Annotated in this window: 52 protein-coding genes, 4 tRNA genes, 1 other RNA gene and 1 pseudogene (1 of these 58 cut by a window edge); 20 read left to right on the forward strand and 38 right to left on the reverse strand. The window is 70.4% G+C overall.

Annotation, left to right across the window (positions count from 1 at the left end; all coding sequences use genetic code 11):
• Window positions 1-213: pseudogene (locus tag AC1DWC_RS16305) on the forward strand (hypothetical protein); the annotation flags it as partial.
• A gap of 11 nt (window positions 214-224) precedes the next feature.
• Here the strand turns inward: AC1DWC_RS16305 and AC1DWC_RS16310 are convergent.
• The 5 genes from AC1DWC_RS16310 to AC1DWC_RS16330 form a co-directional block, all read right to left on the reverse strand.
• Window positions 225-1,283, reverse strand: a complete 1,059-nt coding sequence (locus tag AC1DWC_RS16310) for a CobW family GTP-binding protein (protein ID WP_477909656.1) — start codon at window positions 1,281-1,283, stop codon at window positions 225-227.
• 64 nt (window positions 1,284-1,347) lie between these two features.
• On the reverse strand, window positions 1,348-2,487 hold the full coding sequence (locus tag AC1DWC_RS16315; RefSeq protein WP_477909659.1) for an N-acetylmuramoyl-L-alanine amidase: 1,140 nt from the start codon (window positions 2,485-2,487) through the stop codon (window positions 1,348-1,350).
• A gap of 228 nt (window positions 2,488-2,715) precedes the next feature.
• Window positions 2,716-2,788 (reverse strand) — tRNA-Ala (locus AC1DWC_RS16320).
• A gap of 177 nt (window positions 2,789-2,965) precedes the next feature.
• A complete protein-coding gene (locus AC1DWC_RS16325) occupies window positions 2,966-3,718 on the reverse strand; it encodes a DsbA family protein (RefSeq protein WP_477909662.1) in 753 nt (250 codons plus the stop codon).
• A gap of 37 nt (window positions 3,719-3,755) precedes the next feature.
• A complete protein-coding gene (locus AC1DWC_RS16330; RefSeq protein ID WP_072845057.1) occupies window positions 3,756-4,244 on the reverse strand; it encodes a MauE/DoxX family redox-associated membrane protein in 489 nt (162 codons plus the stop codon).
• Between the two features lie 51 nt (window positions 4,245-4,295).
• Between AC1DWC_RS16330 and AC1DWC_RS16335 the strand changes: the two genes are divergently transcribed.
• Window positions 4,296-5,030 carry a VIT1/CCC1 transporter family protein gene (locus AC1DWC_RS16335; RefSeq protein WP_477909664.1) on the forward strand — a complete coding sequence of 245 codons (735 nt, stop codon included), beginning with the start codon at window positions 4,296-4,298 and terminating at the stop codon, window positions 5,028-5,030.
• On the opposite strand, the gene AC1DWC_RS16340 is transcribed toward AC1DWC_RS16335, so the two are convergent.
• The 5 genes from AC1DWC_RS16340 to AC1DWC_RS16360 are packed head-to-tail and all read right to left on the reverse strand — an operon-like array spanning window position 4,953 to window position 9,352.
• Window positions 4,953-6,212 carry an MFS transporter gene (locus tag AC1DWC_RS16340; protein ID WP_083577345.1) on the reverse strand — a complete coding sequence of 420 codons (1,260 nt, stop codon included), beginning with the start codon at window positions 6,210-6,212 and terminating at the stop codon, window positions 4,953-4,955. The two genes, AC1DWC_RS16335 and AC1DWC_RS16340, sit on opposite strands and share 78 nt — an antisense overlap.
• 34 nt (window positions 6,213-6,246) lie before the next feature.
• Window positions 6,247-7,890, reverse strand: coding sequence for a phosphoglucomutase (alpha-D-glucose-1,6-bisphosphate-dependent) (gene pgm, locus AC1DWC_RS16345; RefSeq protein ID WP_477909666.1), 1,644 nt, complete (start codon window positions 7,888-7,890; stop codon window positions 6,247-6,249).
• A gap of 44 nt (window positions 7,891-7,934) precedes the next feature.
• Complete coding sequence (crcB, locus tag AC1DWC_RS16350; RefSeq protein ID WP_477909833.1) at window positions 7,935-8,300, reverse strand: fluoride efflux transporter CrcB; 366 nt, start codon at window positions 8,298-8,300, stop codon at window positions 7,935-7,937.
• A 9-nt stretch (window positions 8,301-8,309) separates the two neighbouring features.
• Window positions 8,310-8,720 (reverse strand): fluoride efflux transporter CrcB, encoded by a 411-nt coding sequence (crcB, locus tag AC1DWC_RS16355; RefSeq protein WP_477909668.1) that lies wholly within the window; start codon window positions 8,718-8,720, stop codon window positions 8,310-8,312.
• Entirely contained in the window at window positions 8,717-9,352 is a 636-nt protein-coding gene (locus AC1DWC_RS16360; RefSeq protein ID WP_477909670.1) for an LON peptidase substrate-binding domain-containing protein, read from the reverse strand. Before AC1DWC_RS16360 ends, crcB (AC1DWC_RS16355) begins: the two co-directional genes overlap by 4 nt.
• A 121-nt stretch (window positions 9,353-9,473) precedes the next feature.
• Here AC1DWC_RS16360 and AC1DWC_RS16365 point away from each other — a divergent pair, with 121 nt between their 5' ends.
• The gene (locus tag AC1DWC_RS16365) at window positions 9,474-10,706 is read left to right on the forward strand and encodes a lipase family protein (protein WP_477909672.1); all 1,233 of its coding nucleotides are present in this window, start codon (window positions 9,474-9,476) and stop codon (window positions 10,704-10,706) included.
• A 30-nt stretch (window positions 10,707-10,736) separates the two neighbouring features.
• Here the strand turns inward: AC1DWC_RS16365 and AC1DWC_RS16370 are convergent, their stop codons facing one another.
• Together AC1DWC_RS16370 and ssrA are read right to left on the reverse strand one after the other, a co-directional pair.
• Window positions 10,737-11,066, reverse strand: coding sequence for a hypothetical protein (locus AC1DWC_RS16370; protein WP_477909674.1), 330 nt, complete (start codon window positions 11,064-11,066; stop codon window positions 10,737-10,739).
• 161 nt (window positions 11,067-11,227) lie between these two features.
• Window positions 11,228-11,598: a transfer-messenger RNA gene (gene ssrA, locus AC1DWC_RS16375) on the reverse strand.
• Between the two features lie 180 nt (window positions 11,599-11,778).
• Here ssrA and AC1DWC_RS16380 point away from each other — a divergent pair.
• The gene (locus AC1DWC_RS16380; protein ID WP_477909676.1) at window positions 11,779-13,896 is read left to right on the forward strand and encodes a peptidase; all 2,118 of its coding nucleotides are present in this window, start codon (window positions 11,779-11,781) and stop codon (window positions 13,894-13,896) included.
• A gap of 73 nt (window positions 13,897-13,969) precedes the next feature.
• Window positions 13,970-15,964 carry an elongation factor G-like protein EF-G2 gene (locus AC1DWC_RS16385; RefSeq protein ID WP_477909678.1) on the forward strand — a complete coding sequence of 665 codons (1,995 nt, stop codon included), beginning with the start codon at window positions 13,970-13,972 and terminating at the stop codon, window positions 15,962-15,964.
• Window positions 15,965-15,967: 3 nt separating this feature from the next.
• Here AC1DWC_RS16385 and smpB read toward each other — a convergent pair whose 3' ends face one another.
• The 6 genes from smpB to prfB all read right to left on the reverse strand — a co-directional run bounded on the left by smpB (window position 15,968) and on the right by prfB (window position 20,734).
• Window positions 15,968-16,441 carry an SsrA-binding protein SmpB gene (gene smpB / locus AC1DWC_RS16390; RefSeq protein ID WP_477909680.1) on the reverse strand — a complete coding sequence of 158 codons (474 nt, stop codon included), beginning with the start codon at window positions 16,439-16,441 and terminating at the stop codon, window positions 15,968-15,970.
• Window positions 16,442-16,511: 70 nt separating this feature from the next.
• The gene (ftsX, locus tag AC1DWC_RS16395; RefSeq protein WP_072845045.1) at window positions 16,512-17,417 is read right to left on the reverse strand and encodes a permease-like cell division protein FtsX; all 906 of its coding nucleotides are present in this window, start codon (window positions 17,415-17,417) and stop codon (window positions 16,512-16,514) included.
• A gap of 57 nt (window positions 17,418-17,474) precedes the next feature.
• Entirely contained in the window at window positions 17,475-18,164 is a 690-nt protein-coding gene (gene ftsE / locus AC1DWC_RS16400; RefSeq protein WP_072845044.1) for a cell division ATP-binding protein FtsE, read from the reverse strand.
• Window positions 18,165-18,245: 81 nt separating this feature from the next.
• Window positions 18,246-18,716 (reverse strand): hypothetical protein, encoded by a 471-nt coding sequence (locus AC1DWC_RS16405; protein ID WP_477909682.1) that lies wholly within the window; start codon window positions 18,714-18,716, stop codon window positions 18,246-18,248.
• Window positions 18,713-19,630, reverse strand: coding sequence for a mechanosensitive ion channel family protein (locus AC1DWC_RS16410; RefSeq protein ID WP_477842205.1), 918 nt, complete (start codon window positions 19,628-19,630; stop codon window positions 18,713-18,715). Before AC1DWC_RS16410 ends, AC1DWC_RS16405 begins: the two co-directional genes overlap by 4 nt.
• Window positions 19,631-20,734 (reverse strand): peptide chain release factor 2, encoded by a 1,104-nt coding sequence (gene prfB, locus AC1DWC_RS16415; protein WP_072845175.1) that lies wholly within the window; start codon window positions 20,732-20,734, stop codon window positions 19,631-19,633. It lies immediately after the preceding gene.
• Window positions 20,735-20,854: 120 nt separating this feature from the next.
• Here prfB and hisN point away from each other — a divergent pair, with 120 nt between their 5' ends.
• The 3 genes from hisN to AC1DWC_RS16430 all read left to right on the forward strand — a co-directional run bounded on the left by hisN (window position 20,855) and on the right by AC1DWC_RS16430 (window position 25,084).
• Entirely contained in the window at window positions 20,855-21,628 is a 774-nt protein-coding gene (gene hisN / locus AC1DWC_RS16420) for a histidinol-phosphatase (protein WP_072845042.1), read from the forward strand.
• Window positions 21,629-21,660: 32 nt separating this feature from the next.
• A complete protein-coding gene (locus tag AC1DWC_RS16425; protein WP_477909684.1) occupies window positions 21,661-23,016 on the forward strand; it encodes a cytochrome P450 in 1,356 nt (451 codons plus the stop codon).
• Between the two features lie 283 nt (window positions 23,017-23,299).
• Entirely contained in the window at window positions 23,300-25,084 is a 1,785-nt protein-coding gene (locus AC1DWC_RS16430) for an HNH endonuclease (RefSeq protein WP_477909686.1), read from the forward strand.
• A 13-nt stretch (window positions 25,085-25,097) separates the two neighbouring features.
• On the opposite strand, the gene AC1DWC_RS16435 is transcribed toward AC1DWC_RS16430, so the two are convergent.
• Window positions 25,098-25,466 carry a DUF1304 domain-containing protein gene (locus AC1DWC_RS16435; RefSeq protein ID WP_477909688.1) on the reverse strand — a complete coding sequence of 123 codons (369 nt, stop codon included), beginning with the start codon at window positions 25,464-25,466 and terminating at the stop codon, window positions 25,098-25,100.
• Window positions 25,467-25,642: 176 nt separating this feature from the next.
• Between AC1DWC_RS16435 and AC1DWC_RS16440 the strand changes: the two genes are divergently transcribed.
• The gene (locus tag AC1DWC_RS16440) at window positions 25,643-27,175 is read left to right on the forward strand and encodes a multicopper oxidase family protein (protein WP_477909690.1); all 1,533 of its coding nucleotides are present in this window, start codon (window positions 25,643-25,645) and stop codon (window positions 27,173-27,175) included.
• Here AC1DWC_RS16440 and AC1DWC_RS16445 read toward each other — a convergent pair.
• From AC1DWC_RS16445 to AC1DWC_RS16465, 5 genes are all read right to left on the reverse strand, one after another.
• Window positions 27,166-28,563, reverse strand: coding sequence for a DUF4153 domain-containing protein (locus AC1DWC_RS16445; protein ID WP_477909692.1), 1,398 nt, complete (start codon window positions 28,561-28,563; stop codon window positions 27,166-27,168). The two genes, AC1DWC_RS16440 and AC1DWC_RS16445, sit on opposite strands and share 10 nt — an antisense overlap.
• A gap of 231 nt (window positions 28,564-28,794) precedes the next feature.
• The gene (locus tag AC1DWC_RS16450) at window positions 28,795-29,784 is read right to left on the reverse strand and encodes a HAMP domain-containing sensor histidine kinase (RefSeq protein WP_477909694.1); all 990 of its coding nucleotides are present in this window, start codon (window positions 29,782-29,784) and stop codon (window positions 28,795-28,797) included.
• Complete coding sequence (locus AC1DWC_RS16455; protein WP_477909696.1) at window positions 29,781-30,461, reverse strand: response regulator; 681 nt, start codon at window positions 30,459-30,461, stop codon at window positions 29,781-29,783. The genes AC1DWC_RS16450 and AC1DWC_RS16455 overlap by 4 nt, the downstream gene beginning before the upstream one ends.
• A 74-nt stretch (window positions 30,462-30,535) precedes the next feature.
• Window positions 30,536-31,174 carry a response regulator transcription factor gene (locus AC1DWC_RS16460; RefSeq protein WP_477909698.1) on the reverse strand — a complete coding sequence of 213 codons (639 nt, stop codon included), beginning with the start codon at window positions 31,172-31,174 and terminating at the stop codon, window positions 30,536-30,538.
• On the reverse strand, window positions 31,171-32,355 hold the full coding sequence (locus AC1DWC_RS16465) for a sensor histidine kinase (protein ID WP_477909700.1): 1,185 nt from the start codon (window positions 32,353-32,355) through the stop codon (window positions 31,171-31,173). The genes AC1DWC_RS16460 and AC1DWC_RS16465 overlap by 4 nt, the downstream gene beginning before the upstream one ends.
• A 130-nt stretch (window positions 32,356-32,485) precedes the next feature.
• Between AC1DWC_RS16465 and AC1DWC_RS16470 the strand changes: the two genes are divergently transcribed.
• Window positions 32,486-33,898, forward strand: a complete 1,413-nt coding sequence (locus tag AC1DWC_RS16470) for an acyl-CoA dehydrogenase family protein (RefSeq protein ID WP_477909702.1) — start codon at window positions 32,486-32,488, stop codon at window positions 33,896-33,898.
• A gap of 29 nt (window positions 33,899-33,927) precedes the next feature.
• Window positions 33,928-35,133 (forward strand): acyl-CoA dehydrogenase family protein, encoded by a 1,206-nt coding sequence (locus AC1DWC_RS16475; RefSeq protein WP_477909704.1) that lies wholly within the window; start codon window positions 33,928-33,930, stop codon window positions 35,131-35,133.
• A 214-nt stretch (window positions 35,134-35,347) separates the two neighbouring features.
• On the opposite strand, the gene AC1DWC_RS16480 is transcribed toward AC1DWC_RS16475, so the two are convergent.
• A complete protein-coding gene (locus tag AC1DWC_RS16480) occupies window positions 35,348-35,581 on the reverse strand; it encodes a hypothetical protein (protein ID WP_477909706.1) in 234 nt (77 codons plus the stop codon).
• Between the two features lie 212 nt (window positions 35,582-35,793).
• On the opposite strand from AC1DWC_RS16480, the gene AC1DWC_RS16485 reads away from it, so the two are divergent.
• Window positions 35,794-37,419, forward strand: a complete 1,626-nt coding sequence (locus AC1DWC_RS16485) for an acyl-CoA synthetase (protein ID WP_477909708.1) — start codon at window positions 35,794-35,796, stop codon at window positions 37,417-37,419.
• Between the two features lie 52 nt (window positions 37,420-37,471).
• On the opposite strand, the gene AC1DWC_RS16490 is transcribed toward AC1DWC_RS16485, so the two are convergent.
• The 4 genes from AC1DWC_RS16490 to AC1DWC_RS16505 all read right to left on the reverse strand — a co-directional run bounded on the left by AC1DWC_RS16490 (window position 37,472) and on the right by AC1DWC_RS16505 (window position 38,467).
• Window positions 37,472-37,548: transfer RNA gene (locus AC1DWC_RS16490), tRNA-Met, on the reverse strand.
• Window positions 37,549-37,609: 61 nt separating this feature from the next.
• Window positions 37,610-37,933 (reverse strand): putative quinol monooxygenase, encoded by a 324-nt coding sequence (locus AC1DWC_RS16495; protein ID WP_477909710.1) that lies wholly within the window; start codon window positions 37,931-37,933, stop codon window positions 37,610-37,612.
• A 254-nt stretch (window positions 37,934-38,187) separates the two neighbouring features.
• Window positions 38,188-38,264: transfer RNA gene (locus AC1DWC_RS16500), tRNA-Met, on the reverse strand.
• A 126-nt stretch (window positions 38,265-38,390) separates the two neighbouring features.
• Window positions 38,391-38,467: transfer RNA gene (locus AC1DWC_RS16505), tRNA-Met, on the reverse strand.
• Window positions 38,468-38,902: 435 nt separating this feature from the next.
• On the opposite strand from AC1DWC_RS16505, the gene AC1DWC_RS16510 reads away from it, so the two are divergent.
• A complete protein-coding gene (locus tag AC1DWC_RS16510; protein ID WP_477909712.1) occupies window positions 38,903-39,481 on the forward strand; it encodes a transglycosylase family protein in 579 nt (192 codons plus the stop codon).
• A 92-nt stretch (window positions 39,482-39,573) separates the two neighbouring features.
• Here the strand turns inward: AC1DWC_RS16510 and AC1DWC_RS16515 are convergent, their stop codons facing one another.
• Window positions 39,574-42,522, reverse strand: a complete 2,949-nt coding sequence (locus AC1DWC_RS16515) for a UPF0182 family protein (RefSeq protein ID WP_477909714.1) — start codon at window positions 42,520-42,522, stop codon at window positions 39,574-39,576.
• A gap of 141 nt (window positions 42,523-42,663) precedes the next feature.
• Between AC1DWC_RS16515 and AC1DWC_RS16520 the strand changes: the two genes are divergently transcribed.
• Window positions 42,664-43,281 carry a PPA1309 family protein gene (locus tag AC1DWC_RS16520; RefSeq protein ID WP_477909716.1) on the forward strand — a complete coding sequence of 206 codons (618 nt, stop codon included), beginning with the start codon at window positions 42,664-42,666 and terminating at the stop codon, window positions 43,279-43,281.
• 43 nt (window positions 43,282-43,324) lie between these two features.
• Here AC1DWC_RS16520 and AC1DWC_RS16525 read toward each other — a convergent pair whose 3' ends face one another.
• Genes AC1DWC_RS16525 through AC1DWC_RS16535 form a run of 3 tightly spaced genes read right to left on the reverse strand, consistent with a single transcriptional unit; the run spans window position 43,325 to window position 45,053 of the window.
• Complete coding sequence (locus AC1DWC_RS16525) at window positions 43,325-43,651, reverse strand: DMT family transporter (RefSeq protein ID WP_477843199.1); 327 nt, start codon at window positions 43,649-43,651, stop codon at window positions 43,325-43,327.
• A complete protein-coding gene (locus AC1DWC_RS16530) occupies window positions 43,648-44,034 on the reverse strand; it encodes a DMT family transporter (protein ID WP_477909835.1) in 387 nt (128 codons plus the stop codon). Before AC1DWC_RS16530 ends, AC1DWC_RS16525 begins: the two co-directional genes overlap by 4 nt.
• A complete protein-coding gene (locus tag AC1DWC_RS16535) occupies window positions 44,031-45,053 on the reverse strand; it encodes a YlbL family protein (protein WP_477909718.1) in 1,023 nt (340 codons plus the stop codon). Before AC1DWC_RS16535 ends, AC1DWC_RS16530 begins: the two co-directional genes overlap by 4 nt.
• Window positions 45,054-45,177: 124 nt before the next feature.
• Here AC1DWC_RS16535 and AC1DWC_RS16540 point away from each other — a divergent pair, with 124 nt between their 5' ends.
• From AC1DWC_RS16540 to AC1DWC_RS16555, 4 genes are all read left to right on the forward strand, one after another.
• Window positions 45,178-46,551, forward strand: a complete 1,374-nt coding sequence (locus tag AC1DWC_RS16540; RefSeq protein ID WP_477909720.1) for a zinc-dependent metalloprotease — start codon at window positions 45,178-45,180, stop codon at window positions 46,549-46,551.
• Between the two features lie 119 nt (window positions 46,552-46,670).
• Window positions 46,671-47,564, forward strand: a complete 894-nt coding sequence (locus AC1DWC_RS16545; protein WP_477909722.1) for a hypothetical protein — start codon at window positions 46,671-46,673, stop codon at window positions 47,562-47,564.
• A gap of 7 nt (window positions 47,565-47,571) precedes the next feature.
• Window positions 47,572-48,900 (forward strand): ABC1 kinase family protein, encoded by a 1,329-nt coding sequence (locus tag AC1DWC_RS16550; protein ID WP_477909724.1) that lies wholly within the window; start codon window positions 47,572-47,574, stop codon window positions 48,898-48,900.
• 68 nt (window positions 48,901-48,968) lie between these two features.
• Window positions 48,969-49,883, forward strand: coding sequence for an exodeoxyribonuclease III (locus AC1DWC_RS16555; protein WP_477909726.1), 915 nt, complete (start codon window positions 48,969-48,971; stop codon window positions 49,881-49,883).
• A gap of 19 nt (window positions 49,884-49,902) precedes the next feature.
• Here AC1DWC_RS16555 and AC1DWC_RS16560 read toward each other — a convergent pair whose 3' ends face one another.
• Window positions 49,903-50,157 (reverse strand): WhiB family transcriptional regulator, encoded by a 255-nt coding sequence (locus AC1DWC_RS16560; protein ID WP_174556673.1) that lies wholly within the window; start codon window positions 50,155-50,157, stop codon window positions 49,903-49,905.
• Between the two features lie 545 nt (window positions 50,158-50,702).
• Entirely contained in the window at window positions 50,703-52,841 is a 2,139-nt protein-coding gene (locus AC1DWC_RS16565) for an ATP-dependent DNA helicase UvrD2 (RefSeq protein WP_245709368.1), read from the reverse strand.
• Window positions 52,842-52,929: 88 nt separating this feature from the next.
• On the opposite strand from AC1DWC_RS16565, the gene AC1DWC_RS16570 reads away from it, so the two are divergent.
• Window positions 52,930-53,187: a mycoredoxin gene (locus AC1DWC_RS16570; protein ID WP_477909729.1), complete on the forward strand. Its 258-nt coding sequence runs from the start codon at window positions 52,930-52,932 to the stop codon at window positions 53,185-53,187.
• Window positions 53,188-53,212: 25 nt separating this feature from the next.
• On the opposite strand, the gene nudC is transcribed toward AC1DWC_RS16570, so the two are convergent.
• Together nudC and AC1DWC_RS16580 are read right to left on the reverse strand one after the other, a co-directional pair.
• Window positions 53,213-54,097, reverse strand: coding sequence for an NAD(+) diphosphatase (gene nudC / locus AC1DWC_RS16575; protein ID WP_477909837.1), 885 nt, complete (start codon window positions 54,095-54,097; stop codon window positions 53,213-53,215).
• 42 nt (window positions 54,098-54,139) lie between these two features.
• Entirely contained in the window at window positions 54,140-55,207 is a 1,068-nt protein-coding gene (locus AC1DWC_RS16580) for a potassium channel family protein (protein ID WP_477909731.1), read from the reverse strand.
• Between the two features lie 161 nt (window positions 55,208-55,368).
• On the opposite strand from AC1DWC_RS16580, the gene AC1DWC_RS16585 reads away from it, so the two are divergent.
• Window positions 55,369-55,743 (forward strand): DoxX family protein, encoded by a 375-nt coding sequence (locus tag AC1DWC_RS16585; protein WP_477909733.1) that lies wholly within the window; start codon window positions 55,369-55,371, stop codon window positions 55,741-55,743.
• A gap of 76 nt (window positions 55,744-55,819) precedes the next feature.
• On the opposite strand, the gene AC1DWC_RS16590 is transcribed toward AC1DWC_RS16585, so the two are convergent.
• A protein-coding gene (locus AC1DWC_RS16590) for an ATP-dependent helicase (protein ID WP_477909735.1) crosses the window boundary here: on the reverse strand, window positions 55,820-57,256 show its 3' end. 2,010 nt of this gene lie beyond the right edge of the window; the window shows 1,437 of its 3,447 coding nt (coding positions 2,011-3,447); its start codon lies beyond the right edge, outside the window — the gene reads right to left on this strand; the stop codon is at window positions 55,820-55,822.

Here is a 57,256-nt window from a genome sequence, read left to right on the forward strand (position 1 = left end):
GCTCAGGGCGGCGGACGTGGCGGCGCACAGGGTGGCGGCCGCGGCGGCAGCCAGGGCGCCGCTGCCGGCGGCGGTCGGAGCTCCGGCGGACGCGGACGCGGCCAGGGCTCGGCCCAGCCCACCGTGATGTACAGCAGCGAGTCCCCGCGGTCCGGCGGCTCGCAGGGCGGCGGCAACGCCAACGGCCAGCGCCGTCGCGCCACCCGCCCCTAGTTCGACACCCCTTAGTTCGACACCACGTAGCGGTGCACGCCAGTCATGGCCTCTGCACCGCTTTCGTGTTCCTGCACCGCGGTGCACCCCTCCAGCCGGCGTTCGACGGCGTCGGGGTCGATGCCCCACCCGATCAACACCAGCGTCGTCGTGCGCGGCTCCCCGCGCGCCCAGCCGACCCGCTCGAACCGGATGTGCGGGCCGACGGCCTGCAGCAGGTACTTCTGTCGGTGTCCCGCGACCGCGAAGTGGACGAAACCCTTGACCCGGTACAGGCCCGGCGGACGGTCCTCCAGGAACGCGATCAGCGCCCGCGGGTCCATCGGCCGCGCACCGACGAAGCTGACGCTGTCGTAGCCGTCGTGCAGGTGTGAGTGGTCGCCGCAGACGGCGTCCCCGCAGGCATGGTCGTGGCCGTCTGTCTCCGTGAGCAACTCGTCGAGACTCAGCTGCCGCGGGCCGTCGTCGGCCCGGGCGGCCTCGTCGAAGAGCAGCCGCGGGTCCACCCGGCCGTGCTCGGTGCACAGCACGGGCGCCCGGTCGTTCAGCCCGGCCACCACCGCGACCACGCGGTCGCGCTCGGCCTCGGAGATCCGGTCGATTTTGTTCAGCACCACCAGGTCCGCCATCCGCACGTGCAGGTCGAGCTCCGGGTGCCGGGCGCGGCTGTCCTCGAACTCGGCGGCGTCGACGGTCACCACCAGTCCCCCGTAGCCGATGTGGGGGTTCTCGCTGCCCAGGATCATCCGGACCATGTTCCTCGGCTCGGCGAGCCCACTGGCCTCCACGACGATCACGTCGATGTTCGAGCGTGGGTGCGCGAGCCGGTCGAGCATCTCGTCCATCTCGCTGACGTCGACGGCGCAGCACAGGCACCCGTTGCTCAGCGAGACCATGGAGTCGACCTGGCCCGCCACCATCATCGAGTCGATGTTCACGGAGCCGAAGTCGTTGACAACCACACCGATTCGCACGCCGCGGTTGTTGCGCAGCAGGTGGTTGAGCAGGGTGGTCTTGCCGGAGCCGAGGAAGCCGGCGACGAGGATGACCGGTATCAGCCGCTTCGCCACTCGTCGTCCCTCCATTCGATTGCCGCACCCATCCTAGGTGGGTGCGGCAGTCGAAGGCGAAGGGTCAGCCCTGCGCGGCGCCGCCGTTGAGGATCCCCAGCAGCTTGCCGATCAGCTCGGAGAACAGGCCCAGGTTCTCGGCGGTCGCGAAGTCCTGCAACCCGTCCAGCCCGACCGCGTCGAGCAGGGTGCGGATGGTGGCCAGTCCGCCGAGCAGGTCGTCGGCCGGGGAGGCGTCGGGCACGGCTGCCTTGGGGGTCGTGAACTTCGGTGTCGTGGCCTTGGGCGCGGCCGTCTTCGGTGTCGTGGTCGAAGGCGCAGTGGTCGCGGGCTCAGCCGTCGACGGCGCAGTGGCGGCCGGCGCGGCGGTCGTGGTCGGGACCGCCGCGGTGGTCGAGGGGTCCGCCTCGGCGGAGGCCACCGGGGTGCCCATCAGGTAGTTCACCGCGCCGGTGATGATCGCGATGGCGTGCTTGAGCTGGCCGTCCTGGGTGTCCAGCACCGCGGCGTCGTCGGGGTTGGAGCCGTTGCCCATCTCCACGAACACCAGCGGGACGGTGGTCAGGGCGGGCCCGGCGATGTCGCTGCGGCTCTGCAGCCCGTCGACGACGCCGGCGTAGTTCGCCGGGGTGAAGCCGTTCTTGACGTAGGCGTCGCGCATCAACTCGGACGCCTGCAGGCCCGACGTCGACTGCACGGCGTCGACCTTCTGGTCCGGCACCGGAAGCGTCGGCACGATCATGTGGAAGCCGTGGTCGGCCGCGTCGGCGCCGGCCGCGGTCGAGTCCGCGTGCACACTGAGCGCGAGGTCCGCGGCGGACGCGTTCGCCGCCCTGGCCCGCTCGTCGACGCAGCCGCCCCAGCCGGTGTCGTCGGCGCGGCTGAGTACCACCTTGGCCCCGAGCGTCTCGAGGCTCGTCTTCACCAACTGGGAGACGTTCCAGGTGATGGTGTGCTCGGGCACGCCGCCGAGGCTCGTCATGCCGGTGGTCTGGCAGTCCTTGGTGCCACCGCGGCCGTCGTCGACCTGCTTGGCCAGGTTCTCGCTGTGTCCGGTGCCCTGGTGGCCTGGGTCGAGGAAGACCGTCTTGCCGGTCAGTGGGGTGGGCTGGTCCGCCTCGGGCGCGGCCACGGCCACGGCGGGCACCAGCATCGCGGTGAGTGCGGTCGCGGCCAGCGCGGCGGTCAGGGTCGACTTCTTCATCGGCTGGTAGTCCTCACAACATCAGTAACACCGGTCACATGTGCACCGAGTGAAACAGTGTTTGCACCCACCCACGAGCATCGATCTCGCTTCGGCATCGAACCGTTGGGAATCCGTGACCTTCCCCACACGGCCGGCGGGCACGCATCCGAACGAACCTTCAGACACCTGAACGAACCCCGGACAGCAGAAAACCCCCCGCCTGAGGCGAGGGGTTTTCTGTTCGGGTGGAGCTAAGGGGACTCGAACCCCTGACCCCCACACTGCCAGTGTGGTGCGCTACCAGCTGCGCCATAGCCCCGTGTTCAGTTGTGCTCCGCAGCAGGGCTTGTCTTGCTCCCTGCTTGCCTGGACGAAGTTACACCATCGCCGCCGCAGGCTACAAATTGGCTGGTCACGGCCCTGGTTGCCACATCGGCCCCACCGACGCGAACGGGCACCACGGCGGGTCTGCCGCCGGGTGCCCGTCCGTCGAACGTCAGTTGAACTGGGACACCCAGTCGGGGTCGCCGAGCGCGTCGATCAACGTGCCGTCGTGGACCACCGTCGGGGTGCCACGGGCGCCGCTGGCCGCCAGCGCCTCGCTGCCCTTCTTCGCCGCCGCGGACGCGGCCTCGACCTGGGTGCCGTCGGAGATGCAGGCGACGGTCGCGTCGTCGGCGCCCGCGTCCTTCGCGATCTGCGCGAGGTCCGCGTTGGAGTGATCGGACTTGCCGTTCTCCGGCGGCAGGTTCGCCGGGGTGAACAGGGCACCGTGGAACGCCGAGAACGCGACCGCGTCACCCGACTTCGCCACGCACATCAACGCGCCGGCCGCGCGGGTCGAGTAGTCGCCGCTGGCCGAGAGCCGGTTGAGGAAGTCGAGGGTGTGGTACCGGACCGCGAGCGTGCCCTCGTCCACCTTCTGCGCGACCTCCTGGCCGTTGGTGTTCTCGAGCTGCGCGCAGTAGGGGCACAACGGGTCCTCGAAGACGTCGATCGTGTTCTTCGCGTCCGGAAGGCCGAGCAGGACCGCGCCGTCGTCGGCGACCGAAACCTGCACCGCGGTGTTCGACACCCCGCCGTAGCCCTCGTTACGAGGCTTGCTGCGGCTGCTCGTCCACAGCACGCCGCCGATGACGAGCACCGCGATCACCAGGATCGCGAGCCCGCCGAGGATGTACGTCGACCGACTCGAGGAAGCCTGCGGCGTGTACTTGCCGGGCTTGGGCTTGGGCTTGTTCGAGCTCACTGATCAGTCCTTCGCATCCGAATTGCAAATAGTGGCTTTACTCTGTCACCTCAGGCTGAGCCGCCCCTGAGAGCACCGGCCGCGACCGCGGACCGAGCGAGAAGGGACTGCGCGGGAACACGATCAGCCATCCGGCGAGCGCGAGAAAGCCGACGTCGCGGGCGATCTCGCGGGCGTAGTCCCAGCCGTCGACGTCCGCGGCGCCCCCGCCGCCGAAGCACCCGCAGTCGATGGACAGCCCGCGGGCCCACACCGAGACGATGACGGCGATCAGCACCACCAGCACCGCCGCGGACGCGATCGCCGCCACCCGCACCCCGAGTCCGATCAGCAGCAGCAGCCCCAACGCGATCTCCAGCATGGGCAGGGTGTTCGCCACCGGCCGCACCAGCGACTCGGGCAGCAGTTGGTACGCCCGCACCGCGACCTCCGTCTGCGTCGGGTCCACGAACTTGACTGCGCCCGAGATCAGCCAGACCGCGGCGAGGCCGAGTCGGGCGAGGAGGCTGACGATACGAATCCACACGCGCCCCACGCTACCCACCGCCGGGGACGCGGCCCGCGTAGATTCACGGACATGCCCGACTCGACGCCGGCAGCCGGGGGCGCACTGCCCCACGATTTCGACCACACCCACGCCGACGTGTCCGGCGGTTGGCTGCGGGCGGCCACCTTCGGCGCGATGGACGGACTGGTCACCAACACCTCGCTGATCGCCGGCGTCGGTGGCGCCGGCCTCGAGCCGCGGTCGATCGTCCTGAGCGGCGTGGCCGGCCTGGTCGCGGGGGCGTTCTCGATGGCCCTCGGCGAGTACACCTCGGTCTCCACCGCCAACAAGCAGATCGACGCGGAGGTCCGGGTCGAGGCGAGTGCCCAGGCCCGGCACCCGGAGGCGGAGCAGGCCGAACTCGTCGGGATGTTCGTCGAGATGGGCATGAGCGAGCCGACCGCGGCGGCCGCCGCCGCCGAGGTGCACAACGACTCCGACCGCGCGGTGACCATCCACCTGACGCAGGAACTGGGCGTCGACCCGACCGAGCAGCCCTCGGCGCTGGTCGCGGCGGTCTCGTCGTTCCTGATGTTCTCGATCGGCGGGATCGTCCCGCTGATCCCCTACCTGCTGGGGTTCGCCTCGCTGGCCGCCGGTCTGGCCGCGGGCGGCGCCGGCCTGCTGGTCGCCGGCGCGCTCGCCGCCGGGTTCACCTCGCAGTCGCGGGTGCGCGGCGCGCTGCGGCTACTTGTGTTCGGGACGATCGCCGTCGGCGCTACGTACGCCGTCGGCAGCCTCCTCGGCGGCGGGGTCCCCGGCTGACGCCTGCGGGACCCGGTTCGGCGCCACCAGCCAGAACGCGATCGGGAGCAGCATCAGCGCGCCCGTGACCGCGAATGCCACCCCGTACGAGAGGTACTGGGCCAGCACGCCGGCGATCAGCGGGCCGGCCACCACGCCGACGTCCGAGGCCATCTGGAAGGTGGCGAGGACCGGGCCGCCCCGGGCCTTGGACCCGATCACGTCGGCGACCGCCGCCTGCTGGGCCGGGTTCATCAGCCCGGACCCCATGCCCGCGACCAGCGAGAGCGCCAGGAACACCAGCAGGTTCTCGCTGAACCCGAGCACCGCGGTCGCGCTCCCGCTGACCACCAGCCCGGCCAGCACGAAGGGCCGCCTTCCGCGCAGGTCCGACATCCGCCCCGCCGGGATCTGCACCAGCGCGTTGCCGACGGCGTACACGGTGAGCGCGACACCCGCCAGCGCGGTGCCCTCGTCCAGCGCCTCGACCACGAACAGCGGCACCATCGCCACCCGGACGCCGAACGACACCCAACCGTTGGCGAAGTTCGACATCAGTGCCGCCCGGTACGTCGCCGAGGCCAGTGCCTGGCGCAGCGTCATGGTGATCGGTGCGCCGGTGGTGTCCGGTGAGGCGAGCGCCGACCCCTTCAGGCTCACGTAGACCACCGCCGCCGCGATGAGCAGCGCCACCGCGTAGATCAGGAAGGGCGCGCGCAGGCCGAAGCCCGCCAGCGCGCCGCCGAGCAGCGGGCCACCGATGGTGCCGAACAGGAAGGACGTCGCGTACAGGCCGGACACCCGGCCGCGGATGCCCGGCGGCGTGATCCGGATCAGCAGCCCGAACGCGGACACGGTGAACATGGTGGACCCGACGCCGCCGGCCGCCCGGAACAGCAGCAGCTGCCAGTAGTCGCCCGCGAACGCGACCGCGCCGGACGACGCGGCGACGATCAGCAGCCCGGTGAGATAGGTGGGGCGCTCCCCCAGCCGCTGCACCAGGGCACCGGCCAGCGGCGCGAACAGCAGTCGCATCAGGGCGAACACGCTGATCACCGCGCTCGCCGCGATGTACCCGACGTCGAAGCTGCGGGCGAACTGCGGCAGCGCCGGAGCGACGATGCCGAACCCGAGGGCGATGACGAAGCTGGCCGAGACCAGGACCCAGATTTCGCGTGGCAGTTTCGCTGCGGTGGTGTGCATGATTACCGCAGAGCCTAGTCAGCGGCCGGACTGGTCAGGCGCCCGCTCCCAGCGCCCGGGACACCAGCTCCCGCGCCTCGTCCTGCACCCGAGCGAGATGCTCTCCGCCCCTGAACGACTCGGCGTAGATCTTGTACTTGTCCTCGGTGCCCGACGGCCGCGCGGCGAACCAGGCGCCCTCGGTGCACACCTTGAGGCCGCCGAGCGCGGCACCGTTGCCGGGCGCCACCGTGAGCGTCGCGGTGATCGGCTCGCCCGCCAGCTCGGTCGCGGTGACCTGGTCCGCCGACAGCGCCGCCAGGGCCGCCTTCTGCTCGCGGTCCGCCGGCGCGTCCACCCGCGCGTAGACGGGGCTGCCGTACCGCTCGGCGAGGTCGGCATACCGGGCCGACGGCGTCCGGCCCGTGACGGCGAGGATCTCCGAGGCGAGCAGCGCCGCCGCGATGCCGTCCTTGTCGGTGGTCCACACCCGGCCGTCCCGGCGCAGGAACGACGCGCCCGCGCTCTCCTCGCCGCCGAATCCCAGTTCCCCGGACAGCAGCCCGGGGACGAACCACTTGAACCCGACCGGCACCTCCACCAACTCCCGGCCGAGCCCCGCGACCACCCGGTCGATCATCGACGAGCTCACCAGGGTCTTGCCGACCTTGGTGCCCGGCGCCCAGCCGGGCCGGTTCGCGTAGAGGTAGTCGATGGCCACGGCCAGGTAGTGGTTCGGGTTCATCAGTCCGCCGTCGGGCGTGACGATGCCGTGCCGGTCGGCGTCGGCGTCGTTGCCGGTGGCGATGTCGAACCGCTCCCGCGCGCCGATCAGCGAGGCCATCGCGTCCGGGGACGAGCAGTCCATCCGGATCTTCCCGTCCGTGTCCAGCGTCATGAACCGCCAGGTCGCGTCGACCAGCGGGTTCACCACAGTCAGGTCGAGGCGGTGGCGCTGCGCGATCTCACCCCAGTAGTCGACACTCGCCCCGCCCAGCGGGTCGGCGCCGATCCGGATGCCGGCGCCGCGGACGGCGTCGAGGTCGACGACTGTCGGCAGGTCGTCGACGTAGGTGCCGAGGTAGTCGTACGGCCGGGCCGCCCCGGACAGCGCCCGCGCGAGCGATACCCGGCGGACCCCGGCCAGTCCGGCGGCGAGCAACTCGTTGGCGCGCGCCTCGATGGCCGAGGTCGCGTCGGAGTCGGCGGGGCCGCCGTGCGGCGGGTTGTACTTGAAGCCGCCGTCGCGCGGCGGGTTGTGCGACGGCGTCACCACGATGCCGTCTGCCCGCGCCGTGGCACCGGATGCGTTGTGCCGCAGGATCGCATGGCTCACCGCCGGCGTCGGGGTGTAGCGGCCGCGGGAATCGACCAGCACCACAACGTCGTTGGCGGCCAGCACCTCCAGCGCGGACGTCCAGGCCGGTTCGGAGAGCGCGTGGGTGTCCCGCCCGAGGAACAACGGGCCGTCGACGCCGTGGGCCGCGCGGTACTCGACGATGGCCTGCGTGGTGGCCAGGATGTGCGCCTCGTTGAACGCTCCGTCCAGGCTGGACCCGCGGTGCCCGGACGTCCCGAACGCCACCCGCTCGTCCGGGTTCTCGGGGTCCGGGGTCCTGGCGTAGTACGCCGTCACCAACTGCGGGAGGTCTTCGAGGTCCCCCGGCTGCGCGGGTAGGCCTGCTCGCTCGTGCGCCACGGTGGATCTCCTAGCTCGGTCGGACGACTGCTCTCGTCATTCGATCACGCGAACATCGCGTGCGCCGCGGCGAACCCGACCGATGCCGCGGTGAGCCCCGCGACCAGGGTGGCCGCGACGTTGGCCAGCGCGTTGCGGCGGTCGCCGCTCTCGAGCAGGCTCACCGTCTCGTAGCTGAAGGTGCTGTAGGTGGTCAGTGCCCCGCACAACCCGGTGCCGAGGATCGCCATCACCTCGCCGTCGCTGGCGACGGCCGCACCGGTCAGCGTGCCGAGGATCAGCGACCCGATCACGTTGACCGTCAGGGTGCCCCACGGGAAGGGGCCCTTGGCGCGCGACTTCACGGCGCTGTCGATCAGGTACCGCGCGGGCGCACCGACCATTCCGCCGAGAATCACCAGCAAGAACATCACGGCCGGTCAGTCCCCCTTCTCGGTCAGGGCGCCCGCGGCGAACCTGGCGGCCGTCAGCCCGGCCAGTGCGGCTCCCAGTGCCAGCAGCAACGTGCCGAAGAGGTAGAAGACGGCCACCGGGAGGTGTCCCTCGTAGGCCAGCCCGTGCACCTCCACGGCGTAGGTGGAGAACGTGGTGAAGCCGCCGAGGAATCCGGTGACCAACAGGGGGCGGACCAGCGCGGGCGCGCTGTACACCTCGGTGACGACCACCGTGACGATCCCGATCAGGAAGCAGCCGAGGACGTTTGCCAGCAGGGTCGCCCACGGGATGTGGCCGGCCTCTGCGGGGATCGCCCGCTCCAGGCCGTAACGCGCGAGCGCCCCGAGTCCCCCGCCCACCGAGATGACGGCCAGCACCGTTCCCTCCGGCTTCACCTCCCGGTTTCCAGCCCCGAAAGCCGAAATCGCGCCGCCGCGAGCACATCCTCGACGGTGTCGGCGAGCACCTCGAGGCGCGCGCCGACGCCTGGCGCGGACAGCACCCGGAGCCGATCCGCAGGTCCGAGCGGCAGCCGGGAGGCCAGGCCGTAGGTCTGCGCCGCCGCGTCCCCTGGCAGCTCCACGAGCGCGGGGAAGACCGGCGCCGACAACCCGCGACGGCGGGCGAGTTCGCCGTACACCTCGCCGAGTTCGGCGACCCGGTCGTCGAGAAGGCCGATGACGCCGTCGCCGATCGCGGACCCCTCGTCCGGCCATGGTGCCACCTCGGCGCGCGGGTACGGGGCATCCGCCAGCCAGCGCTCGACCCGGATCCGTTGCGTGCCCTCGCAGTCGAGCAGCAGCCGGCCGCCGGCGACGGGCCGCGCGCTGACGATCCGGGCCGCCGTCCCGATGTCGGTGCGTTCGTCGCCGCCGCCGACCTCCTGCCCCCGGGAGATCAGCACGACCCCGAAGCTCATCCGGTCCGGGTACGCGGTGCACTCCTCGATCATCACGAGGTAGCGCGGCTCGAAAACCTGCAGCGACAACAGTTCACCCGGCAGCAGCACCGCACCCAGGGGAAACATCGGGAAAGCGTCCACCGTGCCAGCATGCACCACCGCGGCGACGTCCGCAGACCCGTGGCCCGGCCAGGCGGACTGTGGTTCACTTGTGAGGTTGATCACCCAGCAAACTGGGAGGGATCTCATGGCCCGAGTAGCCAGGCCCGCCGCAGTCTCGAAGTCCCGGCCCGCCGCAGTCTCGAAGTCCCGGCTCACCACGGTTGTATTCGCCGTTCTCGCAGTGGCACTCACGTTCCTGCCGGTGGCGCACCCACAGCCGACAATTCCCCGACCGGACCCCGACCCGTTCTACGCGGCGCCGCCGGACCTGGCCGGGCGCGGCAACGGCGACGTGCTGCGGTACCGACCGGTCGACGTGTCCCGGTTCGGCAATGCCGACGGCTGGCAGATCCTCTACCGCTCCACCAACTCCACCGGAGGACCACTCGCCGCGGTCACCACCGTGATGGTCCCGCGCGGCGGCGTGGACGGTCCGCTGGTGTCCTACCAGGCCATCATCAACTCGCTCGGCACCGAATGCGGCCCGTCGCACACGTTGTTCAACGGCCAGCTCGAGGAGGCCCCCGCGTTGCGGGTGCTCCTCGCCCGCGGCTGGGCCGTCGCACTGCCGGACCACCTGGGCCCGTACAGCGCCTACGGCGCCGCCCGCCTCGGCGGCCAGGTGACGCTCGACGGGATCCGGGCGGTCCAGCGCCTGCCCGAAGCCCGGCTCGGCCGCAGCCCCGTCGGGCTGACCGGCTACTCCGGCGGCGGGATGGCCACCGCGTGGGCCGGCGCACTCGCCCCGACATACGCACCGGAACTGCCCATCGTCGGCGTCGCCCCGGGCGGGGTGCCGGCCAACCTGAACGAGCTCGCGACGGGCCTGGGCACCGCGCCGCACCCGCTGTTCGGCCTGGCCTTCGCCGCGACCCTCGGGCTCGAGCGTGAGTACCCCGGCCGGATGACGGTCAGCGCCGACCTCAGTCCTGCCGGGATGTCGCTGCGCGACCAGATCGAGAACGACTGCTCGCAGGAGATCATCGACGCGGGCGCCAACCGCAGTGCCGCGGAGGTGGCGAAGGACCCCATGCAGATCGAGTCGCCCATCGCCCGTTCGGTCTTCGACGAGAACAGCGTGCTGTTCTACGGCGGCGCCCCGCGCGCGCCGGTGCACATCTGGCAGGGCAGCGGCGACGTCCTCGCCCCGGTCGGCTCGGTCGCCACGACCGTGCGCAACTGGTGCAGCGCCGGCACCCGGGTGCAGTTCGACGTCGTGCCGGGCGACCACGGCCCCGCCGCGATCGCGGGGATCCCCGGTGCCTTCGGCTGGCTCGGCGACCGCTTCGCCGGGGCACCGGCGCCGAGCAACTGCTGAGCGCTCCGCAAGCTCAGGACGGCAAGGGGCTCAGGACGGCCAGGGCGGCAACGGCGGCTTGACCCACATGATCTTCTCGTCGGCGTGCGCCGGCGTCGCCAGCGGATGCGCCTGGTGCGCGGCCGCCCAGCGCGACTTCTCGTCGAGCAGGGACGCCACCACGGTCCAGGTCTCCCGCGTGCTCGGCGGGTTCACGTCGGCCGCACGGGCCAGTTTGCGCAACCGGTCGTCGGGCAGTGCCAGCAACTCCGCACCGCTGATCGCGCGTTCCCACACGTAGCGGGCCAGGCCCACTGCCTTGTCGCGACGCATCCGGTCGGCCAGGTCGGTGTGCGCAAAGTCGACATCGTCGGGCTCCATCTGCGGGCACCTCCTTCTGCGGGTTCCGAGCCTATCGAGTGGGTGCGGCGTTTTCAGCCCTCGGGTGCCTGGTTGCGGCCCCGCCCCCGCCGTGAGGTCGGCGGCAGCCATCGCCGGACAACGACGAAGGCCCCGGACCGTGTGGTCCGGGGCCTTCGTTTCGGTGGAGCTGCCGGGAATCGAACCCGGGTCCTCTGCCGAATCGCTAGGGCTTCTCCGTGTGCAGTTCGCTAAGCCTCTACTTGGATCTCCCGGTCTCGCGAACAAGCCGTGATGACGATCCCAGTCACTGTTTGATGTCCCGTTCGACTCCGTGACCGAGCCGCGCGGTAAAGCCCTCTAGCTGATGCCAGTACCCGACCCGAGGGCGAGATCGGACTGACAGACACGCTTCGCTACTTAGGCAGCGAGAGCGTAGTCGCGCTGATTGGAATCGGCGCTTATAGGTTTGCAGCGACGCTTACGGTGGTCTCTTGCCTGCACCGACACGCTTCCCCTAACTCAACGTACAAAGTCGAAACCGTTCAGCCCCGTACGTCCCCAGCAACTTGCTGGGACCACATACTGTAACGCCCCGCGGCGCGGAAATCATCCCCATTAACGCGCCCGCGTGTCGTGGCCGTCCCATACCACGAAAACACCTGGACGAACGTCCAAAATGAACTAGCCTGCGGGGAATCCGTCAGCTATTTCCAGGGGACACAGAACACACATGACACCAATCGCCACGCGGCGCCGCCGCCGGTTCGTCCAGGCCCTCTCCGCCGCGCTCGTGTTGGCTGTCGGTGGCGCCACCATGGCGGGCGCGTCGCCCTCCCCCGCCCCGGTGACCCCCGGCGACGATCCCGTCTACGGCCTGGCGAACGGCTGTTACGCCCTGCAGTCCGAGCCGACCGGACAGTTCGTCCGGCTCACCCCCGAGGGCTACCGGGCTAACGGCGCGACCGTCGGCGACGCCGAACCCTTCCGGGCTCACGCCGCCCAGCTCGGCCGGTTCATGTTCTACGGCCCCGGCGGCAACATGCTCGCCCACGACACTGCGGCCGCGGTGGTCCCCACCCGCGACGCCCTTCCGACCACGGACTGGACACTGACCCACACCGACGGCGGCTACAGCATCACGGCCACGTCCAACGGCAGCCAGCTCACCGCCACCGGACCCGACCTGCGGCTCACCGACCCCGGAGTGAACCCCGCCGGCGGCCGCTTCTCCCTGGTGCCCACCGGCGGCTGCGCCGACTTCCCCGACTCCGAGGTCGACGCCACCGGCACTCCCCTGGCCGGCACCGGCCCCAACGGCGAGGTCCAGGGCTTCATCGACGCGCACGTCCACATGACCGCGAACCTCTTCATGGGGGGCGACGTGCACTGCGGCAAGCCCTTCGACCCGCAGGGCATCACCGCGGCGCTGAAGGACTGCCCCGACCACGGGTCGGACGGGATGCCGGCCCTGCTCGAGAACATCATCTCGCACGGCTCGCCGTTCGAGGAGCACGACACCACCGGCTGGCCGACCTTCGCGGACTGGCCCGCCCAGGACTCGCTGACCCACGAGCAGACCTACTACAAGTGGGTCGAGCGGGCGTGGCGCGGCGGCCTGCGCATCTTCACCAACCTGCTGGTCAACAACCGGGTCCTGTGCGATCTGTACCCGCTCAAGTCCAAGTCGTGCAACGACATGGACACCATCCGTCTCCAGGCCCAGCAGGCCCACGAGATGCAGGACTACATCGACGCCCAGTACGGCGGCCCCGGCCGGGGCTGGTTCCGGATCGTGAGCTCCCCCGAACAGGTCCGTCAGGTCGCGGCCGAGGGCAAGCTGGCCGTCACCCTCGGCATCGAGACGTCCGAGCCGTTCGGGTGCAAGATCGTCAACGACGTACCGCAGTGCACCGCCGAGGACATCGACCGCGGCCTCGACGAGGTGTACGCGTTGGGCGTGCGGCAGATGGTCGTCACCCACAAGTTCGACAACGCCTTCGGCGGGGTGCGGTTCGATCCCGCCGTGCAGGGCGTGGCCGTCAACGTCGGAAACTTCCTGAGCACCGGCAAGTTCTGGGAGGCCGAGCCGTGCACCGGCGCGGCGAAGGACAACCCGCTGCTCAGCCTCGGCGAGGGTCCCGCGGCGGCCACCGCCGCGCTGCCGCCGGGCGTCACAACCCCGATCTACCCCGAGGGCCCGGTGTGCAACACCCGGGGCCTGACGCCGCTGGGCGAGCACATGATCCGCGGCATGATGAGCCGCGGCATGATCGTCGACATCGACCACATGGGCGTCAAGACGGCCGACGCGACGATGAAGATCCTCGAGGACGCCAAGTACTCGGGTGTGGTGTCGAGCCACAGCTGGTCCGACACGTCGATGTACCCGCGCATCTACGCGCTCGGCGGATTCGTCGCGCTGTACGCCAGCCAGCTCGAGCCGCAGAAGGCCAAGCCGGGCCAGGACCCGAAGGCCGATCGCGAGCCCGGTTTCGTCGCGAGTTGGCGTAAGGCCCGCGAGGCCCGCAGCGACAAGTTCTACTTCGGCTTCGGTTACGGCGCCGACACCAACGGCTTCGGCCCGCAGGCCGCGCCGCGCGAGAGCGCCGAGACCGACCCGCTGCAGTACCCGTACACGACGTTCGACGGCGGCACCGTGATGGATCGCCAGCGCACCGGCGAGCGCGTCTTCGACGTCAACACCGATGGCGTCGCGCAGTACGGCCTGATCCCGGACTGGATCGCGGACATGCGGATCGCCGCGGGTGACGACGGCGACCAGATCATCGAGGACATGAGCCGCGGGGCCGAGGCGTACCTGCAGATGTGGGAGCGCGTCGCAAAGTAACGGCCTTTCCTCTCAACCCACGCGGCGGGGGGGGGGGGGGGGGGGGGGGGGGGGGGGGGGGGGGGGGGGGCAGTTGCGCAATGTGGTGCTGGTCGGGTGCAGTGGCACCGGCAAGACCACGCTCGCCGAGTCGCTGGCCCTCGCGTCCGGCGCGATCGGCCGGGCCGGCCGGGTCGCGGACGGGAACACCGTCGCGGACTACGAGGACATCGAACACCAGCAACAGCGCTCGGTTCAGCTGGCGGTGCTGCCGCTGGAGTGGAACGGCCTCAAGGTCAACCTGATCGACACCCCGGGCCACCCCGACTTCGACGCCGAGGTGCGGGCCGGACTCCATGCCGCGGACGCCGCGGTGTTCGTGGTCTCCGCCACCGACCCGGTGTCCGCACCCACCCGCGCGCTGTGGCGCGAGTGCGCCGAGGCCGGCATCCCCCGTGCCATCGTCGTCTCGAAACTCGACGTCGCCCGCAGCGGATTCGACGAGATGCTCACCGCCTGCCACGACGCGTTCGGGCTCGGCCCGGACTCGGTGCGACCGCTGTTCCTGCCCGTCTACCGGGACGGCCGTCCGTGCGGTTCGATCGACCTGCTCACCGGCCGCAGCTACGGCGAAGCCGGCCCGCACCCCGACGCGGACGCGGCGCGCGAGAGCCTCGTGGAGGCGATCTCCGGCCAGGACGACACGCTGATGGAGCGGTACCTGGCGGGCGAGGAACTCGACGCCGAGGCGCTGGCCGAGGGGCTGCGCCGCGAGGTCGTCGACTGCGCCCTGCACCCGGCACTGGCCGTCACCGACAACGGGCTCGGGGCCGTCGAACTGCTGGACCTGGTGGCCACCGCGTTCCCGGACCCCACGCGCCGCGGCGGACGCCACGGCCCCGCCTGCGATCCCGACGCGCCGCTGTCGGCTCAGGTCCTCCGCATCACCGGCGACGCGTACGTCGGGCGGATCAGCCTGGTCCGGGTCTTCGCCGGGACGCTGCGACCGGACACCCACGTCCGCGTCGCGGGCAACGACGAGGGCGAGGAGCGGGTGACCACGCTGACCGGGCAGTTCGGCAAGCAGCAACGGCCGGTGCCGGAGGGGATCGCGGGCGACCTCGTCTGTGTGCCGAAGCTGACCGTCGCGCGGATCGGCGACACCCTCGGCGACGGCGAGCATCCCACGGCCCTGCCCACCTGGCCGCTGCCGGACGCGCTGTTGCCGATCGGCGTCGAGGCGCACAGCAAGACCGACGACGACAAGCTCTCCCAGGCCCTGACCCGGCTCACCGTGGAGGACCCGGCGCTGCGCCTGGAGCAGAACGCGGACACCCACCAACTGGTGCTGTGGTGCACCGGCGAGGCCCACGCCGAGGTCACCCTCGACCGGCTGCGCAACCGGCACGGCGTGCACGTCGACACGGTGCCGTACCGGGTGGCGTTGCGGGAGACCTTCGCCGGCGCCGCCGCCGGGCACGGCCGACTGGTCAAGCAGTCAGGCGGGCACGGGCAGTACGCCATCTGCGACCTAGAGGTCGAGCCGCTGCCGACCGGCACCGGCTTCGAGTTCGCGGTCCGGGTCGTCGGCGGCGCGGTGCCCAAGAACTTCGTACCGTCCGTCGAGAAGGGCGTACGCACCCAGCTCGCCAGCGGCGTCGGCACCGGTCACCCGCTGGTCGACGTGCGGGTGACGCTGGTCGACGGCAAGGCCCACTCGGTGGACTCCTCCGACTCCGCCTTCCAGACCGCGGCCGGCCTGGCCCTGCGGGACGCGGCCACGCACACCGACATCCGGCTGCTCGAACCGGTCTCGGCCGTCCGGGTGATCCTTCCCGACGACTACCTCGGCGCGGTGCTCAGCGACCTGTCCGCACGCCGCGGCCATGTCCTCGGCACCGAGTCGAGCGAGCCGGGGGTCGCGCTGCTGCGCGCCGAGGTCCCGGAACTCGAACTCTCCCGCTATCCGACAGATCTGCGGTCATTGACCCACGGCACCGCGGAGTTCGCCCGCGCGCACCTGCGGTACGAACTTATGCCGGCGGCGGTGGCCGCCCAGTTCACCGGCAACGGCCACCCGCCTACCTGAGCGTCAGCGCATGCCCTTCACACGGCGCCCCAGCTCGCGAGTGACCTCGCGCTCCGCGGTCCGCCGCGCCAGGTCCTGACGCTTGTCGTAGTCCTGCTTGCCCCTGGCCAGCGCCAGTTCCACCTTGACCTTGCCGTCGTTGAAGTACATCGACAGCGGCACCAGCGTCTGGTTGCCCTCCCGGGTCTTGCCGACCAGGTGCTCGATCTCCCGCTTGTGCAGCAGCAGCTTCCGGGTGCGCCGCGGCGAGTGGTTGGTCCAGGTGCCCTGGGTGTACTCGGGGATGTGCAGGCTGCGCAGCCAGACCTCCCCGTCGTCCACGGTGGCGAACGCGTCGACCAGCGACGCCTTGCCCTCGCGGAGGCTCTTGACCTCGGTGCCGACGAGGGCGATGCCGGCCTCGTAGGTGTCGATGATCGTGTAGTTGTGGCGAGCCTTGCGGTTGCTTGCAATGACCTTGCGGCCCTTTTCCTTCACGTCTGGGCCCCTTCAGTCCACGCGTGCGATGTTCGGTGTCTCCACCAGGATAGGTCGAACGGGCAACTGCTTATTCCCGCACGTACAGCCGGAGCGTCACGTACGCCGTGACGGCGGCCATTCCGACGCCCACCAGCACCAGGAACGGCGAGACCAGCAGCACGTCGCTGTTGGAGATCTTGGCCACGATGTTGGCGTCGTAGACGTCGGTGAGCACGTCGTCGATGAACAGGTTCTTCGCGGTGAACAGCGCGACGATCGCGAGGACGGCGCCGACCAGCGCGGCCGCGATGGCCTCCAGCAGGAACGGCAGCTGGGTGTACCAGCGGGTCGCGCCGACCAGCCGCATGATGCCCACCTCGGCGCGACGGGTGAAGGCGGCGATCTGGACCATGTTGGCGATCAACAGGATCGACGCGATCGCCTGGACGATCGCGATCGCGAACGCGGCGTTGCGGATGCCGCCGAGCACGCTGAAGAGCCGCTCCACCAGGTCCCGCTGGTTGAGCACGCTGTCCACGCCGGGCCGGCTGGCGAAGGTGTCGTTGACCACGCCGAACCGGTCCGGGTCAGACAGCTTGACCTTGAACGAGGCCGGCAGCGCGTCGGGGCTGACCATGGACGCCAACTCGGGCTGGTCCTTGAACACCCGATCCTTCGCGTCGGCGACCGCGTCGTCGCGGTTGAGGAACTGGACCGAGACCACGGAGTCGGTGTTCTCGAGGTCGGCACGCAGGTTCCGGCAGAGGTCCTGGGTGCAGCCGGGGTCCGAGACGGACACGTCGTCGGTGAGGAAGATCTGCACCTCGACGCGGTCCAGGAAGATCTGCTGGGTCTTGCCTGCCATCTGGACGACGAGCAGGCCACCGCCGAACAGGGCGAGCGAGATCGCGGTGGTGAGGATCATCGCGATCGTCATGGTCAGGTTGCGGCGCAGGCCGGTGAGGACCTCGCCGAAGATGAAGCTGGCACGCATCGGAGTTGACTGTCCTTCGTGTGGTCGGGGTGGGTCGGCGCTGGCTCGGTGTTGCGGCTAGCGCCCCACGCCGTAGACACCGCGAGCCTCGTCGCGCACCACGCGACCGAGATCGAGTTCGACCACCCGGCGCCGCATCGAGTCGACGATGTGGTTGTCGTGGGTGGCCATCAGCACCGTGGTTCCGGTGCGGTTGATCCGTTCGAGCAGCAGCATGATGTCGCCGCTGGTGTCCGGGTCCAGGTTGCCGGTCGGCTCGTCGGCGAGCAGGACCAGCGGCCGGTTCACGAAGGCACGGGCGATCGCGACCCGCTGCTGCTCACCGCCGGAGAGTTCGGTGGGCAGGCGGTCCGCCTTGCCGGACAGACCCACCAGGTCCAGCACCTCGGGCACCGTGCGCTCGATCATCGCCCGCGGCTTCCCGATCACCTCGAGGGCGAACGCGACGTTCTCGGTGACCGTCTTCTGCTGCAGCAGCCGGAAGTCCTGGAACACGCAGCCGATGGACTGGCGGAGCTTGGGGACGCGGCGGGCCGCGAGCCGGTTGACGTGGAACTCACCGACGTGGATGTCGCCCGAGGTGGGCGTGTCCTCCTTGAGCAGCAGGCGCATGAATGTCGACTTCCCCGAGCCCGACGGGCCGATCACGAAGACGAACTCGCCCTTGTCCACGGAGACGTTCACCTTGTCCAGGGCAGGCCGCGACGAGGTCTTGTAGGACTTGGACACATTCTCCACGCTGATCACGAGGAGCCAGTTTAGCCATGTTCACGGCGTGCCCATCCGGGTAACGGCGTGGCCGCAGGCCAGGCCGTCAGCGGGCTGCGGTCACGGGGAGCTCGGCGTCGGTTCCGGCGTCTGCGACGTCGGCGTCGGCGTCGGCGTTGGCGGGGCCTCGCCCACCACGCCGGGCGGTAGTTCCACCCCGGACGGGATGCTCATCCCGGGCGGCAGCACGATCAGCGGCGGCTTCGCCGGGGTGGTCTCCGTGGTCACGGACGGCTCGGCGGACGGGCTCGGCGACGGCGTCGTCGGGGTGGGTGTGGTGGAGGTCGCCGGCCGGCTGCTCGACCGCTGCTGCTGCGGCTGCGCCTCGGGCTCGGCGGTGGTCCGCGCCGGCGCGGGCGACTCCACCGGATCCGGCGGCGGCGGATTGAGATAGACGTAGAACACCGCCGTCGCCAGGAAGGCGACGACGAGGAGCACCGTCGAGGTCCGGACACGCCCGCCGAGAAGGCGCTTCGGCACCTTCTCGTACCAGCCGAGAACGGGCGAGTCAGGCCCCTGCTCCGCGGTCACGAGGAATGATCCGGCTGGGAGGCATGAACCGGCTGGTCGGTGATCAGCTCCGGGCCGACGAGGATCCCCTCGCGGCGCAGCCGCTCCGCGACCCGGGCCCGCAGTTCGCGTCCCACCTGGAACTGCTTGCCGGGCAGGGTGCGGGCCACCATCCGAATGTTCACCGTGTCCACCTCGATGCTCTCCACTCCCATCACCGACGGCTCGTCGAGCAGCAGCGGCTCGAGGTCCGGGTCCTCGTACGCCTCCCGGCCGACGCTGTGCAGCACGTCGTTGACGTGGTTGATGTCGACCGTCGCCGGGATCGGGACGTCGACCACCGCGCGTGCCCAGTCCTTGGAGAGGTTGACCACCTTGACGATCTGACCGTTCGGGATGGTGATCACCTCGCCGTCGGACGAGCGCAAGCGCGTGACCCGCAGCGTCACGTCCTCGACGGTGCCGAGCGCCGCGTCCCCGGCGCCGACGGCCATGATCGAGACCACGTCACCGAAGCCGTACTGCCGCTCGGCGATGATGAAGAACCCGGCCAGGATGTCCTGTACCACCCGCTGGGCCCCGAAGCCGAGCGCGGCACCGAGGACGGTGGCCGGCGCGACCAGGCTCGACACCGCGAAGCCGAGGCGTTGGAGCACCTCGACGGTGACCAGCACGTAGACGATGGTGATGAGCACCCAGGTGATCACCTGTGCCAGCGCGTGCCGGTGCTTGGTGGCCTCCGAGCGCACCAGCGCGTCGCCCAGGCTGTAGTTCAGGTCGATGCGGTCGGTGATGCGGTTGCCGGCCCAGCTGAGGAAGCGCGCGACGATCAGACCGCCGAGCACGTACAACACGATCTCCAGGAAACTGGTCTTCAACCAGTGACTGAGGGTCGCGGTATTCTCCGGCAGCAGGCTGAACGCGAGGACCGACAACTAGTTCTGCTCCCCGCGCATCCGCCAGCGGATCCCGGACTCGAGGAAGCCGTCGATGTCGCCGTCGAGCACCGCGGACGGGTTGTTGACCTCGTACTCGGTGCGCAGGTCCTTGACCATCTGGTACGGGTGCAGCACGTAGGAACGCATCTGGTTGCCCCAGGAGCTGCCTCCGTCGCCCTTGAGCGCGTCCATCTCGGCCCGCTCCTCACGGCGCTTGACCTCGAGCAGCTTGGCCTGCAGCACCCGCATGGCCGAGACCTTGTTCTGCAGCTGCGACTTCTCGTTCTGACAGGTCACCACGATGCCGGTGGGGATGTGCGTCAGCCGCACCGCGGAGTCGGTGGTGTTGACCGACTGGCCGCCGGGGCCGGACGAGCGGTAGACGTCGACGCGCACGTCGTTCTCGTTGACGTCGATGTGGTCGGTGGTCTCCACCACGGGCAGCACCTCGACCTCGGCGAACGAGGTCTGACGGCGGCCCTGGTTGTCGAACGGGCTGATCCGCACCAGGCGGTGGGTGCCCATCTCCACGGAGAGGGTGCCGTACGTGTAAGGCGCCTTGACCGCGAACGTCGCGCTCTTGATGCCGGCCTCCTCGGCGTACGACGTGTCGTAGACCTCGACGCCGTAGCCGTGCTTCTCGGCCCAGCGGATGTACATGCGCATCAGCATCTCGGCCCAGTCCGCGGCGTCGACTCCGCCGGCGCCCGAGCGGATGTTGACCAGCGCGTCGCGCTCGTCGTACTCACCCGACAGCATGGTCTTGACTTCCATGGCCGCGATGTCCTCGCGCAGGCTCGCCCGCTCCGAGTCGGCGTCCGCCACCGCGTCGCCGCCCTCGTCCTCGGCGAGCTCGTAGAGGATCGGCATCTCGTCGAGCCGCTGCCGCAGGCCCTCGACGCGGCGCAGTTCGGCCTGCGCGTGGGACAGCTGGCTGGTCACCTGCTGGGCATGGTCCTGGTTGTTCCACAGGTCGGGGTCTGCTGCCTGATGCTCGAGTTCGTCGATGCGTCGGCGCAGCTCATCCACGTCCAGCACCCTCTCGACCGTGGTGAGAGTGGTGTCGAGCTCGGCAAGGTCTGCGGAAACGTCGGGTTGCACGGTTCCCAAGGCTACCGGTGCCGGCCGACAGCCGGCGCCGCGGTCGTCGTGGGGCGGTCCGTGGTGCCCGCCGCCCGCACGGGACGGCGGTCCGGAGGCACAGTCGAGTAGGTTCGTCCGGTGACCGATCTCGAACTCGCACTGAGCATCGCCGACGACGCCGACACCATCACCCGTGCCCGGTTCGGCGCGCTGGACTTGAAGGTGGACGACAAGCCGGACCTGACGCCGGTCTCCGACGCGGACCTGGCCGTCGAGCGCGCGGTGCGCGCGAGGCTGACCGCCGAACGTCCGGACGACGCGGTGCTCGGCGAGGAGTTCGGCGGCGACGCCCGGTTCGAGGGCCGGCAGTGGGTGATCGACCCGATCGACGGCACCAAGAACTTCGTGCGCGGTGTGCCGGTGTGGGCCACGCTGATCGCGCTGCTGCAGGACGGCGTCCCGGTGGTCGGTGTCGTCAGCGCGCCCGCCCTGACCCGGCGCTGGTGGGCCTGCGCCGGCGACGGCGCGTTCACCAGTTTCGACGGCGGCGCGGCCGCACAGATCTCGGTGTCCGCGGTGGACCGACTGGGTGCCGCGAGCCTGAGCTTCTCGAGCCTGAGCGGCTGGCGCGACCGTGGCATCCGTGACCAGTTCGTCGATCTCACCGACGAGGTGTGGCGGGTGCGCGGCTACGGCGACTTCTTCTCCTACTGTCTGCTGGCCGAGGGCGCGCTCGAGATCGCGGCCGAGCCCGAGGTGTCGCTGTGGGACCTGGCGCCGCTCGACCTGCTGGTCCGCGAGGCCGGTGGACGCTTCACGTCGCTGGACGGCACCGCCGGCCCGCACGGGGGCAGCGCGGTCGCGAGCAACGGGCTGCTGCACGACGCGGTGCTCGAGCGTCTTCGCGCCTGACCACAGGAGGACCCTGACCACAGGAGAACGTAGTGCCGAAGACGACCATTCCCCACCCGCCGCGCCGAGTGCCGTTCGTGGGGGACGTGTTGGGCCTGAACACGGTCACGCCGAACCAGACCACGCTGAAGCGGTTCGAGGAGATCGGACCGCTCTACCGCCGCTCGATCATGGGCACCGACCTCACCTTCGTCGGTTCTGCGGACCTGGCTGCACAGGTCTACGACGAGGCCGTGTGGGAGAAGTTCGTCGGCCGCCCGCTCGAGAGTCTGCGGCCGGTCGTGGGCGACGCACTGTTCACGGCCTACAACTGGGAATCGAACTGGGCGAAGGCCCACGAGGTCCTGCTGCCGGCATTCACCAAGGAGGCGATGGTCTCCTATCACGGCACGATGACCGAGGTCGTCGACGAGCTGTGCACGAGCCTGGACACCCACGCCGGCGAATTCGTGCCCGTCGTCGAGCAGATGGGCAAGCTCACCCTCGAGGTCATCGGCCGCTGCGGGTTCGGGTACACCTTCGACTCGTTCGGCGGCGCCGAGCACCCGTTGGTCGGCGCGATGAGCCGCACCCTGACCCACGCGCAGAGGTCCGCCCTCCCGCTGCAGTTTGTCGGGAAGTTGCTGCGGCGCAAGGAGGAGAGGCAGAACGAGCTGGACCAGGCACTGCTGGTCCGCACGGTCGACGAGGTGATCGAGGAGCGGCGGACCACCGGCGAGCGACGGTCCGACCTGCTCGACCGCATGCTGCACCCGGACGGCGCCATCGAGCTCGACGCCGAGAACATCCGCAACCAGGTGCTGACCTTCCTGGTAGCCGGCCACGAAACCTCGGTGAACGCCCTCGCGTTCGCACTGCACTTCATCGCGCAGAGTCCCGAGATCGCGGCGCGCATGCGCGCCGAGGCCCGCGACGTCGTGTCGAGCGGCGAGGTGACCTACGACGATGTCCCGCGCCTTCGCTACACCCGCCAGGTGATCTCCGAAGCGCTGCGCCTGTGGCCGACCGCGCCGGGGTTCTTCCGGTCGACGAAGCAGGACACCACGCTCGGCGGCCACGACATCTCGGCCGGCGAATGGGTATTCGTGCTCCTGCTCGCCGTCCAGCGCGATCCGGCCTGGGGGCCCGACGCGGAGGAGTTCAACCCGGACCGGTTCGCTCCGGAGAACAGTCGCGGCCGCGCAGCGGAGCTGTTCAAGCCGTTCGGCACCGGGATCCGGTCCTGCATCGGGCGCCAGTTCGCGCTGCACGAGATGACGCTGGCCTTGGCCACCCTGCTCGTGCGCTTCGACGTCGAGCCCGAACCCGGGTACGCGCTCGCGGTGGAGGAGACGTTGACGCTGCGCCCGAAGGGACTGCGGCTCAAGTTCACTCGCGTCGAGGCGTGAAGGTGGACGGCGAAAAGCTGCCGCTCAGGCGTTGACGACGACCTGTGCGACGGCCGGCCGCGAGTGGTGTGGGCACCAAGCGATGGCCCGTTTCCATCTCCGAAAAGGTAGTGACACGCGCCACTTTCCGGCGTAAACTAGTACACATGTTCGAAATGGGGGTTCGGGAGACGCCGCAGAATCTGCGGGTTACCCGGACACCTGCGACTGCTTCCGGCCCGCCGACTACGTCGTCGACTACGACACCGGACCCCGGGCGCTGGCCGCACTGCGTGAGTTCGCGGTGGCCGAGAACATCGCCACCGCCCACAAGATCCTCACCCTCGCCGCGTTCGCCCGCCGCAGCATCGAGGACGACATCGACCGCCTGGGCGAGTACGCCGCCGCCGAACGCGGCGGCCGCGGTGCCGAAACCGAAGCCGCCCTGGCGCTGGCCCTGTCGGCGACCACCACCCGCCGCTACCTCGCCGTCGGAGACCAACTCGACCACCACCTCCCACTGACCCGGGCGGCGTTCCTTGCCGGGAGGCTGGACTACCCGCGGGTGCGGATGATCTGTCAGTGCACCGACCAGATCAGCGACGCCACCCTGACCGTTCTCGAACCGTTGGTGGTCGACGCCGCCCTGCAGTCCGCGCCCGGCCGACTGGCTCGGGAGATCATGCGACTGCTGATCCGCGTCAACCCCGACGAGGCCGAGCAGGCACGTAAGCGCCGGGAGCGGCACGGCCGCCGGATCTCGGTCACCCCCGACGCCCACGGGATGGCAACCCTGTTCGCGACGCTCACCGCCGCCGAGGGCCTGATCGTGGAAGGACTGATCGAACAGATCGCAGCGACGGTCTGCCCACGGGATCCGCGGACTCGGGCGAACCTCCTGGTCGACGGATTCGTGGCGCTGATCCACGGCGAGCAGCACCTGGCATGCCGGTGCGACGACGCGGGATGTCGGACGAAACTGCTGCCGGTCCACGTGCGTGAGCACGGGCACGTCGACGTGCAGGTCCATGTCGACCTGGAGACGTTGCTGGGGTTGGTGGACGATCCGGCCTTCATGTCCGGGCACGGCCCCATAGACCCGGAGATGGCGCGGCGGATGGCCGAAGACGCGACGTGGCAGGCGATCATCTCCGATGCGCGGGACATCAAGGCCCGTAAGAGCCGGGGCGACAATGGGATGACGAGCACGACGGTTGATGTCGGCGAGTACCGCGACGAGGAAGGCAGTGAGTTCACCGAACCCGGCACCTCCGCCCCCGGCGTCCCCACCCGAACCCGCAGCCGTCGCCGACCTGCCGGCACCACCCCACCCCGCCGGGACGAACCACCACCGACCTGGCACGAATCCCCGCCCCGCACCGACCTCACCACCGAACGCACCGTCGGAGACATCCTCGACTCGATCACCGCGAACCCCGACCTGCTCGCCGGCGAATTCAGCGACGGACACGGCGGATACGACCGCCCACCCCGCGGGGCCCTGACCTACCGACCCTCCGCGGCCGTCCGACGGGCAGTGTTCGCGAAGTACTCCACGTGCACGTTCCCCGGTTGCACCGTCCCGACCCACCGATGCCAGTTCGACCACATCGTCGAGTTCGACCACACCCACCCCGAGCGTGGCGGCTGGTCCGTCGAAACCAACGGTGAACCGGCCTGCACCCTGCACCACCAGGCCAAGACCGACCGACACTTCCGCGTCATCCGCCTCGAGGGAGACGTGATTGTCTGGACAAGCCGCAACGGCGCGGTCGGCGTCACCCTCCCCGACCGCTACACCCCGTCACCACCACCGCGTCCGGCGCCACCACCGACGCCGCCAGAGCCTCCACCACCGGACTGGTCACCCGCCGACCACGAAGCCGACGATTCTCCGGACCTGGCGATCTACGAACCGACCTGGTGGGAGACCCACATGCGTCCGGGTGACCTGCCCCCGACGTTGGACGAGCTGACGACCGTCACCGACCCCGAGCATCTGGCACACTGCCGACGACTCCGTGCCCGTCACGCCGAGCACCTCGGCGTCGTCCACGCCCGATACCTGCTCGCACCCCCGCCGTTCTAGACGTCCACACCGACTAGAACACGGCGAGCGCGAGCAGCGCGAGTACGGGGAATACGCCCTGCAGGGCCGCCGCCCGCAGGTAGGCGGCACCGGTCGAACCCAGCACGACGGCGGCACCGATGATGCTGACCAGGCAGAACACGACGATCGCGTGCCCGCCGACTCCCCCGATGACCAGACCGACCACGATGCCGATCGCGAGGAAGAGGTTGTAGTAACCCTGGTTGTACGCCAACGGCCGCGTCACCTCGGCGTCCTGCTGGCTGGTCAACCCGAACCGTTTCCACACCTGCGGCCGCGTCCACAGCAGGCTCTCCATCGCGAAGATCGCGACGTGCAGCAGAGCGGCGAGGGCGGCGAAGACCTGCGCAATGACCGGCATGGGGAAACGATCCCACAATCTCCGGCCACCCTCGCGGCGTAGCACACCACCACTCCCCTCACAAGGTCCCGGGGCAGGACTCCCTCCCCCGAATCCCCGGCCTCCGGGCGGACCTCTCGCCCCTTCCGAACCCGAAGACTCGAGTGGACCGATTCACCACCTACCCGAGGAGCACGGTGCGAAACATTTCCAGGCGGGCGTTCCTGACGGGCCTCACGGCCGCGCCGATCGCGTTGTCCGTCGGATGCGCTCTCGGACAGTCCGGTTCCACCGCGGCGCCCGCCTCCCCCCCGAGTCCGCTCGGGCGGCCGCTGCCGATCCCGCCGTTGGCGCCGTCCACCGTGGACGCGGCCGGCACCCGGCACTTCACCCTCTCCGCGGGCACCGGCAGTTCCGAGCCGATCGCCGGGAAGCGCACGGCCACCTGGGGTTACAACGGGTCCGTCCTCGGCCCGACCATTCGGGCCCGCCGCGGCGAGGCCGTCGCGTTCACCGTCGACAACGCACTACCCGAACCCACCACGGTGCACTGGCACGGCATGCACCTGCCGTCCCGTTTCGACGGCGGCCCGCACCAGACCATCGAGCCCGGCGCCACCTGGGCACCCGCGTGGACCGTGAACCAACCCGGCGCGACGCTCTGGTACCACCCGCACCCGCACGGCTCCACCGAGAAGCACGTCTACCGCGGCCTCGCCGGGCTGTTCATCGTCGACGACGACGTCACCGACTCCGCGGGGCTGCCCAGCGCCTATGGGGTGGACGACATCCCGCTGATCATCCAGGACCGGCGCCTGACCGCGGACGGCACGCTCGACGAGTCCGACGCCACCGACGTGGGCCTGCTCGGCGACACGATCGTCACCAACGGCATCGCGGGCGCGTACCTGCCGGTGACCCGCGACCGGGTCCGCCTGCGCGTGCTCAACGGTTCTTCGGGGCGGCTCTACAACCTCGGATTCGCCGACGACTGCGAGTTCCACCTGGTCGCCAGCGACGGCGGCCTGCTTCCGGAACCGGTGCCGGCCAAGCGGATCCAGCTCAGTCCCGGCGAACGCGTCGAACTGGTGGTGACGATGCGGGCCGGCGTCGACGCGCTGCTGCGTTCGTTCCCGATCACCGACCGCGCCGGGATCGCCGCCGCCGACGGGGCGTCGTTCGGCTTCGACGACACCTTCGACATCCTCGAACTGCGACCGGTCGCGGCACTGACGGCCGGCGCCGCACTGCCAGCCACCCTCGCCACGATCGCCCGCCTCGACCCCGCCGGCGCGGTCGCCGAACGCGACTTCGAGATGCAGTGGTTCATGATCAACGGAACCCGGATGGACATGAACCGCATCGACTTCTCCCCGACCGTCGACACCACCGAGATCTGGACGGTGCGCAACGTCGACAACTGGCCGCACAACTTCCACGTGCACGACGCCCAGTTCCAGATCCTCGACATCGACGGCACCCCGCCGCCGCCGGCGCTGGCCGGCTGGAAGGACACCGTCTACACGCCGCCGGGCAGCCGAATCCGGCTGGCGCTGCGGTTCACCGACTACACCGACCCGACGTACCCGTACATGTACCACTGCCACCTGGCCATGCACGAGGACCAGGGCATGATGGGCCAGTTCCTGGTGCTGCAGCCCGGCCAGCGGCCGACTCCGATGCGGATGGAACCGGCCGGGGCGATGCCGATGCCAGCGGGTCACCACTGACCGAGGTAGCACGTCCCGACCGGTCGCTCCCGCAGGATCTGTGCCGCCCGCGAGCGCGCGGCGTTGTAGGCGAATCCCGATGCGTCGCCACCGACGCCGATCCCCAGCAGCGCGCAGGAGCGCACTGGTTCGGGCAACCGGTCCAGCGCCGGCACCGCGTCAACCGACAGCCCCCGCAGGTAGATCACGTCGATGCTCCCGGTCTCGCCGTACCGCTGCACGTTCCGGTCGGCGATGTACGCATCGGGGTTGACCGCGGCGAAGGCCAGGGTCCCGAGCACCGCCGATGCCAGCACCGCCCGCGGCAACCCGCGACCGGTCATCCGTATCCCGGCCACCAGCAGCAGCACGAACACCACACCGAACCACAGCTCCGTCGCCATCACACCAAGCCGCAAGCGGGTGAACCCGAATACGTTCTCGTACAGGGACATCCGATGCACCGCGGACGCGACCACCACCAGCGTCAGCAGGCACAGTGGGCCCAGCGACGCCCTGGCGAGTCGGCGGTCGCGCGGCTCCGTGGTGTCGATCCGGCGCACCGCGATCGCGATGACCAGCAAGGTCAGCACCGTCACCGCCGACAGCTGCCAGAACCCCTGGCGGGCGTAGCCGGCGTAGGTGAGGTTGTCGGTGCCGAGGACATGGCCGTCGCCGCCGAAGAACACCCGCAGCCGCACCGCGACGAACGCGGCGAACAGCACGTCGAGCAGGACCAACGGCACCGCCCACTCCCAGCATGCCAACGGACGCGGCGAGGCAGGCGCGAGCACGTCGAACCGCGGGGTCCGCCGACGCAGGTAGGCCGCCGCCACTGCCGCGCCCGCCACCAGGACGCCCAGCGCCATTCGCGGGAGCGGATTGCCCAGTGTCACACTGGGTACCACCGATTCGAAGAGCCTGCCGAACTCCGGGTCGGCACTGACGAACAGTGCCCCGAACGCCAGCACCAGGCTGGCACTGACCGCGGCCACCGCCAGTACCCGCCCCGGCCGCACCCGGGACTCCCGTGCGTACCGCGACCGGCCACGGCGCACCCAGCCCACCAACCGGGTCGGCGTGCACCACAACGCGACCGAGGCGAGGGCCAACCCCGTCCAGGTCCGGCCGCCCACCAGCGCGACCGATCCGACCACCCAGCTCGCCGCCACGCACACCAGGACGAGCCAGTCGGCGCCCCGGATCGCCGCCACGGCCAGCAGCGCGAGCGCGGCGAGGACGGCACACACCTGCAGGGCCGTCGGCCGCGGCGTCACCGTGACGAACGCCGTCGCCGCCACCGCCACCCCGGTCAGCAGGTACGCGATGCTCGCCAGCGACGGGTCCAGCGTCGTCGCGGCGAGGGCACCCGCGCCCAGTGCGGCGGCCACGGTTGCCCGGGGGGCCATCGACGTCCGGTCGGGGCGCCAGGCTGCTCGGGGCCTCCGGGGCCGGGGCGGCGTGGACGGCGTTTCGGTGGCCGCTGCTGTCGTTGTCGTTGTCGTTGTCGGTGCAGTCACAGCGTCTCCTCGGGTCGGAATGAGTCCGGGCAGGGTCAACTCAGGGCAGGGGTCATCGCGGGACGAGCCGTCGGGTGCCGACGCGTCCCGGAATCGTGTTGAGAGAGGGCGATCCAGCGGTCAGCCGGGCGGGAGGACCACCCGGATGCAGCAACCGGTCTCGGTGTCGACGACGCCGATCCGGCCGTCGTGCAGTTCGACCGCCCAGCGTGCGATCGCCAGTCCGAGGCCGGTGCCGCCGTCCTGCGCGCCGCCGCGGGTGAACCGCTCGAAGACTCGGGACCGGTCGACCGCCGCGATCCCGGGACCGTCGTCGTGCACGTCCAGGACCAGCCCGCCGGCCGCGTCGCCGGGGCGCGCCCGCACCAGCACCGGCGACTCTGGGGAACCGTTCCGGGCGGCGTTGTCGAGCAGGTTGGCCACCACCTGGTGCAGCCGCGCCGGATCGGCGTGACCGCGCAGCCCGGTCGGCTCGACATCGATGCGGACGGCCGTGGGGCGGGCGGGGTCGACCGCCAGCCGCACCACCTCGTCGAGGAACGGCCGCACCTCGAACACAGTCCGCTGCAACGGAACCACGCCGCCCTCGAGACGCGAGAGGTCCAACAGGTCCGTAACCAACCGGCCCAGCCGCTCGGTCTGGGCCAGGGCCACACGCATCGTCGCCTGGTCGGGCTCGGCCACCCCGTCCACGACGTTCTCGAGCACCGCCTGCAACGCCGTGATCGGGGTCCGCAGCTCGTGCGAGACGTTGCCCACCAGCTCGCGCCGGTACCGGTCCTCGGCCTCGAGGTCCGCCGCCATCTGGTTGAACGCGACGGCCAGCTCGCCGATCTCGTCGCGGGAGGTGGCCCGGACGCGCCGCGAGTAGTCTCCGGTCGCCATCGCCCGCGCCGCCGCCGTCATCTCCCGCAACGGGGACGTCATCCCGTGCGCGAGCACCTGGGTGACCACCAGCGCGACGACCAGCGCGCTCAGCAGCGCAAACCGGAACTGCCACTGGGACGTCGCCCAGAACGTCACGGACGCCAGGACCAGCGAGGCGACCACGAGCAGGCCGGTCTTCACCTTGAACGAGCGCAGCGGGTCCAGCGGTCTGGGCAGCCTCATCGCGGCGCCTCCAACGCGTACCCGACGCCGTGCACGGTGCGGATCAGGTCCCCGCCGAGCTTGCGCCGCAACGCCTTCACGTGGCTGTCGACGGTGCGGCTGTTCGCCCCCTCACCCCAGCCCCATACCTGCTCGAGCAGCGACTCGCGGTCGATCACCGCGCGCGGCCGGGCGGCGAGGTGCGCGAGCAGGTCGAACTCGGTCCGGGTCAGGTGCACCTCGAGGTCTGCGGCGCGGACCCTCCGCTGGGTCAGGTCCATGGTCACGTCGCCGAACACCAGGACCTCCGTCTCGGTGGCCCCGAGCGCGCGATCGCTCCGGCGCAGCAAGGCCGCCACCCGCGCCACCAGCACCCGCATGCTGAACGGCTTGCTCAGGTAGTCGTCGGCGCCGACGCCCAGCCCGATCACCAGGTCGGTCTCGTCGGCGCGGGCGGTGAGCATCAGCACCGGGACCGGGCGCTCCGCCTGAATCCGCCGGCACACCTCGAGGCCGTCGAAGCCGGGCAGCATCACGTCCAGGACCACCAGGTCCGGCCGGTACTCGGCGCAGCGCGCGACCGCCTCCGGGCCGTCGGCGGCGGTCTGCACGTGGTGACCCTCGGCGCGCAACCGCGCGGCGATCGACTCGGAGATGGTGCGTTCGTCATCGACGACGAGCACTCGGCGCTGGGTCATGATCTCGACCCTAAGGGGCGGGTGTGGGGATGTCCGTTGGGAAATGTGAAGGTTTCGTGCAGGTTCGAAAAGGCTCATCCGCGCCGGTGGGCGTGGACCGCGAGCCGCACCCGGTTGTCGCAGCCGGTCTTTCCCATCAGGTTCGCGACGTGCGTCTTGACGGTCGTCACGCCGAGGTGCAGCCGCTCCGCGATCTCCTGGTTGCTCAGGCCGTCCCCCACCAGTGCCAGCACCTCCCGTTCGCGGTCGGTCAGAGCCGCCTGCGGCGGCTCGGGAACGGCCGGGACCGGAGCGGCGGCGACCGCCCGGTCGACCAGTCGACGAAGCAACTGCGGCGACAGCGGGGTGTCCCCGTCCACGGTCCGGCGGATCGCACTCAGCAGGTCGGCGGGCGCGGTGTCCTTGACCAGGAACCCCGCCGCGCCGGCCGCCAGCGCCGGGTACAGGTGCTCGTCGTCGTCGAAGGTGGTGAGCACCAGGATCTTTGCCCGCGACCCCGATCCGACGATCTGCCGGGTCGCCGCCACCCCGTCCAGTCCCGGCATCCGCAGGTCCATCAGGACCACCTCCGGCACGAGTTCCGCGGCCAGTCGGACGGCTTCGACCCCGTTCGACGCCTCCCCCACCACCTCGAGGTCCGCGGTGGACTCGCACAGCATGCGCAGGCCCGCGCGGACCAGTCGCTGGTCGTCGACGATGAGCAGTCGGATCATCGGTCGCCGTCCTCGCTCGCCGGGTGGGCGGTTCCGGGGATCCGGGCCTCGACCTGCCACCCCGCGGCCGTGGCGCCCGCGTGCAGGGTGCCGCCGACGAGTTCGACGCGTTCGCCCATCCCGACGACGCCGTGCCCCGCCGAATCCGTTGCGTCGGCGGCGCGACCGGCACTGTCGACCCGGACCGTGACGCCACCGCGCCGGCGCGTGACCGTCACCGTCACCACGCCGTCCGGGTCCGCGTGCTTCATCACGTTGGTCAGCGACTCCTGCACCACCCGCAGCAGGGTGAGCCGGCCGATCGCGTCCAACCCGCCCAGGTGGGGGTCGACCTGCGCGGCGACCGTGAACCCGGCCGCGCGGGTCCGCTCGATCGCCGCGGCGATCTCGAGCGGCACCGCGTCGGACTCGACGAGCGCGACGCCGCCGAGCGCCGGGTCCCGCAGCGCCACCTGCAGCCGCCGGATGTCGGCGAGCGCGTCGGCCGCCGTCGAGTGCACGTCGTCGAGCACGTCCTGCACCCGCGGGTCCGCGTCGGCCAGGACGTGCCGGGCGACGCCGATCCGCAGCACGATCGACGCCATGTGATGGGCGACCAGGTCGTGCAGTTCCCGCGCCAACGCGCTGCGCTCGGCCGCCCTGGCATGCAGATCTGCTTCCGCCCTTCGTGATTCGGCCTCCGCGGCCGCCGCCCGGTACGTCTGCGCGAGGTCGCGTTGGGCGCGCAGGTAGAGCCCGAGGAGCAGCGGCAGGCCCACGTAGGCCGCCGCCTCGACGACCGTCGCGGCCCGCCAGAACGTCGAGAAGGAGTCGGACCAGAGTCCGAACAGCACCGCGGCCGTCCAACCGAGCGTCGCCACCACCACCGGCCAGGACCCGCGGGCCCGCATCGCCACCTCACCCAATGCCACCGCGCCCAGGTAGGGGACCAGCCCGGCCACGCCCCAGGGGTGGGCCGCGAACATGGCGGCGGCCAGCGCCGAGATGACGAGCGAGACCGGCAGCGGCCACTTCTCGCCCACGACGAACGCCGCGGCCGCCGCAGTCGCCAGCAGCCAGTACCCCCACGGAACCTGATAGCGACCCGGATACGTGCTCGCCAGCAGCAGCACCGGCACCAGGACCAGCGGCGCGCAGCGCAGCAGCAGGCGCAGGTCGCGGCGGGGGCTGGTCGCGGTCACAGGTCTACGGTAGGCGAGCCCGTGACCTCGGCGCGGACAGTGACGGTGATCACTGACCGGATCCGCTCGACTTCACTTCTTACTCCAGAGTAAGATAAGGCCCGTCCAAGACCGAACACCGAGAAACCTGGTGATCATGAGCAAGCAAGACAGCGTTGTGAAATCGAACGGTGCCACGCGCGAGCCCCGCGACACTTCGGCCGTCGGCCTGAACCCGGTCAAGCGGGACGCCATGGGCGCCGCAATGCGTGTGCTGACCCGGATCACCGGTTCCGACCTGGCCGAGAAGTACAACCTCCGGCAGACCATCGACCGCGTCACCTACGAGGGCACCAAGACCGGCTTCAAGACGCTCGGCGCCGCCACCCGCACCTTCACCAAGGTCGCGGGCGGCAACCAGCCCAAGCGACTCCCCGACGGTGCCAGCAAGAACGCCGGCTACTTCGACCTCACGCCCAACGACGAGCAGCAGATGATCGTCGAGACGGTCCGGGACTTCGCCGCCGAGATCCTGCGCCCCGCCGCGCACGACGCCGACGAGGCCGCCGCCTCCCCCGCGGACCTGACCAAGCGGGCCGCCGAGCTGGGCATCACCCTCATCAACGTCCCCGAGGAACTCGACGGCGCGGCCAGCGAGCGTGGCGCCGTCACCAACTCCCTGGTGGCCGAGGCGCTCGCACACGGCGACATGGGCCTGGCCCTGCCGATCCTCGCGCCCAGCGGTGTCGCGGTCGCGCTCACCCAGTGGGGCACCGACGGTCAGCAGCGGACCTACCTGCCGGCGTTCACCGGCGAGCAGGTGCCCAATGCCGCGGTCGTGGTGAACGAGCCGCGGGCACTGTTCGACCCGTTTGCCTTGCAGACCAAGGCCGTCCGCTCCCCCAGCGGCTACAAGCTCAACGGCGTCAAGTCGTTCGTCCCCGCCGCCGCCGACTGCGAGCTGTTCCTGGTCGCCGCCGAGCTGGACGGCCGGCCCACCTTCTTCATCGTCGAGTCCGACGCCAAGGGCCTTGTCGTGGAAGCGGACCCGAGCATGGGCCTGCGCGCCGCCGGCCTCGGCCGACTGATCCTCACCGACGTTGCGGTGCCCGAGTCCGCGATCCTCGGCGACGGCGACGCGACGGCCCGCGCCGAGGACTACGCCAACGCGATCCGCCTGGCCCGCCTCGGCTGGGCCTCGATGGCGGTCGGCACCGGCCAGGCCGTCCTGGACTACGTGATCCCGTACGTCAACGAGCGCGAGGCCTTCGGCGAGCCGATCAGCCACCGCCAGGCCGTCGCCTTCATGGTGGCGAACATCGCCATCGAGCTGGACGGCCTGCGCCTGGTCACCCTCCGCGGCGCCTCCCGCGCCGAGCAGGGGCTGTCGTTCGCACGTGAGTCGGCGCTGGCCCGAAAGCTGGCGTCCGACAAGGGCATGCAGATCGGACTGGACGGCGTCCAGTTGCTCGGCGGCCACGGATACACCAAGGAGCACCCGGTCGAGCGTTGGTACCGCGACCTCCGAGCCATCGGCGTTGCCGAGGGCATCGTCCTCATCTGACGCCGCTGCTGCACCACTAGGAGACTGTGATGATCAACCTCGAACTCCCCAAGAAGCTCAAAGCCTCCGCGAACCAGGCGCACCAGGTCGCGGCGCAGATCATGCGGCCGATCTCGCGCAAGTACGACCTCGCGGAGCACGCCTACCCCAAGGAACTCGACACCATGGCCGCCATGGTCGAGGGCCTCAACGACTCGGGCGCGGGTGCGTCCGGCGCCGCGCTCGGGCGCGGTGACGCACCGAGCGTCATCGGAAATGCCAACGGCGGCAACATGTCCTCGCTGATGAACGTCATCGAGACCTGCTGGGGCGACGTGGGCCTGACCCTCTCCATCCCGTACCAGGGCCTTGGCAACTCGGCGATCGCCGCCGTGGCCACCGACGAACAGCTCGAGCGCTTCGGCAAGGTGTGGGCCTCGATGGCCATCACCGAGCCGAGTTTCGGCTCCGACTCGGCGGCGGTCACCACCACCGCCGTGCTCGACGGCGACGAGTACGTGCTCAACGGCGAGAAGATCTTCGTCACCGCCGGCGAGCGGTCCAGCCACATCGTCGTCTGGGCGAGCGTCGACAAGAGCAAGGGCCGTGCCGCGATCAAGTCGTTCGTGGTCCCGCGGGACGCTCCGGGCCTGAGCGTCGCCCGGCTCGAGCACAAGCTCGGCATCAAGGCGTCCGACACCGCGGTGCTGCTGCTGCAGGACTGCCGGATCCCGAAGGACAACCTGCTCGGCACCCCCGAGGTGAACGTCGAGAAGGGTTTCGCCGGGGTCATGCAGACCTTCGACAACACCCGCCCGATCGTCGCCGGCATGGCAGTGGGCCTCGGTCGCGCGGCCCTCGAGGAGCTCCGGACGATCCTCTCCGACGCCGGCGTGGAGGTCTCCTACGACACCCCCGCCTACAACCAGCACGCCGCGGCCGCCGAGTTCCTGCAGCTCGAGGCCGACTGGGAGGCGTCCTACCTCCTGTCGCTGCGTGCGGCATGGATGGCCGACAACAAGAAGCCGAACTCGCTCGAGGCGTCGATGTCGAAGGCCAAGGCCGGGCGCACCGGCACCGCGGTCTCGCTCAAGGCCGTCGAGCTCGCCGGCACCCTCGGCTACTCGCAGCGTCCCCTGCTCGAGAAGTGGGCGCGCGACAGCAAGATCCTCGACATCTTCGAGGGCACGCAGCAGATCCAACAGCTCATCGTCGCCCGCCGAATCCTCGGCAAGTCGTCGTCCGAGCTGAAGTAGCAGGTCAGGGCAGAACTACAGCACCAAGCCGCCCTCGTCGCAGTTAGCCGCGACGGGGGCGGTTTGCTGCGCCCGCCTAGACCATCGTCGGGTGATTGCCTGCGTGCGGCGGACTGCCCAGTCGGATCGCGGCTGCCACATACAGGGCAACGACAAGGCCAACTGCCACAGCAATAGATTTCCAAAGCGCACGTAACGGCATTGTCAAATGCAATCACACGGCAGGACGGCCGCACGCATCCAGGCCGTCGACGAACTGCGCGAGCAGGGAATCGACGAAGCCCCCACCTCGATTGAGGTGGGGGCTTCTTGTCGTTTGGCGGACCTGGTTGCCGCGCTGCTCCAGCTCGTCCACTGTCACCGCGTACGTGCCATCACCATTCGGGGTGGACGTGCACACGAAGTCGGCCCGCACTGTCGCCCCAAACTGATTCTGTGCATCCACCATGCCACGCACCTGATGCGCCCCATTCGCCAGCAGTCGCGTCGAATGCAGGTCCGGGAAGGCCCGTTTCGACCTAGGGGCACCGCGGCGAGGTTCGGCCTCGCCACGGTGCCCTTCCGCCGTTTCAAACCCTGCAGATTTGCGCGCCCGACATCTAGGCTGGATGCCGACCGACCCCGGCACTTTCGTATCCGTTTCCCAGGGGGCAGAACCACATGCCAGGCGCACTCAAGAAGGTCACCGACAACCTCGGAGCGGCGAGGGTCATTCTGCGCGCCGGCCTGGTGCCCATCCCGCGGGCGGACCGCGGCATCTACTCGATCCTCTCCGTGGACAGGTACGGGCCCTTCGCCGGGGTGGTCCACGCGCACGCCCGGAACGGACTCGACGCGGTCGCCGTCGTCGACGAGCGGGGCCAGCTCACCTACGCCGAGCTCGAGGAACTCTCCAACGCCCTGGTCCGTGCCTGGGTCGCGGACGGCGTCACGCCGGGTTCGGTGATGGGCGCGATGTGCCGCAATCACCGCGGCCTGGTGCTGGCCATGCTCGCGGCCGCCAAGGCCGGCACCAAACTCGTGCTGATGAACACCGGGTTCGCCCCGCCGCAGTTGATGGATGTCGCTGCCCGCGAACAGGTTCGAGCGTTCGTCTACGACGAGGAGTTCCAGGAGGTCGCGGACGCACTGCCCGCGGACGTGCGGCGCTACCTGTCCTGGGGCGAGGACCCCTCCGGACGGGTCCGCGCCCTGGACGAACTGGTGCTCGACCGGCCGACCGACACCGTGCCGCGCCCGCCCACGCACGGCAGCTTCGTACTGCTCACCAGCGGCACCACCGGAACACCCAAGGGCGCGCCCCGCGAACGCACCTCGGCGCTGTCCGCCGCGCAGTTCCTGGACCGGATCCCGCTGCGCAACGGCCAGACCATGGTGATGGCCGCGCCCGCGTTCCACGGCACCGGGCTCTCACAGGTCGGCGTCGCGCTGGCCCTCGGTCAGACCGTCGTGATGCAGCGCAACTTCGACCCCGAGGCGGCCCTCTCCCTGGTCGCCGAGAATCGCGCCGACACACTGGTGGTGGTGCCGACCATGTTGCAGCGCATCGTCGACCTCGGCGCCGAGACGGTGGCGAAGTACGACACCTCGAACCTCAAGGTGATCTTCGCGGCCGGCTCCGCCATCTCCCCCGACCTGTGCACCCGGACGACCGAGGCGTTCGGGCACGTCCTGTACAACCTCTACGGCTCAACGGAAGTCGCGGTCGCGACGGTGGCAACTCCCGCCGAACTCGCCCAGGCACCCGGCACCGCCGGCCGCGCGCCGGTCACCTGCCACGTGGAGTTGTACGACGACGCCGGCACCCGCATCACCAAGCCCGGACGGATCGGCCGGATCTTCGTCTCCAGCGGGCTGAGCTTCAACGGCTACACCGACGGCCGCGACAAGGAGCGCATCAACGGGCTGCTCTGCACCGGCGACGTCGGACACTTCGACGAGCACGGACTGCTGTTCGTCGACGGCCGCGACGACGACATGATCGTCTCCGGCGGCGAGAACGTCTACCCGCTCGAGGTCGAGAACCTGCTCGTCGCCCGTCCGGATGTCTTGGAGGCGGCGGTGATCGGCGTCGAGGACACCGAGTTCGGTCACCGCCTCAAGGCCTACGTGGTGACCGCCGCGGGCGCGCCGCGCGACGAACAGGACCTCAAGGCCTACGTCAAGACGCACCTCGCCCGGTACAAGGTGCCCCGCGAGGTGGTCTTCCTCGAGGAGTTGCCCCGCAATGCCACCGGCAAGTTGATGCGTCGGGTGCTGATCGAGATGGACTCGCCGTACACCTGAGTGCCCCGGAAACGACAAAAGCCCGGTCCTTGGGGACCGGGCTTTCGTACTTTGGTAGCGGGGACAGGATTTGAACCTGCGACCTCTGGGTTATGAGCCCAGCGAGCTACCGAGCTGCTCCACCCCGCGATGCACTTACTACTGTAGCCCACTTTTCGGACGTCAATTACCACTCACCCCGAGGGGGCCTCTAGTCGACGGCGAGCTCGCCCATCAGCGACCAGTCCGCGGCGTCGATCTTCGTGTTGATGATTCTCGGCGTGCTCACCAGCGCCGGCTTCAAGTCCCGCATCGCGTCCTGAAAGTGCCGGCTCTGCACGTGCGCAACGGCCGCCTCGTCGTCGCGGAAGGCCTCGACCAGAACGAAGACGTCGGGGTTCTCGGTCGAGCGGGACCAGTCGAACCACAGGTTGCCCGGTTCGCCCCGGGTCGCATCGGTGAACGGTTGCACCAGTTCGAGCCATCTGCCCGAATACTCGGGCCGCACAGTGAAGTTGACGACGATGAAGATCACGGCTTCCGCCCTTCGTCTTCGGACCACCGAACGTGTCCGTCGGGAACGAACCTACGCCGACCACCCGCAGAACCCCAGAGACGACAGAGACGACAGAGACGACAGATGCCCGACCCGAGAAGCCACACAAGCCCGGGCTCACCACCCCGGAAACGACGAAAGCCCGGGCTCACCACCCCTGAAACGACGAAAGCCCGGGCTCACCACCCCTGAAACGACGAAAGCCCGGTCCTGTGGACCGGGCTTTCGTACTTTGGTAGCGGGGACAGGATTTGAACCTGCGACCTCTGGGTTATGAGCCCAGCGAGCTACCGAGCTGCTCCACCCCGCGATGCACTTACTACTCTACACGAACTTCTGAGTGCCCCTGACCACCCGCCGTGGGCGCCGGTCCGACCACGACCGGCCGCACCCGGAAACGACGAAAGCCCGGTCCGAGGACCGGGCTTTCGTACTTTGGTAGCGGGGACAGGATTTGAACCTGCGACCTCTGGGTTATGAGCCCAGCGAGCTACCGAGCTGCTCCACCCCGCGATGCATGAACGAAGTTACACGAGTGCGCGAACGGAACACAAATCGCCAGTTCGACCCCGGCGAGGAGGGTCCGACGGGTGATCGGGGGCACAAAATGCCGGTGATCCCAGCCACATAACGGACAGGTAACAAACTCGCACCCTAACCGGCAACGATGCGGCGCGAGCTGGGGAAATGCCGGAATCCGAGCCCCCAAACCCATGGATTGAACAAACGTTCAGCTAAGTGACCCGCCTCGTTTTGATGCGTACGGTCGCCACCGGCCCGAAACAACCGGGCTGAGCCGACCCGCCGCTGCACGACTCTGCCCCGCGGGATCGGTACCCCAAAACCTTCGAGGGGCAGGGACGCGGCGCCATCTCGATGCCGGGCGATGTCGACAGTTTCGACCGCCCAGGCCGGCCCCGTCAGCAAGCGCGGAGAGGATTCACCCGCATGACCACTCGTAAGCTCAGCACTCGCGCACTTGGATTTGCAGCCGTCACCGGCGCCCTCGTCGCAGTCCCGTTCGGCCTCGCCACCGGCACCGCCTCCGCCGCCACCCACAACTGGGACGGCGTCGCGCAGTGCGAGAGCGGCGGCAACTGGGGCACCAACACCGGCAACGGCTACTACGGCGGCCTGCAGTTCTCGCAGAGCACCTGGACCGCCAACGGCGGCACCGGTTCCCCGCACGGCGCCTCGAAGGCCGAGCAGGTCCGCGTCGCCGAGAACACCCTGCAGAGCCAGGGCCCCGGCGCGTGGCCGCACTGCGGTCAGTACCTGACCACCGCCGCCGAGGAGACCCCGGCGCCGGCACCCATCGCCGAGCCCGCGCCCGCCGCCCCGGCCGCGGTCGCCCCGGTCGCTCCCGCCGTGCCGGTCCTGCCCCCGAGCTTCCCGGCGCCCTCTGCCGACCAGGTGAAGCAGGCCACCGATGCTGCCGTCTCGGCCGCCCACCAGGTCGGCTACGGCGACCAGGTCAAGCAGCTGATCGACTCGAACAACGTCTTCCTGGCCAGCCTCGCCCGCTGACCCGGCGACATCCCCCGTCGCTTCGCTCGCCCCGTCGACCGGAAAGGCCCCGCCATCGATGATGGCGGGGCCTTCCTCGTGTGCTGCCGGACCTACTTCGGCAGGCCCTGGTAGGCGTCGACCGCCTTCTGCAGTCGATCGAGCGCGGCGCCGTACGCGGCGAAGTCACCGCTCTGCTGCGTCGCGCGCAGGTTCGCCAGCGCGGCGTCGAGCTCCCCGACAACCGCGGCCGCGTTCGGCGCGAGCGGGGCCGGCGCCGTCTCCGGTGCGGGCGGCGTGCCACCGCTCGGCGGCGGCGTGGTCGCGCTGCCGCCCGGAGCCGTTGCGGTGCCGGATGTCCCGCCGTCGAAGACCTGGTCAAGCGCCTCGGCCAGGGTGGCGGCGTAACCCACCCGGATGCGGCCGGTCGGACCGGGCTCCTGGTAGCTGGCCAGCACCCGGGTCAGCTGCGGGAAGGTCGCCGTGTTGGCCCCGCTGCGCTCGGTGTACATCGGCTCCACGTAGAGGATGCCGCCCTTCGCGATGGGCAGCGCGAGCTGGTTGCCGTACTGGATCTTGTTGGTCTTCTCCAGCAGCGCCTTTTCCGAGCCGACCCGGGCGTCGGAGATCATCGAGTTCTGCGACTGCGCCGGCCCCTGCGTCTGCTTGTTGATCGGCAGCTGCAGCACGGTGATCTTGCCGTAGTCCTTGGGATCGGAGTTCACCGTGATGTAGGCGGAGAGGAACTCCCGGCGGAACCCGACCATCGGGCTGGTCAGCCGGAACGACGGATCCCCGGTCTGCTGATCACCCACCAGCACGTAGTACGGCGGCTCGTTCTCCTTCGAGTTCTCGACGGTCGGCTCGTTGGGCACCGACCAGAAGGCGTTGTTGGTGAAGAACTCTCGCGGATCGTCCACGTGGTACTTCGCGAGCATCTCGCGCTGCACCTTGAACAGGTCCTCCGGGTAACGGAAGTGCGCCCGCAGTTCGTCGGTGACCTCACTCTGCGGCTCCACCGTGCCGGGGAACACCCCCATCCAGGCCTTGAGGACCGGGTCCTTCTCGTCCACCTGGTAGAGCTTCACCGTGCCGTCGTACGCGTCGACGGTCGCCTTCACCGAGTTACGGATGTAGGAGACCTCCTTCTTGGGGAGCAGTCGGCCGGTGTTCGCGTCGACGCTGTCGGCCACCAGTCCCTCGAGCGAGCTGCGCTGCGCGTACGGGTAGTTGTCGAGCGTGGTGTAGGCGTCGACGATCCAGACGATCTTCCCGTCGACCGCCGCGGGGTAGGCGTCGCCGTCCGTGGTCAGCCACGGCGCCACCTCACCGACGCGGTCGCGGGGGTCCCGGTTGAAGATGATCTTCGAGTCGGAGCCGATCGTGCCGGAGAACAGGATGTTGCGCTCGGTGTACTTGGCCGCGAACGCCAGACGGTTGACCCAGTTGCCGAGCGGGACGCCGCCCTGGCCGTCGTAGGTGAACTTCGTGGTGTCCGTGTCGTACTCCCGCGGCGCCGAACCCGGCGTCCCACCGACGATCGAGTAGTCCTCGGCACCCTGGGCGATCACCTCGCCGTAGTAGATTCGCGGCTGGTCGACCTTGATGATCTGCTTGCCCTCGGCCAGCGACGCGATGTCACTGACCGTGTAGATCGGGTATCCCGCGTTGTTCGAGGAGTCCTGGGTCGGGTCCAGCACCGGGGCCGTCACCCGGTTGGCGGGCGCCGCCACCAGTCCGTCACCGTGCGTGAAGACGGTGTGCTTGTTGATCCAGTCGGTCTGGTTGCCCTGCAGGTTGTTCGGCGAGAGCTCGCGGGCCGCCACGATGTAGTCGGCCATCGAGCCGGCGATCGCGTAGCGGTCGATGTCCAGGGTCGGAGGGAACCCGTAGAAGTTCTGCCGCTGCTGCTGCTGCGTGAAGGTGGGCGAGAGCACGTTCGGGTCCAGCAGGCGCGCGTTGGCGATGGTGGTGACGTCGGCCGGCACGTCGCGCGGCGCCGCGGTGCCGTCACCCGAGTACGGCTGATACGTCACCTGCTCGTTGGTGATGCCGTACGCCTCGCGCGTGGCCGCGATGTTCCGCTCGATGTACGCGCTCTCCTTGTCCGCGGCGTTCGGCTTGACCGAGAACTGCTCGACCACCAGCGGGTACACCGCACCGACCAGCACCGAGGACAGCACCAGCAGACCGGTCGCCATCGCCGGAATCCGCATGTCCCGCATGAAGATCGCGGAGAAGAACGCGAGGGCGCAGATCACCGCGATGGCGAGCAGGATCAGCTTGGCCGGCAGCACCGCGTTGATGTCGGTGTAGCCGGCACCGGTGAAGGTGGGCTCCTTGCGGCCGCTCGTGAGCAGGGAGTAACGGTCGAACCAGTAGGCAACGGCCTTGAGGAGGACGAAGGTACCGGCCAGCACGGCCAGCTGGATGCGGGCGGACCTGGTCAGCGCGCCGTCGTGCCCGCTCAGCCGCAGCCCGCCAAAGACGTAGTGGGTCAGCAGGTTAGCGAGGAACGCGAGGATGACCGCCACGAACAGCCAGTTCAGCACCAGCCGGTAGAACGGCAGGTCGAAGGCGTAGAACCCGACGTCGAGTCCGAACTGCGGGTCCGTGATCCCGAACGACTCGCCGTGGACGAACATCTGTGCCGCAACCCAGTTCGACTGGGCGATGAGGCCGGCCAGGATGCCCATCGCGATCGGGATACCGACCCCGAACACCCTGAGCCGGCTCATGACCGTGGTGCGGTACCGCGCGATCGGATCGTTCGGTCCGGCGACCGGCACGAACACCGGCCGGCTGCGGTACGCGAGGAACAACGCGAGGAAGGTGGCGAGACCGATGAGGAGTCCGAAGACGACGAACATCGCCACGCGCGTGAACAGCACCGTGGTGAAGACCTCCCGGAAGCCGACCTCGCCGAACCACAGCCAATTTGTGTAGGTGTCGATCAGCCGGGGTCCGATCAGCAGCAGCGCCGCCGCAACGAGTGCCAGCACCAACAACACTCGGCTCCGTCGGGACAACGTCGGTAGACCGGTGGGGGGCCGCATGCCCACGTGCCACTCTCCGTATTTCAGGCGGCACGCCAGGCGCCGCGGTTGCGGCGGTGACGTGCACCGCCGTGGTTCCGTCCACTGTACGTCGATTCGCGGACCGGCAAGGCGCCTGCCGTCCCGGCGAGGTGGGAGGATGGTCGGGTGAGTGATTTCGACGGCCTCGACTACGGCTACCAGCCAGACCTCTCCCCCGACGCCCTGCCGCGCTGTGTGCGCGAGGTCGCCGACTTCGCGGACGCGGGCGGCTGGGGCCGGCCCCCGCAGATGTTCGCCCTCGTCCCGACCGCCGTGCTGGCCGCCGCCGAGCCGGAGCTGCACGACCAGCTCGAGGACGGCGCCGAGCTGACCCCGATCGAGCAGGAGCCGTTCCCGGACGACGTCGGCGGCGGCTCACCCGCCCTCGACGAGTTCCTCGCGACCACCAGCTGGCCCGAGGGCGTCGTCGGGTGTGTCCTGGTGCAGGAGATCGTGGTGCTGCCGCCGACCGCCGAGTCCGACCTGGACCACGCGGTCGCGCCGGTGCTCACCGACGAGCACGCCGCCGACGAGATCGCCCGGGCCACCGCCCAGGCCCACCCGGAGCGGCGCGCGGCCAGACTGATCGCCGCAGTGCTGCGAGACGGGCCGTCCGCCTGCGTCCTGCAACTGATGCCCGAGGACGACGACGACGCGGAACCGGAACTGGTCACCTACGACGACCTCGCGCCGAACCTGGTGCACGCGCTGTACGCGACGTTCGACGCCTCCGACGACGACTGAGTCCGGGCGCAGACCGGCACGCGGTCGGCCCACGACCACGGGGTCAGCCCGCGACCGAGCCGAGCTCGATCAGCAGCACGCCGCCGATGATCAGGGCGATGCCGAAACGCATCGTCCTGGTCAGCGGCTCGCCGAAGACCACGCGACCGAGGACGGCGGTGAGCGCAACGCCGCACGCCACCCAGATGCCGTAGACCACCCCCACCGCCATGCCCCGCGCGAGCACCACCGCGATCAGCCCGAACGACGCGAGGTAGCCCAGGACCACGGGCGCGATCCACCTGCGCCGAGTGAAGCCGTCGGACGCCTTCAGGCTCAGCGTCGCCGTCACCTCCAGCACGATCGCGGCCATCAGCAGCACCCAGGTCACCGCGACAGCTCCGACCCGACCGGCACGTCCGTGTCGGCCAGTGCCCGCGCCCGGGCCTCCTCGGCCTTCTGCGAACCCACCTCCACGATGAGGACGCCGCCGATGACCAGCACGATCCCCGCACCCATCAGCCAGGTCAGCGCGTCACCGAACAGCCAGGCCGCCAGGATCGCGGTCGCGGTGACCCCGCTCGCGCCCCAGATGCCGTAGGCGACGCCCACCGGCATCTGCCGCTTCAGGACCGCCGCCAGGAACACGAACGAGGCACCGTAACCGGCCACCACCAGCACGTACCACCCCGGGTGGTCGACGGCCGCGCGCAGCGACAGCGTGGCGGTGACCTCGCTGACGATCGCGCCGACCAACAGCAGCCACCTCATCAGCAGGCGGGTGCGTCGCCGCCGGCGTTCAGCGAGTCCAGCGCCTCGACCGCACCGTCGAGGTTCTCCACCTTGACCAGTCGCAGCCCGTCCGGGGTGCGCTGGCGGGCCTCGTCGCAGTTGCGCGCCGGCACCAGGAAGGTGGTCGCACCGGCGTCGCGGGCGGCCATCAGCTTGTACTGGATGCCGCCGATCGGGCCGACGTCGCCGCCGGAGTCGATGGTGCCCGTGCCCGCGACGAACTCCCCGCCGCTCAGCTCGCCCGGGGACAGCTTGTCGATCACCGCCAGGGTGAACATCAGCCCCGCCGACGGCCCGCCGACCTCCGCCAGGTTGAAGTCGACGGTGAACGGGACCTCCGGATTCTCCGTCGGGGTGATGCCCAGGTAACCGGCGCCGTGTCCGCCCGGGCGTTCGCCGAGCGTCACCGGCACCGTCAGGTCCTGGCCGTCGCGCCGGACCCCGATCTGGACCACCGTGCCCGGGCTCAGCGCGGCCACGGACTTCTGCACCTCGCCGACGGTGCGCACCGGCTCACCGTTGACCGTCAGCAGTTGGTCGCCCTCGCGCAGCGCCCCGGCGGCCGGCCCGTCCGCCGACACGTCGGACACCTCGACCGCGACCGGCAGGTTCAGGTAATTCAGCGCGGCCAGCTCAGCGGAACTCTCCGACTGCTGCATCTCCTGGGTGTTCTCCTCCTTGACCTGGTCCCGGGTCTTCTCCGCCGGGTACACCTCCTCGCGCGGCACCAGTCCGTGGCGGCCGCTGAGCCAGTAGCCGAAGGCCTCGAAGATGTTCAGCCCGTCCCGCACCGAGACGGTGGTCATGTTGAGGTTGCCCGACGTCGGATCGACCTCGGTGCCCTTGATCTCGACGACCTGCTTGCCGTCCACCTCGCCGAGGGTGTTGAAGGTGGGGCCGGGACCGAGCGCCACGAACGGCACCGTCACCGACATCCCGAACAGCAACAGCGCCAGCACCGGCACGAGCGCAGCGACCAGGGTGACAATCCGTCGATTCACCCGGCCCAGCGTAGAGGTCGGGCGGCGGCGGGAGAGTAGAGGAGGCCCGCGGGTCGCGGTGATGTTCGCCCTCGGCGTCATTTCCCGTGTCACCACACGCCGCGTCGCCTTGTACCGTTGAGATATGAGCAATCTGCCGTTTGGTTTCTCGAACTCCGACGACGACTCCGACCCCGACAAGGGGCCCGGCCAGGGAGGCCAGGGCGATCCGTTCGGTTTCGGTGCGCAGGGCTTCGACCCGGCGGCGTTGGGCCAGATGCTGACCCAGTTCGGCCAGATGCTCAGCGGCATGGGCAACTCGATGGGCTCCGGCGGCTCCGCCGGGCCGGTGAACTACGACGTCGCCAAGCAGCTCGCGAAGCAACAACTGGGCACGGTCGCCCCGATCGCGGAGGGCACCGGTTCCGCGGTCGCGGACGCCGCGCACCTCGCCGAGCTGTGGCTCGACGGGGCGACGACGCTGCCGGCGGGCGCCACCCGGACGGTCGCGTGGACGGCGGCCGACTGGCTCGACAACACCCTCGACACCTGGAAGCGGCTGTGCGACCCGGTCGCCGAGCAGATCTCCGGCATGTGGGCCTCCGGCCTGCCCGAGGAGGCCCGCGAGATGGCCGGGCCGATGATGGGCATGCTCACGCAGATGGGCGGACTCGCGTTCGGCTCGCAGCTCGGCCAGGCCCTCGGCCAGCTCTCCTCCGAGGTGCTCACCTCCACCGACATCGGCCTGCCGCTGGGGCCGACCGGAGTGGCCGCGCTGCTGCCCACGGCCATCGAGAAGTTCAGCGAGGGGCTCGAGCAGCCGGACCGCGAGATCCTGGTGTTCCTCGCCGCCCGCGAGGCCGCGCACCAGCGGCTGTACGTGCACGTGCCGTGGCTGCGTCAGCGACTGCTCGCCACCGTCGAGGAGTACGCGCGTGGCATCCGGATGGACTTCTCCGCGATCGAGGAGGCCGCGCAGGGCATCGACCCGAGCGCGCTGACCGATCCGTCGAAGATCCAGGAGATCCTGCAGCAGGGCGCCTTCGAACCGCAGACCACCCCCGAGCAGAAGCAGGCCCTCGAACGCCTCGAGACTCTGCTGGCCCTGATCGAGGGCTGGGTGGAGACGGTGGTCGCGGCCGCTCTCGGCGATCGGCTGCCCGGCGTGGCCGCGCTCAGCGAGACGCTGCGTCGTCGCCGCGCGACCGGCGGACCGGCCGAGCAGACCTTTGCCACCCTCGTCGGTCTCGAGTTGCGGCCCCGCAAGGTCCGCGAGGCCGCGCAGCTGTGGCGTCAGCTCACCGAGGCCGGCGGCATGGAGGGACGCGACAGCGTCTGGGCGCACCCGGACCTGCTGCCGGACCCGAGCGACCTCGACGACACCGCGGCCTTCGTCGACCGGGTGATCGGCGGTGATTCGAGCACCTTCGACCCGATGGCCCTGCTCGAGGAGACCGAGGCCCGTGAGCGGGAAGAGGGCCGCGGACCGTCCGCGGACCCGGAGCGCCCGACCGACTGATCCGTCGAGTTTCGACAGATCCGGAGAAGACACGAAACACCTGGTCCGGGGGCCGTGAGCCTGTGGACAACCGGCTCCGGAACGGCCGTCGCGGCGGACGGGGCTGACAGAGTCGGTGCATGGCACCGGCCCCCGTCCCCGCAGCCGGACCGCAGCTCGATCCGCGGATCCCGGTCCTGCTCCGGCCCAGCGGCACCCTCCAGCTCGGCTGGGACCCCGAGCGCGCCCTGCTGCTCGCCGCGCCCGAGGGTGTGGCGCCCGCGGCGCTGGCGGGGCTGCTGCGCCTGCTCGACGGCCGGCACTCGCGTCCCGACGTGCTCTGGCAGGCGCACCTGATCGGCATCGGCCTCGTCGACATCGCCCGGATCCTCGCCGAACTGGCCGCGGCGGACCTGCTCGTCCCCGCCGCCAGTGGGGCGGATCGATCCGTGCACATCCACGGGCGTGGCCCGCTCTCGGACGGCCTCGCGACCGCGCTGACCCGGGGTCGGCTGCGGTTGAGCCGGTCGCGCCCGCTCGAGGGGTCCGCGGAGCGGTCGGCCCGCCGGGCGGACTGCGTCGTGCTCGCCGACGACCTGGTGCCCGACCCCGGGCTCGTCGCCGAACTCGTCGCCGCCCGGGTCCCCCACCTGCAGGTGCGGTTGCGCGACGGCCGCGGCATCGTCGGGCCACTGGTGCTGCCGGGCCGCACCAGCTGCCTGCGCTGCGCGGACCTGACCCGCAGCGACCGGGACCCCGAGTGGCCGCACCTGGCCGCGCAGCTGCTCGGTGCGGTCGGACACGCCGACCAGGGCACGGTACTGGCGACCGTCGGCCTGGCGCTGGGCGAGCTGGACACCGTCCTCGACGTCAACCCGGCGCACCCGCCCGCCACGCTCGACACCACACTCGAACTGGACGTGACCTCACCGGCTCTGATCAGGCGGCGGTGGCGGCGACATCCCCGGTGCGGATGCCACGAGCCGCCCACCGAGCCCGGGGCGGTGGGCGAACCGGTCGATCGTCAGACATGATGGAGTGGTGTCTGACATCCCCCGCCGCAGCTCCGCCCGCACCGCCAAACTGGCAAGCATTCCGATCGGTATCGCGGGCCGGGCGGCCGTCGGGTTCGGACGCAAGCTGGCGGGCGGCGACCGCGGGGAGATAGACGCGAAGCTCGCCTCGCAGGCCGCCGAACAGCTGTTCACCGTGCTCGGCGAGCTCAAGGGCGGGGCCATGAAGCTCGGGCAGGCACTGAGCGTGATGGAGGCCGCGGTGCCCGAGGAGTTCGCGGAGCCGTACCGGGACGCGCTGACCAAGCTGCAGGCCGAGGCACCGCCGCTGCCCGCCCGCAAGGTGCACAAGGTGCTCGACAGCCAGCTCGGCACCAAGTGGCGCGAACGGTTCAGCAGCTTCGACGACGTGCCCACGGCCTCGGCGAGCATCGGCCAGGTGCACCGCGCGGTGTGGTCGGACGGCCGCGACGTGGCGGTGAAGGTGCAGTACCCCGGGGCCGACGAGGCGTTGCGGGCAGACCTCAAGACCCTGTCGCGGCTCGCCGGGATGTTCAACTCGGTGATGCCGGGCGCGGACGTCAAGCCGGTGCTCGACGAACTGAGCGCGCGCACCGAGGACGAACTGGACTACCGGATCGAGGCGGACAACCAGCGCGCCTTCGCGGCCGAGTTCGACGGCGACCCGAAGTTCGCGATCCCCAAGATCGTCGCCAGCGCACCGAAGGTCGTGGTCAGCGAGTGGATGTCGGCGACTCCGCTGTCGACGATCATCACCACGGGGACCGTTCTTCAGCGCAACAGTGCCGGGGCCCTGCTCGCCGAGTTCCACTTCGCCTCCCCGGCCCGGGTGGGTCTGCTGCACTGCGACCCGCACCCGGGCAACTTCATGATGCTGCCCGACGGCCGACTCGGCGTGCTCGACTTCGGTGCCTGCGCCCCGATGCCCGGCGGCCTGCCCTCGGTGCTGGGCCGGATGGTCCGCCTCGCCCTCGACCAGCGGTTCAAGGAGCTCACGGAGCTGTTGCGCGACAACGGATTCGTGCTCCCCGGCAAGACGGTCACCCACCAGGAGATTTCCGACTACCTGCGTCCGTTCACCGACCCGATCCACACCGAGTCCTTCCATTTCACCCGGACGTGGCTGCAGCGCGCGGCGGGCACGGCGACGGACTTCTCCTCCCAGCACTTCCGTACCGCCCGGGCACTGAACATGCCGGCCGAGTACGTGATGATCTTCCGGGTGCTGCTCGGGTCCGTCGGGATCTGCGCGCAACTCGACGCGGAGGCGCCGTACATGGGGATCCTGACGCAGTGGCTGCCGGGCTTCACCGACGAGGTGCAGCGGGCCGAGTGACAACGGCCCCTCGCCGGCGCACCGAGTGCTCGGTGCCGTCGTGAACGCGCTGCCTACACTGTGCGATCGTGCGGATCGCGACATTCAACCTCAACGGCATCCGGGCCGCGCAGCGGCGGGGTTTCGAGCAGTGGCTGCGGGAGCGGCGCCCCGACGTGGTCGCGTTGCAGGAGTTGCGAGCACCCGCGTCCGCGATTCCCCCCGACGTGTTCGGCCCGTACCACCTCGCCTACGACGCCGGGACGCTCGCCGGGCGTAACGGCGTCGCCGTCCTCACCCGGCGCGCGCCCGCGGCGGTACGGACCTGGACCGGCACCGCACTGCTCCGAGCGCCCGATGAAACTCACACCGACACAGTCGAACTCGGCCCGGTTTCGCTGGCACGGGGACTGCGCGAGTTCGCCGGTCAGGGCAGGTACCTCGAGGTGGACCTCGCCGAGGCGCCGATCACGGTCGCGTCGCTGTACCTGCCGAAGGGCGGCCTCCCCGCACACCTGCAGAAGCCGGGGCGGATGCGTGAGGCGCCGGACGGCGGCGCCCGCTACGAGCGCAAGATGCGCTTCCTCGACGCTTTCGCGCGTCAGCTGACGCGCTCGCGCCGCGACGCCCGCGCCCAGGGCCGGGAACTGCTGCTCATGGGCGACCTCAACATCGCGCACACCCACCACGACGTGCGGAACTGGCGGCGCAGTGCTCAGGCCGAGGGCTACCTCCCCGAGGAACGTCAGTGGTTCGACTCGATCCTCTCGCCGCGCACGCTCGTGGACGTGGTCCGCAGCCGGCATCCGGACACCGACGGCCCGTACACCTGGTGGTCGTGGCTGGGGCAGTCGTTCACCAACGACGTCGGCTGGCGCATCGACTACCACCTCGCGACACCGAGGCTCGCTCGGACGGCCATCGCCGCCGGCACCGACCGCGAACCGGCAGCGGACCGACGGATGAGCGATCACGCCCCCGTCGTGGTCGACTACGACCTCTGATCCGCCGCCGACCCGTCGGTCAGGCGCAGACCGCCACCTTCCGGGGGCGACCGCGGGGACGCTTGCGGGCGATGACGACACCCTGGTCGAGGATCTCGCCGCCCCACACCCCCCACGGCTCGGCACGGTCGAGGGCCGCGCTCAGGCATCGGGCGCGGATGGGGCACTGCACGCACAGGGACTTGGCCTGTTCGAGTTCGGCGGGGGTCTCCGCGAACCAGAGGTCGGGGTTGTCGGCTCGGCACGGCAGCTCGCGTCGCACGACGCCGATCACGGTCGGCTCGCTCGTGGCGGTCCGGAAATCGTCTCGGCAGGTGACGGTTGGCACGTCATGCTCCTTAGGCTTCTTCGGTGGTGTCAGGTCGTGGTGCGAACCTGTAGCCGGGCCTGGAGCTTGGTGCTCGAAACAAGAAGGCCACGGTCCGCTGGTGCGTCCGTGGCCGAGAGGAAGGAGATGATTCCTACCGAGTGATGACTCGGGGTCTACTCCTGGGCACGGACGAGAGGGCTGCTGCGTCGGCTGCATGCACTGCGAGGAGTGCATCTGCTGCGCGATGGCGCAGGACGCGATTCGGCGTCGCCGACCACGCTGCCGCGGGCAGGTGAGCGGCGGGAGCGATGCGAGTGGTCGCTGCGACGCCTGGCGCGCTGCCGTTCCAATCGATCATTGCCAATCACCTCCCTTTCCCTCGTGCGGACTGTGGTTCCTTATTTGGTCCAACGACGGCGAGCCGAAGCTCGCCGCGTCGGAAACCAGGGTATGCGGTCTCCCACAAACCGCACAACCCATTTTTGACCTGCGGTTTTCCTACAATCCGGTCACGGCGCCAGTTCCGGGTCGCCGACCGGGGTCTCGCCCCGCACCACCGCGAGGACGTCCTCCCCGTACCGTTCGAGCTTCGCCGCGCCGATCCCGGGGATCGCAACCAGGCCGCGGTCGTCCTTCGGCTGCTGCTCGGCGATCGCGGTGAGCGTGGCGTCGCTGAACACCACGTAGGCGGGCACCTTCAGCTCCTTCGACTTCTCGGACCGCCAGGCCTTGAGCGAGTCGAACAACGCGGCGTCGAGGTTCGACGGGCACGACTCGCAGCGCCCGAGCATCGTCGCCGCGGTGCCGAGCAGCGGCTTGCCGCACACCCGGCAGCGCGGCCGCTTCTTCGGCGTTGCCGCGGGCGCCGCGATCCGGGACGCCGGCGAGTCCTCCGGGATCAGGCCGTGCAGGAAGCGGGACCGACGCCGCGACTTGCGGCCGCCCTCGTTGCGGGCCAGCGCCCAGGACAGCTGCAGGTGCTCGCGGGCGCGGGTGACGCCGACGTAGAGCAGTCGCCGCTCCTCCTCGATCGCCGCCTCGTCACCGGGTGACTTGCTGTCCCCCAGCGCGTGCGCGATGGGCAGCGTGCCGTCGGCGAGCCCCACGAGGAACACCGCGTCCCACTCGAGCCCCTTGGCCGCGTGCAGCGAGGCCAGCGTCACACCCTGCACGGTCGGTGGGTGCCGGGCCTCGGCCCGGGCGGCGAGGTCACGCAGCAGCCCGGCCAGGTCCAGGTCCGGCTCGTGGGTGAGCAGGTCCTCGGTGAGCTGGACCAGGGCGCCCAGCGAGGCCCAGCGCTCGCGCGCCTGCGCGCCCACCGGTTCGGTGTCGGTGAGTCCGAGCGGCACCAGGACCGCGCGGACCAGGGTGACCAGGGCCGGGCCGTGGTCGGCGCCTTCGGGCAGGTCGTCACGGGACGCGGCCTGACGCAGCGCGGAGACCGCCTGCCGGACCTCCTGCCGCATGAAGAAGCCCTCGCCACCACGCAACTGGTACGGGATGTCGAGTTCGGTCAGGGCCTGCTCGTGCGCCTCCGACTGCGCGTTGATCCGGTACAGCACCGCGATCTCCGCGGCCGGGGTGCCCGCGGCGATGAGCTTCTGGATCGCCTTCGCCACCCCCGCCGCCTCGGCGGGCTCGTCGTCGAACTCGGCGAACTCCGGCTCGGGCCCGGGCGCGCGCTGACCGATCAGCTGCAGCCGGGAGCCGGCGATCCGGCCGCGGGCCGCGCCGATCACCCGGTTCGCCAGGGAGACCACCTCCGGGGTGGACCGGTAGTCCCGTTCCAGGCGGACGACGGTGGCGTCCGGGAACCGTCGGGAGAAGTCGAGCAGGTAGCGCGGGGTGGCGCCGGTGAACGAGTAGATGGTCTGGTTCGCGTCGCCGACGACGGTGAGGTCGTCGCGGTCCCCCAGCCACGCGTCGAGCACCCGCTGCTGCAGGGGCGTCACGTCCTGGTACTCGTCCACCACGAAGCAGCGGTAACGGTCCCGGAACTCCTCGGCCACCGAGGAGTTCTCCTCGAGTGCGGCGGCCGTGTGCAGCAGGAGGTCGTCGAAGTCCAGCAGCATGCCGTCGCCGCGGACCTTGAGCGCCTCGTAGGCGGCGTACACGTCGGCGACCTTGCCGGGGTCCGCGGGCGGCTCACGCCGGGAGCGGGCCGCAGCCGCCGCGTAGTCCTCGGGCGCGATCAGCGACGCCTTCGACCACTCGATCTCGCCGGCGAGGTCCCGGACGCTCTCGGTGCTGGTGGACAGGCCGGCCCGGTTCGCGGCCTGCGCCACGATGGTGAACTTGCGGTCCAGCAGCTCCCACGGGGTGTCGCCGACCACCTGCGGCCAGAAGTAGCGCAGCTGGCGCAGCGCCGCGGCGTGGAAGGTGCGGGCCTGCACCTGGCTGGCGCCCTCCCCGATGCCGAGGGTGCGCAGCCGGGCCCGCATCTCGCCGGCCGCACGGGCCGTGAACGTGACCGCGAGCACCTGCCCGGCGGAGACGTGACCGCCCGCGACCAGGTGGCCGATCCGTCGGGTGATGGTGCGGGTCTTGCCCGTCCCGGCCCCCGCGAGCACGCAGACAGGGCCGCGCGGGGCCAGTACTGCGGCCGACTGCTGAGGGTCCAGACCGGTGTCGGTGTCGGCGGCTGACATGACGGCCATTCTGTCAGGGACCACCGACATCGAGCCCATCGCGTGGGCAACTGGAACAACTCGCGGCGGTCGTGGTGTTGTATCCGCCGTGACTGCAACTGAAACCGCCACCGCCCTGACCATCTACTCCACCACCTGGTGCGGGTACTGCCGCCGACTCAAGAAGCAGCTCGACGAGTCCGGCATCAGCTACGTCGAGATCGACATCGAGGACGATCCCGCGTCCGCCGAGTTCGTCGGCAAGGTCAACGGCGGCAACCACGTGGTACCGACCGTGAAGTTCGCCGACGGCAGCACCGCCACCAACCCGACGCTCGCCGACGTCAAGAAGGCCCTGGGTCGGTAGCAGTCCCCTGGCGTGGGCCGGGCCCTCAGGCCTTGGCCCACGCCTCGAGCATGCCGCGGGCAATCGACACCGACCCGGGCACCAGCAGGCGCGCGTCCGTGTCCGTCGTCCAGTCGCCCGCCGCCAGGGCCGCCTGCACCTCGTCGCGGCCGAACCAGTGCGCCTCCACGATCTCGCCGTCGGCGAAGACCAGCGGCGCGTCGGGGTCCGCGACCGCGGAGAACCCGATCATCACCGACCGAGGGAACGGCCAGGGCTGGCTGCCGAGGTAGCGCACGTCGCGAACCGTGATCCCGACCTCCTCGGAGATCTCCCTGATCACGCAGGTCTCCAGCGACTCGCCCGCCTCCACGAACCCGGCCAGCACGGAGAAGCGACGCTCCGGCCAGTGCGGTCCGCGCGCGAGCAGCACCCGGTCGGCGCCGTCGTGGACCAGACAGATCACCGCCGGATCGGTGCGCGGGAACTCCTCGTGGCCGGTGCTGGTGCTGTGCCGTGACCACCCGGACATCGTCGGCGTGGTCGGCGCCCCGTCGACGGCGCTGAAGCCCGCGCTGTCGTGCCAGTTCAGCACCGCCACCGCGGTGGTCAGCAGACCGGCGCTGGAGTCGTCGAGCCGGTGGCCGATCAGCCGCAGGTCCCCGAGCTCACCGGTCAGCGCCGCGACCCGCACCGCCCACAGGTGACGGCCGTCGCGCCTGCCCAGGAACACCGCACCCGGCACCGGCTCGTCGCCGAGGTCGGCGGCGGGTTCGAGCAGCAGCCGGGTGCCGTCGACCCGCACCTGGCCTCGCCGCGTGACCCGCAGCACCGATGCGTCCGCCCAGCCCGCCCGCAACACGTCCGTGTCCGCGCGCAGTTCCTCGGCCCGGTCGAGCGCCGAACGGGACAGGAGCGGTTGGTCGGTCATCTGAAAGTCAGCCACGGACCCACCCTAGGTGCCGACGACGGACTACTTGGTGACCCGGCGGATGTAGAGGAGCCGGTCGCCTTCCTCCACCGCGTCGACCTCGGGCTCGCCGACCCGGAACAACCGGTTCTCGCGCACCACGCCGAGCACGATGTCCGCCAGGTGCCGCGGCGAACCGCCGATCTCGTCCCGCTCGACCTCGCGTTCGGCGATGGCGAATCCGGCCTCCGGGGTGAGCAGGTCCTCGATCATCTCCACGACGGTCGGGGTGGTGCGGGCGATGCCGAGCAGGCGGCCCGCGGTCTCCGACGACACGACCACCGAGTCGGCGCCCGACTGGCGCAGCAGGTGCGCGTTGTCGCTCTCGCGGATGGCGGCGACGATCTTGGCCTTCGGACCCACCTCGCGGGCGGTGAGCGTCACCAGCACCGCGGTGTCGTCGCGGTTGGCGGCGACGATGATCGACGCCGCGTTCTGCACACCCGCCAGTCGCAGCACGTCCGACTTGGTGGCGTTGCCGAGCACGGTGACCAGGCCGAGGCCGGCCGCCGCGTCGAGCATCGCCTGGTCGGTGTCGACGACCACGATGTCCGACGGCGCGATGTCGTCGCCGAGCATCGCCTCGACCGCGGTGCGGCCCTTGGTGCCGTAGCCGACGACGACGGTGTGATTGCGCACGGACTGCCTCCAACGCTGGATCTTGAATGCCTGGCGGGACCGCTCGGTGAGGACCGTGAGGGTGGTGCCGACCAGGATGATGAGGAACAACACGCGCAGGGGCGTGATGAGGATGACGTTGATGAGCCGGGCGCTCGGCGTGATCGGCGTGATGTCGCCGTACCCGGTGGTCGAGAGCGAGACGGTCGCGTAGTAGAGGCAGTCCAGGAACGAGAGCTCGTTCTCCTGGGCGTCCTTGTAGCCGTCCCGGTCGATGTAGACCACCAGCACCGCGAGCATGAGGACGGCCACCGCCATCAGGACCCGGCGGAAGATCGCCCGGGACGGGCTCCGCAGGATCTCCGGAATGCGCAGCACACCCACCAGCGCATAGTCCGGCCGATCGGTCAGTGCGTCCTGATTGCGTAGGCGCGCACGCAATTTACCGGCCATGAGGGGCTTCCTCGTTCGCAGACATCGGCAGGGAGCCTAACCGAGCCGAGTACACCCGGTGCACGGACCGACGCCTGACGGCGTGGCCGGAGGTCTTCCCGTGCTCGCGGCCGCAGATTTGCCGACCCTCGCCCGGCACCGCGACGCCGTACGGTCGGGGCATGGCACTCAAATCCAGCACCGCACTCTCGGCGATCCTGCTCGGCGCCGGCACGATGCACTTCGTGAACCCCAAGCCGTTCGACTCGATCGTGCCGCGGCGGCTGCCCGGCAGTCCCCGGGCGTACACCTATGCCTCGGGCGTCGCGGAGCTGGCGGTCGGGGCGGCGATCGCGGTGCCGCGTACCCGACGGCTCGGCGGCACCCTCGCCGCGGCACTGTTCGTCGCGGTGTTCCCCGCCAACGTGCAGATGGCGGTGGACTGGCTGGGCCGCAGCTCGACGCCCCTGCCGCTCAAGGCCGTCGCGGTCGCGCGACTGCCCTTGCAGCTGCCCCTGATCGCCGCCGCGCTCAAGGTCCGCCGCGACGCGGCCTGAGCAGGGCGCCTTCGCAATACGGCGCTTTCACAAGATGGGGTTTCGCAATGCGGTGATTTCCTGGTGCGGACGCCGGCTACTCGTCCCGCCCGCCCGCACTCGCCCCGGCCGTCTCGATGAGCCGGACCAGGTCACCGGCGTCCGGTAGGTCCGCCGGGGAAATGGTGCGCGCGGTCCGCACGTAGTGGAACGCCGCCCGCACCCGTTCGAGCGCGACCGGCGGCTCACCCCGCGCGACCATCCGTGCCGACATCAGCTCCGCCCAGGCCAGCCGGTAAGCGGCCAACTGCATCGCGACGGCGCGTTCGTTCGCGGCCGTGGGTTCGGCGCCGGTCTTCCAGTCGATCACCGTCCAGCCGCCGTCGGGATCGGCGAAGACCGCGTCGATGCGGCCCCGGACCACGGTCCCGGCGAGCGACGTCTCGAACGGCACCTCCACCTCGACCGGGTTGCGGTTCGCCCACCTCGATCGCAGGAACGACTCCTGCAGGACCGACAGGTCGTCGTCGCCGCTGCCCTCGACGTCCGCGGCGCCGGGCAACTCGTCCATGTCGAGCAGTGTGGTCGCCCCGAACCTACGCTCGACCCAGGCGTGGAAGGCGGTTCCCCTGCGTGCCAGGGGGTTCGGCGGGAACGGCAACGGCCGACGCAGCCGGGCCGCCAGCTCGTCGGGCGCGGCCGCCAGGTCCACCAGCTGGCTCACGGACAGCTGTGCCGGCAGGGCAACCTCGGCGCGGGCGGCGGCCCTGCGGGCCCGCTCCGCGAGCAGCGCATCCACGTCCGCGGCCCAGCCCTCGGGGTCGTCCTCGGCGGCTGTGTCGTCGAGTTCCGGGGCCTCCGGCTCCTGCTCGGGCTCGGGCTCGGGCTCGGGTTGTTCCGGTTCCGGTTCCGGCTCCGGCTCCGGCGACGCGAGCGCGTCGAGCACCAGCCGGACGCCCGCCTGCACCCCGGCCCGCCTGGCCCCCAACGGGTCCGGCGGCCACTGCGCGGCGACGGGGTCCGCGGTCAGCGGGTTCTCCGAGTCCTCCTCCGGTGCGGGTGCCCACGCCTCGACCACCCCGATCGGCACGTCCGTCTCGTCCGCGGCGAGCACCGACTCGCGGATCTCGCGCAGGAAGTCGGACGGCCCCTTCGGCTTGGATCCCGATTCCGGCCAGTGGTGTCCGGACACGTACAGGACCCGCTCGGTACGGGTGAGCGCGACGTAGAACAGCCGCCGGTCCTCGTCGAGCTTGCGCTGGGCCAGTGCCTTCTTGTGCGCAGCGACCGCGTCCTCGAGATCCTTGCGGTCGTAGACGTTCTCCAGGTCGAGCACCGGGATGCCGTCCGCGTCGTCACCGGGCCGGGCCCGGTCCCCGCGCAGGGACGGGGGCAGCTCGCCGACCGCGCCGAGCCAGCTGCCGGACGCGGTCGAGGACGGGAACACCCCGTCCACCACGTGCGGCACCGCTACCACCTGCCACTCGAGGCCCTTCGCCGAGTGCACGGTGAGTACCTGCACCCGGTCCGGTGC

This window comes from Rhodococcus sp. P4_C10, from assembly GCF_056402135.1.

Coding starts and splice junctions, on each gene's coding strand:
- AC1DWC_RS16315 (WP_477909659.1), bottom strand. CDS start 2,487: ATGAAGAAGTCGACCCTGACCGCCGCGCTGGCCGCGACCGCACTCACC.
- AC1DWC_RS16335 (WP_477909664.1), top strand. CDS start 4,296: ATGCCCGACTCGACGCCGGCAGCCGGGGGCGCACTGCCCCACGATTTC.
- AC1DWC_RS16340 (WP_083577345.1), bottom strand. CDS start 6,212: ATGCACACCACCGCAGCGAAACTGCCACGCGAAATCTGGGTCCTGGTC.
- crcB (WP_477909833.1), bottom strand. CDS start 8,300: ATGTTCTTGCTGGTGATTCTCGGCGGAATGGTCGGTGCGCCCGCGCGG.
- AC1DWC_RS16360 (WP_477909670.1), bottom strand. CDS start 9,352: ATGTTTCCCCTGGGTGCGGTGCTGCTGCCGGGTGAACTGTTGTCGCTG.
- AC1DWC_RS16365 (WP_477909672.1), top strand. CDS start 9,474: ATGGCCCGAGTAGCCAGGCCCGCCGCAGTCTCGAAGTCCCGGCCCGCC.
- AC1DWC_RS16370 (WP_477909674.1), bottom strand. CDS start 11,066: ATGGAGCCCGACGATGTCGACTTTGCGCACACCGACCTGGCCGACCGG.
- AC1DWC_RS16380 (WP_477909676.1), top strand. CDS start 11,779: ATGACACCAATCGCCACGCGGCGCCGCCGCCGGTTCGTCCAGGCCCTC.
- ftsX (WP_072845045.1), bottom strand. CDS start 17,417: ATGCGTGCCAGCTTCATCTTCGGCGAGGTCCTCACCGGCCTGCGCCGC.
- AC1DWC_RS16435 (WP_477909688.1), bottom strand. CDS start 25,466: ATGCCGGTCATTGCGCAGGTCTTCGCCGCCCTCGCCGCTCTGCTGCAC.
- AC1DWC_RS16445 (WP_477909692.1), bottom strand. CDS start 28,563: ATGGCCCCCCGGGCAACCGTGGCCGCCGCACTGGGCGCGGGTGCCCTC.
- AC1DWC_RS16450 (WP_477909694.1), bottom strand. CDS start 29,784: ATGAGGCTGCCCAGACCGCTGGACCCGCTGCGCTCGTTCAAGGTGAAG.
- AC1DWC_RS16455 (WP_477909696.1), bottom strand. CDS start 30,461: ATGACCCAGCGCCGAGTGCTCGTCGTCGATGACGAACGCACCATCTCC.
- AC1DWC_RS16460 (WP_477909698.1), bottom strand. CDS start 31,174: ATGATCCGACTGCTCATCGTCGACGACCAGCGACTGGTCCGCGCGGGC.
- AC1DWC_RS16475 (WP_477909704.1), top strand. CDS start 33,928: ATGATCAACCTCGAACTCCCCAAGAAGCTCAAAGCCTCCGCGAACCAG.
- AC1DWC_RS16480 (WP_477909706.1), bottom strand. CDS start 35,581: ATGGTGGATGCACAGAATCAGTTTGGGGCGACAGTGCGGGCCGACTTC.
- AC1DWC_RS16485 (WP_477909708.1), top strand. CDS start 35,794: ATGCCAGGCGCACTCAAGAAGGTCACCGACAACCTCGGAGCGGCGAGG.
- AC1DWC_RS16510 (WP_477909712.1), top strand. CDS start 38,903: ATGACCACTCGTAAGCTCAGCACTCGCGCACTTGGATTTGCAGCCGTC.
- AC1DWC_RS16540 (WP_477909720.1), top strand. CDS start 45,178: ATGAGCAATCTGCCGTTTGGTTTCTCGAACTCCGACGACGACTCCGAC.
- AC1DWC_RS16545 (WP_477909722.1), top strand. CDS start 46,671: ATGGCACCGGCCCCCGTCCCCGCAGCCGGACCGCAGCTCGATCCGCGG.
- AC1DWC_RS16565 (WP_245709368.1), bottom strand. CDS start 52,841: ATGTCAGCCGCCGACACCGACACCGGTCTGGACCCTCAGCAGTCGGCC.
- nudC (WP_477909837.1), bottom strand. CDS start 54,097: ATGACCGACCAACCGCTCCTGTCCCGTTCGGCGCTCGACCGGGCCGAG.
- AC1DWC_RS16580 (WP_477909731.1), bottom strand. CDS start 55,207: ATGGCCGGTAAATTGCGTGCGCGCCTACGCAATCAGGACGCACTGACC.
- AC1DWC_RS16585 (WP_477909733.1), top strand. CDS start 55,369: ATGGCACTCAAATCCAGCACCGCACTCTCGGCGATCCTGCTCGGCGCC.